Genomic DNA, 57,671 nt, shown 5'->3' with positions numbered 1-57,671 from the left:
GCCGCGGAGCTGCTCCAGACCGAGCTCGACCGCTTCGAGTCCCTGCTGGCAGACCTCCTCGAGATCAGCCGCTTCGACGCCGGCGCCGCGGCCCTCGACCTGGACGACGTCGACCTGGTCGGGGTCTGCCGCCGGGTCGTGGACGCCACGCGACCGCTGGCGCAGGCCCGGGGCGTGACGGTGCGCGTCGTCGCCGACGGACCCGTCGTGGCCGAGGCCGACGTGCGCCGCGTCGAGCGGGTCGTGCGCAACCTGGTCTCCAACGCCATCGACCACGCGGGCCCGCGGCGCCCCGGCGGCCCGGTGGAGGTCCTCGTCCACGCCGCCGCCGACGAGCACGCCTCCGCGGTGGCCGTCCGCGACCACGGGGTGGGGCTGGCGCCGGGGGAGTCCGCCCGCGTCTTCGACCGGTTCTGGCGGGCCGACCCCGCCCGCGCCCGCACCTCCGGCGGCACGGGGCTCGGCCTGGCGATCTCCCTGGAGGACGCCCGGCTGCACGGCGGCTGGCTCCAGGCGTGGGGGCGCCCCGGCCAGGGCGCCCAGTTCCGACTCACCCTGCCCCGGCAGACGGGCGAGCCGCTGCGTCGCAGCCCGCTGCCGCTGGTGCCCGACGACGCGGTGGAGCGCCCATGACCACCTCCCGGGCCCGGCTGCTGCTGGGCGTCCTCCTCGCCCTCGCCTCCCTGGTGCTGAGCGGCTGCATGACCCTGCCCGTCTCCGGGCCGGTCGTCGACGCCGACCTCGGCACCGACGGCACCACCGATCCCGGCACCGTCGCGGCGATCGACGCGCGGGGGCCCGAGGAGGGGCAGAGCCCCTCGGAGGTGGTCCAGGGCTTCCTGGACGCAATGCAGGCGTTCCCCAGCGAGCTGGCCACGGCCAAGCTCTTCCTCGACCCGGCCGTCCGCTCCACCTGGAACCCCGAGCGGACCGTCGTCTACTCCGACGCCTCCCCGCCCGCCGGCGGCACCTACCACCAGCGCGTGACCCTCACCGGGGCCGAGGAGCTGGACGCGCGCGGTGCCTGGCAGGGCCGGCTGGAGGGCGCCGACGCCGTGCTCGACCTCGAGATGCGCCAGGTCGACGGGCAGTACCGGATCGTCGACCCGCCCGACGCGCTCGTGGTGCCCGAGACGTGGTTCGCCCAGCGCTACCAGCAGGTCTCGCTGTACTTCCTCGACTCCACCGGCTCCACGCTCGTGGCCGAGCCCGTCTACGTCGGCACCGACGAGAAGCTCGCCACCGCGCTGGTCTCCGGGCTGCTCGCCGGCCCCGGCGAGGCCCTGCGCGGCGTCGCCCGCACCCTGCTGCCCGCCGACCTCCGCGTCGATCTCTCCGTGCCGGTGACCGACGGCGTCGCGGCCATCTCCCTGGTCGGCGACCCCGTCACCATGGACGCCGACGACGTGCAGCGGATGCTCTCCCAGCTCTCCTGGACCCTCGGCCAGGGCTCCGACATCACGGCGTTCACCCTCACCATCGGCGGTCAGCCGGTGCGCACCACCGGGGGCGCCGAGACGATCCCGGTCCGCTCCCCGCGCGCCGACGACCCGGGCTACGAGCGCGCCGGGAGCACGCTCTACGGCCTGCGCGACGGCCTCGTCGTGGCGGGCTCGCCCGGAGCCCTGGAGCCCGTCGAGGGGCCGTGGGGCTCGATCGAGTCGGGCGTGGAGGACATCGCGGTCTCGCTGGACGGGATCACGGTCGCCGGCGTGGTCGGCGGCCAGCTGCTCGTCTCTCCGCTGCGCCAGGCCGGTGGGTCCCGCACCCTGCTCACCGGCGAGGACCTCGAGGAGCCCGGGTGGGACCGGCTCGGCCGGCTGTGGGTGGTCGACCAGACCAGCAACGGCGCCGTCGTGCGCTGGGCGCGCTCCGGCGCCACCGGCACGCTGGACGCGCCCGGCATCACCGGCGAGGACGTGACGAGCTTCCTGGTCTCGCGCGACGGCACCCGCCTCGTGGCGATCGTCGCCCGCGACGGCGGCGACCGGGTCGTCCAGGTCCGGGTGCGGAGCACGCCCCGTGGCCGGCCCGTGGCCGCCGTGGCCACCCAGGTGCTGCGCGGCGACCCGGGGGACCTGCCCGCCACCCTGGTCGACGTCGTGTGGACCTCCTCCACCACCCTGGCCGTGCTGGGCAGCCTCGGGGCCGGCTCCGCGTCGGTCACGCCGCTGGGCGTCGACGGCTCGCCGGTCACCTCGGCCACGCTCACCTCGGCCGTGACCGGGTCGCGCCACCTGCTGGGCTCCTCGATCGAGGGGACGTCGGTCTTCGCGGTCACCCGCGGCGGTCTCGCCGACCTCTCGGTGCCCGTCCGCTCCCCGCGGACCAGCACCGACGGCGCCACGGCCCTCACGTACGCGGGCTGAGCGGGCCGCTCCCCGGCCAGCCGTCCAGCCCCGTCCGGTTCCCGTCCACTCCCCGTCCACTCCCCGTCCACAGGGCCGCCCCGCAGCAGGGCGATCCCCAACCGCTCGGCAGCACCGCCCACCGGCGCGCGCGGGCGCCCAGGCTGGGGGCATGAGCACGAGCGAGGCCGGCTGGTTCGGCGACGTCCTGGCCGACCTGCTGCTCGGTGGCTCCTGCGTGGGCTGCGCCCGCCGCGGGCGCACCTGGTGCTCCGCCTGCGCGGCCGACCTCCTGGCGGACGACGGCCCGCTGCTGCCCGGCTGCCGGCCGGCGCCCACCACCCACCCCGTGCCGCGGCTGCGGGCGGCCGCGGCCTACGCGGGCGCGGTGCCGGCGCTCGTCGTCGGCCACAAGGAGCGCGGCCTGCCCGGCCCGCGGGCACCGCTGGCCGGCCTCCTGGCCGCGGCGGTCGAGGCGGTGCTGGAGCCGGCGGTCGAGGCGGTGCTGGAGGGTTCGGCTTCCGACGACCGGCCCGCTCCGCCGCTCCTGCTGGTCCCGGTGCCCTCGCGACCCTCGGCGGTGCGCGCCCGCGGCCGGGACGCGACGGCCGACCTGGCCCGCGCGACGGCCGGCGTGCTGCGGCGCCGCGGCCGGCGGGTCGCGGTGGCGCGGCTCCTGCGGACGCGGCCCGGCCTGCGCGACCAGGGCGGGCTCGACGCGGCCGCCCGGGCGCAGAACCTCGACCGCGGGCTGGCCGCCCCGGCGCACCTGCTGGCGCGCCAGGCCCGCCGGCGTCCGGCGGTGAGCGGGGTCGTGGTCTGCGACGACGTCGTCACCACCGGTAGCACCCTGGCGGCCGCGGCGCGCGTCCTGCACGGCGTCGGGCTGCCGGTCCTGGGCTGCGCCACGGCGGCCGCCACGGCCCGGACGGCGGCCTCCCCGACGTCCGGTGCGCGACCCGGTTCGTCTCGGTGAACGAACGTCGGGCCCCTCGTCCCTTCCCTGCGGGAGGGCCGGGACCTATCGTCTTGTCATGGAGTCCACCCGGGTCCGTGGTTGCGCCGCCGAGGCGCTCCGGCGAGTCCGGTTGCCCCGGCAGCAAGCCGATGCCAGTCGCAGGCGAAACGGCCCACGTAACCGTCGAGAGACGGGATCACGGTGCGGCTTAGACGTAAGTCCTGCCCCGGTCCGGGCGTCAGATGCGCCCTCTCCCGGGAGAAGGTCAGTAGTGGCAGAGAAGCTGCGAGAGCCTCAGCAGGCGACTGTGGGGACGAAGACCAGGTCGGCCGGGTGGACTCCCCTGAGCCCCCGCACGACCGGGACGGGGCCGGATGCCTCGTGCCCGGACGGCGGGTCCGCGGCACCGGGCGCCGTCGGCGCCCAGGAGGTGCCGCGGGACACCTGAGGAAGCCAACGGCGCACCAACCCCGCGGTGCGCGCTGAGGAGGTTCACCATGGAAATCGTCGTCACCGGTCGCCACTGCGAGATCAAGGACTCGTTCCGCGGCCACGTCGAGGAGAAGCTCGCCAAGCTCGAGAAGCACGACCACCGCATCATGCGCGTGCACGTCGAGGTGGAGTGCGAGCAAAACCCCCGCCAGTCCGAGCGCGGCGTCCACGTCGAGCTCACCGCCTTCTCCAAGGGCCCCGTCATCCGTGCCGAGGCCGCCGCCGACGACAAGATGGGTGCCCTGGACCTCGCCCTGGACAAGATGGCTGCCCAGATGCGCCGAGCCGCCGACCGCCGCCGCGTCCACCGCGGCCGCCGCGCCCCCGTCTCCGTGGGCCAGGCCACCGCGGGCCTGCCCACCGGCCTGCCCGAGGGCATCCTCGACGGCACGATCGAGACCGACGACGACTCCACCACCCGCAAGGTCGGCTCCATCGAGGTGATGGGGGACGGTCCGCTGGTGGTCCGCGAGAAGAGCCACCCGGCCGCCGCCATGACGCTCGACCAGGCGCTGTACGAGATGGAGCTGGTCGGCCACGACTTCTTCCTCTTCGTGGACAAGGAGTCCGAGCGCCCGAGCGTCGTGTACCGGCGCAAGGGCTACGACTACGGCGTCATCTCCCTCGACCTCGGCGACGAGTGACCCGCTGAGCCCCTGACCCACGGGGTCCCACGCCGGGGCCCACGACGGGTCCCACCACGGGGCACACGACGGGGGTCGGTCCGCACCGGACCGGCCCCCGTCGGCCGTCCGGACGACCCGTCCGGGCCCCCACGACTGACACCTGCGGGCTGGTCCAGCTGGTCCACACGCGGGGGAGAGGGCCACGTCAGGGGGCCCGTTCGTGCCATGATGCCGCCGTGCCCCCTCTCCCCGACCCGTCCGACCGCGAGCCCGTCCGGGTGCTCGTCGTCGACGACCAGGAGCTCTTCCGCCGCGGCCTCGTGATGCTGCTCGGCGTCGAGGAGGGCATCGACGTCGTGGGCGAGGCCGGCGACGGCATCGAGGGCACCACGCTCGCCATCAGCACCGCCCCCGACGTGGTGCTCCTCGACGTGCGGATGCCCAAGCGCACCGGCATCGAGGCCTGCCAGTCGATCAAGGAGGCCGTCCCCACGGCCCGGATCGTCATGCTCACCGTCTCCGACGAGGAGGCCGACCTCTACGAGGCGGTCAAGAGCGGGGCCTCCGGCTACCTGCTCAAGGACTCCTCCATCGACGAGGTCGCCCAGGCCGTCCGCGTGGTCGCCGACGGCCAGTCGCTCATCAGCCCCTCCATGGCCGTCAAGCTCATCGACGAGTTCAAGCAGATGAGCAAGCCCGAGCGCGAGCACGTGCCCGGCCTGCGGCTCACCGAGCGCGAGCTCGAGGTGCTCCGGCTGGTCGCCACCGGCAAGAACAACCGCGAGATCGCCAAGGACCTGTTCATCTCCGAGAACACGGTCAAGAACCACGTCCGCAACATCCTGGAGAAGCTCCAGCTGCACTCGCGCATGGAGGCCGTGATGTACGCGGTCCGCGAGAAGTTGTTGGACCTGCCCTGAGGCGACCGAGGGACGAGGTCGCCTCAGGCGACCGGCAGGTCCGTCGAGCCGTCGCACGCGCGAGGCACGAGGGCGTGGCCGACGCGTCGAGACGTGGTGCGTGACCCGTCTCAGTGATGGGAGTCGGTCGCTGCAGACCAGGGGCGCCCTCGAGCGGGGTTCGTGACGGCACGTGCTGTGAAGGCAGGGGCCGTCGGCTCGCGTCTGTCGGCGCCGTGGTCGATGATCCGGCTGTGCCGCCGACGACCCAGACCCTGTCCCTGAGCCAGGCGCGCCGGGTGGCGCTGGCGGCCCAGGGGTTCTGCGACCCCCCGCACGCGACGCCGACGATGCGGACGCTCACCCGCACCGTCGAGCGCACCGGCGTGCTGCAGGTCGACTCCGTCAACGTCCTCGAGCGGGCCCACTACCTGCCGCTGTACTCGCGCATGGGCCCCTACGACCGCGACCTGCTGCCGCGGGCCGCAGGCCGACGCCCGCGACGGCTCGTCGAGTACTGGGCCCACGTCCAGGCGCTCATGCCCGTCGAGCTGTGGCCCGTCATGGCGCACCGCATGGCCCAGTACCGCGCGGGCCGCGGCAAGTGGTGGAAGGACCTCGAGGACGACCTGATCGCCCGGGTCCGCGCCGAGGTGGCGGCGGCGGGGCGTCCCGTCACCGCCCGACGGCTCGAGCCGATGCTCGGCGGCGGCGCCCGCAACCGCGACCACTGGGGCTGGAACTGGTCCGAGGCACGCAAGGCCCTCGACTACCTCTACATGGGTGGCGAGCTGGCGATCGCGGGGCGCACCAGCCAGTTCGAGGTGCTCTACGACCTGCCCGAGCGCGTGCTGCCCGCCGACGTCCTGGCCCTGCCGGTGCCCTCGCCCGCGGAGGCCGCCCGCACCCTCGTGCTCCGCGCCGCCCGCAGCCACGGCGTGGCGAGCGTCGGCGACCTCGCCGACTACTACCGGATGCGCAGCGCCCGCGGCGGCGTCGAGACCCCCAGCGCGATGCCGCCGGTGGCCGACGTCGTCGACTCCCTGGTCGCCGAGGGCGAGCTGGAGCCGGTCGCGGTCGAGGGGTGGACGCGGCAGGCCTACCGCGCAGCCGGGTCTCGGCTGCCCCGGCGGGTGCCGGCCGCCACGCTGCTCAGCCCCTTCGACCCGGTGGTGTGGGAGCGCGACCGGGCCCTGCGGCTCTTCGACTTCCACTACCGGATCGAGATCTACACCCCGCCCGACAAGCGCGTGCACGGCTACTACGTGCTGCCGTTCCTGCTCGGCGAGGAGCTGGTGGCCCGCGTCGACCTCAAGGCCGACCGACGCGCCGGTGGCGGCGGGCTGCTCCTCGTCCGCTCCGCGTGGGCGGAGGACGGGGCGCCGGGGGAGACCCCCGACGCGCTCGCGGCCGAGCTGCGCCGGATGGCGTCCTGGCTGGACCTCGACGACGTCCTGGTGGAGCCCCGCGGCGACCTCGCGCCCGCGCTCACCGCGTCGCTCGCAGGCCGTTGACGGCGGCCACCATCCTGAAGGTTCGCTGAGCGTCAGGCGCGACCGTGCGCCCGACGCGGGCGAACCTGCGGGCTCGGGTGGGTGAGGACCACCCTCCTGGGTAGAGTGGACGACGCCGTCCTGCGCCCCCACACGGGTGGCGGGGTCCGGCGCGCGACCACCCGGCACCCGCCCGGGGCGACACCACCGATCAGGGAGCAACCACCGCCGTGCCGATTCTGGACAAGCTGCTGCGGATGGGCGAGGGCAAGATCCTGCGCCGTCTCGAGGCCGTGGCCAAGGGCGTCAACGCCATCGAGGACGACTTCGTCGCCATGAGCGACGAGGAGCTCCAGGGGATGACGGCGGAGCTCCGCAAGCGCCTGGACGAGGGGGAGACCCTCGACGACCTGATGCCGGAGGCCTTCGCCACCGTCCGCGAGGCGTCCAAGCGGGTGCTCGGCATGCGCCCGTTCGACGTCCAGCTCATGGGCGGCGCCGCGCTGCACCTGGGCAACATCGCCGAGATGAAGACCGGTGAGGGCAAGACCCTCGTCGCCACGCTGCCGGCCTACCTCAACGCGCTCGCCGGCAAGGGCGTGCACGTCGTCACGGTCAACGACTACCTGGCCAAGTACCAGTCCGAGCAGATGGGCCGCGTGCACACCTTCCTCGGCCTGACCGTCGGCGTGATCCTGCCCGAGATGACCCCGGCCGAGCGCCGCGAGGCCTACGCCTGCGACATCACCTACGCCACCAACAACGAGCTCGGCTTCGACTACCTGCGCGACAACATGGCCTCCTCCCTGGAGGACTGCGTGCAGCGCGAGCACTTCTTCGCCGTCGTCGACGAGGTCGACTCGATCCTCATCGACGAGGCCCGCACGCCGCTGATCATCTCCGGCCCCACCCAGGACGAGGTGAAGTGGTACGGGGAGTTCGCGAAGATCGTCAAGCGCCTGGTCAAGGACGAGGACTACGAGGTCGACGAGAAGAAGCGCACCATCTCGGTGCTCGGCCCCGGCATCACCAAGGTCGAGGACCACCTGGGCATCGAGAACCTCTACGAGGCCGAGAACACCCCGCTGATCTCGTTCCTCAACAACGCGATCAAGGCCAAGGAGCTCTTCCGCAACGACAAGGAGTACGTCGTCCTCAACGGCGAGGTGCTCATCGTCGACGAGCACACCGGCCGCATCCTGGCCGGCCGCCGCTACAACGAGGGCCTGCACCAGGCGATCGAGGCGAAGGAGGGCGTCACCGTCCGCGAGGAGTACCAGACCCTCGCCAACGTGACCCTGCAGAACTTCTTCCGCCTCTACGACAAGCTCTCCGGCATGACCGGCACGGCCATGACCGAGGCCTCCGAGTTCGACAAGATCTACAGCCTCGGCGTCGTCCCGATCCCGACGAACCGGCCGATGGCGCGCATCGACCAGGCCGACCTCGTCTACCGCACCGAGGAGGCGAAGTACGAGGCCGTCGCCGAGGACATCGCCGAGCGCCACGAGAAGGGCCAGCCCGTCCTCGTCGGCACCGTGAGCGTGGAGAAGTCCGTGCTGCTGGGCGACCTGCTCAAGCGCAAGGGCGTCAAGCACAACGTCCTCAACGCCAAGATGCACGCGGACGAGGCCAAGATCGTGGCCCTCGCCGGTCACCGCGGCGCCGTCACCGTGGCCACCAACATGGCCGGTCGCGGCACCGACATCATGCTCGGTGGCTCCGTCGACTTCCTGGCGGACGACGACCTGCGCAAGCGCGGCCTCGAGCCGCTGGGCGAGACCGCCGAGGCCTACCAGGCCGCCTGGCCCGAGACGGTCGAGAAGATCAAGAAGCAGGTCGCGGCCGAGCACGACGAGGTCAAGGAGCTCGGCGGCCTCTACGTCATCGGCACCGAGCGCCACGAGTCGCGCCGCATCGACAACCAGCTGCGTGGTCGTTCCGGCCGCCAGGGCGACCCGGGCGAGTCCCGGTTCTACCTGTCGCTGCAGGACGAGCTGATGCGCCTGTTCAAGTCCGACTGGGTCGACCGGGTCCTCCAGGTCATGAAGATCCCGGACGACGTCCCGATCGAGAACAAGCGCGTCACCAGCGCCATCGCGAACGCGCAGGGCCAGGTCGAGTCCCAGAACTTCGAGTCCCGCAAGAACGTCCTCAAGTACGACGACGTCATGGACCGCCAGCGCAAGGTGATCTACGGCGAGCGGCGCGAGGTGCTCGAGGGTGCCGACCTGCGCGAGCAGGTGCGGACGTTCATCGACGACGTCGTCACCGGCTACGTCCGAGGCCACGGTGGCGAGTTCGCCGAGGAGTGGGACCTCGACCAGCTGACCCGCGACCTCACCGCCGTCTACCCGGTCGAGGTCGACCTCGACGCCATGGCCGAGGAGGTCGGCGGGCAGGCGAACCTCGACCAGGACGAGGTCATCGAGGCGCTGAAGAAGGACGCCCACACCGCCTACGACGACCGCGAGGCCGAGGTCGGCGAGGACGTCATGCGCGAGCTGGAGCGCCAGGTGCTGCTCTCGGTGCTCGACCGCAAGTGGCGCGACCACCTCTACGAGATGGACTACCTGCGCGAGGGCATCTACCTGCGGGCCTACTCCCAGCGCGACCCGCTGGTCGAGTACCAGCGCGAGGGCTTCGACATGTTCAACGCCATGATGGACGGCATCAAGGAGGAGGCCATCGGCCTGCTCTTCCACCTCGAGGTCGAGGTGGAGCCGGAGGAGAAGTCGGCCGCCGACGTCCTGAGCGTCGCTCCGGGCCTCCAGTCCCCGGTCACGCCCAGCCTCTCGGTCAAGGGTCTGGCCAAGCCGCAGGAGCCCACGAACCTCACCTACTCCGCGCCGGACGAGTCCGGCGAGGCCGAGGTCGTGCGCAACGAGCAGGCCGAGGACCCCTACGCCGGCACCGGTCGCAACCAGGCCTGCCCCTGCGGGTCGGGCAAGAAGTTCAAGCAGTGCCACGGCGCCCCGGGCGGCCCCACCGGCCTCACCACCCGCGCGGGCGGCTGAGCACGCCGCGTCGAGCACAGCGCGCTGAGCCGGGCCGAGGCCCGGGCACCGGCACACCACGACGGCCGGACGGGAGCACCCGTCCGGCCGTCGTGCGTCCACCCGGCGTGCGCCCCGTGGTGCGACCCGTCGGCCGACGCGGATCAGCCGACGCGGATCAGCCGACGCGGATCAGTCGGCGGCGCCGGCCCGGTCGGCGGGGGCGGACCGCCGTCCGGCGAGGCGGCCCCGGGCCTGCGCCCACCCGTGGGCGGCAGCCGCCGCCGCGAAGTCGCCCAACGTCTGGAGGACGCGGGTGACCAGCGCGATGGCGGTCGCGTGCCCGACACCGGTGTGCGGGGCCAGGAGCGCCACCAGGGCCACCTCGCGGGCGCCCACGCCCGCCGGCGCGACCACGACGGCGACGCCGACGACGTAGGCGGCCGCGAAGCCCCCGGTGGCGACGGCCAGCAGCTCCAGCGAGGGCCGGGGAGCCAGCGCGACCACCGACCCGGCGTAGCAGAGCCACGTGGCGGCCATCCGCGCGCACAGCACGGCCATGTCGCCCCAGCCCAGCCCCAGGCGTCCGCCGTGCCGGGCCAGCCGCGTCCCGAGGGCGTCGACCACGGGCGGCGTCAGCGCCGCCAGGCAGAGGACGACGGCGATCGGCCCCGTCCACCGGGGCACGGGGAGCGCGGGCACGCCGGCGGTCACCAGAGCACCGGCCAGCGCCCCCGCGGTCGCCACGTTGACGACCAGGAACAGCAGCCCGGTGGCCACGGCGGTGCGGACCCCGACCCCGTACGGCCGCGCCAGGTCCGCGTGCGCACCCAGCGACCACACCGCGCCCGGGATGTACTTGCCGAGCTGGCCGGTGAAGAAGACCCGCGGACCCTCGTACGGGGGCAACCGGTGGCCGAACCCCCGCAGCAGACGGAGCCAGGTGCCGGCCGTCAGCCACAGCCCCACCAGGACGCAGGCGGCCGCGCCGGCCAGGTCGAGCGGCCGCACCCCGGTGAGCGCCGCGACGAAGTCACCCCAACGCCCGCGGAGGCCGACGCCGGCGCACGCGAGCACCGCGAGCACGAACAGGACGCGGACGGCGACGCGCAGGCGCGCCCGCGAGGGAGAGGGACGCGCGGGCACCGCGGTCTGGGTGCCGGTCTCGGTGCCGGTCTGCCCGTGGGCCGTCCTCACGCGCGGCCCCGCCCGAGCTGCCCCAGCCTGCGCGCGTGCGCGACGAGCTCGGCGAGCAGCCCGAAGCCGGCCACCTGGACCCCCAGCACCAGCAGCAGCGCAGCGCCGAGCAGGGCGCCTCCGCCGGCGCCAGGGCCACCGGTGACGGCGGGCGGGAGGGCGAGCAGCAGCAGGAGCACGGCCCCCAGCAGTGCGGCGACGGCGCCACCGGTCGCGACGGCCCTGGCCGGGCCTCGGCCCGGGCCGTCGAGCAGGAGTCGCAGGGTGAGCAGGTCGACGAGGCTGCGCCAGCGCCGGAGCAGGGCGCTCGCCTCCCGCGCCCCCGGCGCACGGCCGGACCCGCCACCGGACCCGCCACCGGTCGAGCCACGGTGCGGGCGTCGGGGCGGGCGTCGGAGGGGACGGTGCACGGGCACCTCGGTGACGCGGTGGCCGAGCCCGAGGGCGACGACGCCGAGATGACGGTGCACCTCGCCGTGCAGGAGCGGCGCGACGTCGGCGGCCACCTCGGCGCGCATGGCCCGGAAACCGCTGCGGGCCCGGCCGCGGACGCCGGTCACCAGGTCGTGCCCGGCGTCCAGCGCCTCGAGCAGGTGCTCCAGGTCGGTCGGGTCGTCGCGGCCGTCGGGGTCGAGCACCACGACGCGGGTGGCACCACCGCGCAGGGCGTGGGCGATCCCGACCCGCAGCGCCGCCGACGTGCCGACGCAGCTGCGAGGCATCACCAGCTCCAGGCTGGGCAGGTCCAGCATCAGGGCCCCCACGGCTGCCGCCACCTCGGGACGAGCGCCGTCGTCGACCACCAGGACGCGGCCGTGCGGGTCCGCCGTCCCCACCTCGCCCACGACACGCGGCAGCAGGTCGCGCAGGCCCTCGGCCTCCTCGGGGCTCGGTGCCACCACCCACAGCATCGGGTGCACCTCCGGGACGGGTCGTGGCCGTCTGACGGGCAGGACGGCGGGTGTCTCGGATGGTGCTGGTGGGACCTGAACGTCTCGTGACGTGGCTGTGGCGAGTCGGCGAGGAACGGACGGCGGGCCGGTCCTCAGGCAAAGCCGCGGCCGGTCCTCAGGCAGAGCCGCGGCCGGTCCTGAGGCGAGGCCGTGGCCCGGTCCTCAGGCGAAGTCGAGGGCCGTGCACAGCCACCGGTCGGTCGGGAGGCTGCGTCGCTGCTCGAAGCGGGCGGCGAGGGCGCGCGAGCGGCGGCCGTGCCGCACGTGCACGGCCAGCTCCAGCACCCCGGCCACCGGGTACCCGGCGTGGGTGGAGACCACCTGGGCGCGCGGGGTGGACCCGCGGGCGTGCTCCCGGTCCAGCTGCGCTCCCACCAGCTGGGCGCGGCGCACCAGGTCCGCCTGGACGTCCTGGGCGGTCCAGCGCGCGAGCTGCGCGGCCGGTCGGGTGCCACCGACGATCTCCAGCGCCGCCTGCACCACCTGGCGTGCCCACCGCTCGCAGCCCTGTCGGGCGGGGCGGTCGAGCGGGACGACCGGAGCAGGGGCGGGCTCGTCGTCCGGCAGGCGCTCGAAGCCCTCGGCGGGCGCCGGAGGACGGTGCCCCAGGTCCAGCGCGAGCGTGCCCTGGACGGGGCCGCTGGGCAGCCCGGCGCGCCAGCGGGCCTGGTCGACGGCGATGACGGAGTCCCGCGCGTCGCGGGCGGCCTGGACGGCGGCCGTCTCCGCCCGCTGCTCGTCCCGAGCGATCGAGGCGAGCAGGAACGCCTCGAGCGGGCCGGGCACGTGGCCGGCCTCGGGCTTCCAGGCGGGGCGGCGCCCGCGGGGCGCCGCCGGGGACGGCTCGTGGACCGGCGGGTGGGAGGGCTGGTGGGTGGGCCGCTGGGTCTGGTGGGGCTGGACGAGGGCGTGCGGCATCGCGGTCATGTCGACTCCGAGAGGTCGAGGGCGGGGAAGGGAGAGGTGGCGGGGCGCACCAGCGCCCCGGGAGGTCCGTCAGACGGGGAGGACGAGCACTTGGCCCGGGAGGACGAGGTCCGGGTCCGCGCCGATCTCGGCGCGGTTGGCCGCGTGGAGGCGGGCCACGTAGGCAGCGACGGCGACGTCGTCGTGGGCGTCGCCCCCGCGCCGCAGGTGTGCCTCGGCGATGTCCCAGAGGCAGTCACCGGTGCGCACCAGGTGGGTGCCGCTGGGAGCGGGTCGTGCACGAGGCGCGGGGGAGGCGTGCGTGGCGGCCCGCGCGGCGGCCGGGTCGCCGCTGCGGGTGCGGTCGCCGAGGCCGGCGCGCTGCGGCAGGGGCAGCCCCGAGAGACCGGCGACCCCGGTGATCACCGTGGCGGAGCCCGTCGTCGCCGAGGTCTGCGCCCCGGAGGCGTGCAGACCGGCCTGAACCGTGCCGGCCTGGGTGGGGGTCGCGTGGGCGGTGCCGGCGAGGCCGGTCGCGCCGACGACCCCGACGAGGCCCACGCCCAGGCAGCGCAGCACCAGGCCGCGCAGCGCGGACGGGACGCCCGGCACCCGGGCCGCGGCCGCCCCGCGGGCCGCCTGCAGCGTGACCGCGGTGGTGGCCAGCCACGCCCAGGCGAGGCAGACCAGCAGGGCGGCGGTGCAGCCGGCCACGAGGACGTCGGAGAACGCGCCGGGCTGCGCGGCCAGGGCTGACGGGTCGGCCAGGTCCACGAGCGTCGAGGCGACGAGCCCGGGCCGCAGGGCAGCGACGAGGGCGCCGACGAGCGCGGTGGCGCCGACCTGCACCGCCAGGCAGCGGGGCAGCGACGCGCGAGTGCTGGAGGTCATCCCGAGATCCTCACAATCCTTGCGTTTGCGTGCGTTTGCCTCATTCAACGTGCGTCAAGTGACGATGACAACCCGTTCTCCACAGAAATCGCACGATCGGGTCGAAAAAGTGAGTGATGGACAGCAAATAGACGCAAACACAAGCAAATGTAGGTATGCACGTGTGTCAGTGGAGCCCGGACGTGTGGGAGGGTGGGCCCATGGCGTGGGAGGACGAACTGTTCACGTTCCTCGACGACCTCGAGCAGCAGGCGGAGGCGGCCTACGCCGCCGAGCGTGGCCTCGAGCTGGCGGACCGGGCACGCGCCGAGTACGCCTCCGTGGCCCTCGCCGGACGTCTGATGGCGAGCGTGGGGTGCGAGGTCGGCCTCCGGGTGGAGGGCATCGGCCGTCTGCGCGGCACCCTGGACCGGGTCGCCGACGGGTGGCTCCTGCTGTCCGGCCCGGCGCAGGACTGGGTGGTCCGCCTGCCCGCGCTCCTGGGCGTGGACGGCGCCTCCGAGCGGGCGGTGCCCGACGTGGCCTGGCCGGCCGCGTCCCGCCTGGGGCTGGGGTCGGCGCTACGTCGGCTGGCGGACGCGGGGGAGCGGTGCGTGCTGCACCTGCGCGACGCGGCGCGGCACGAAGGAGTGGTGCTGCGGGTCGGCGCGGACTTCGTCGAGCTCGCGGAGGGCGAGGCACGACGGGTGCTGCTGGTGCCGTGCGAGGCGCTCGCGGCGGTCAGCAGCAGCGAGCGCTGAGCCGGGGGAGCCGGCTCAGGTGGCCTCGTCGTCGTAGGGCGGGACCTCGCCGTCCGCGAGGCTGTCGTCCTCGTCCGGCTCGTCGTCCTCGTCGTCGTCCTCGAGCGCCTCCATCACGTGCTTGCGCACGATCTGGCGGGGGTCGAGGTCACGCAGCTCGAGGTCGGCGTACTCCGGCCCGAGCTCCTCGCGGAGCTCGTCGCGGGCCTGGTTGGCGAACCGACGGGCGATCTTCACCCACTGCGCCGCCTGCTTCGCGAGCTCGGGCAGCTTGTCGGGGCCGAAGACGAAGATGGCGACGACGGCGATGACCGCCATCTCGGGGAGCCCGATGTCCAGGATCAGCGGGACGACGGGGTGGAGGCCGGGCACGAGGACAGCCTAGGCCGCAGGTGGATCAGAACTTGTTCTGGGGCGTCAGTCCGAGCTGCATCCCGGCGAGACCTCGGCCACGTCCGGCCAGCCGCGCCGCCACGTCCGCGAGCACCCGGGCCGAGGGAGCGGACGGGTCCGCGTCCACGACGGGCTTGCCGTCGTCCCCGCCCGTGCGCAGCGAGGTGTCGAGCGGGATCTCGCCCAGGACGGGCACGTCGTAGCCGAACCGCTCCGAGAGGGTGGCCGCCACGCGGGGGCCACCACCGGTGCCGAACACGTCGATGCGGTGGTCGGTGCCCTCCGGGGTGCAGTGGGGGCAGGGCAGGTAGCTCATGTTCTCCACGACGCCCACGACGCGCTGGTGCATCATCGAGGCCATGGTGCCGGCGCGCTCGGCCACCTCGGCGGCGGCCTCCTGCGGCGTGGTCACCACGACCACCTCGGCGCCGGGCAGGTGCTGGCCCAGCGAGATGGCGATGTCGCCGGTGCCCGGGGGCAGGTCGAGCAGCAGGACGTCGAGGTCGCCCCAGTAGACGTCGGCGAGCATCTGCACGAGCGCACGGTCGAGCATCGGGCCGCGCCACGCGACCACCTGGTCGCGGCGGGGCTTGAGCATGCCGATCGAGATCACGGAGACGCCCGAGGACGTCGGCACGGGCATGATCAGGTCGTCGACCTGGGTCGGGCGCGAGTCGGCGACGCCCAGCATGGCGGGCACCGAGTGGCCGTAGATGTCGGCGTCAACGAGGCCGACCTTGAGGCCCTGCTTGGCCATCGAGACCGCGAGGTTCACCGTGACGGTGGACTTGCCGACGCCGCCCTTGCCGGAGGCGATGGCGAAGACCTTGGTGAGGTTGCCGGGCTGGGCGAACGGGATCTCCCGGGCGGGCTGGCCGCCGTTGAGGGTCTCCTTGAGCTGGGCGCGGTCCTCGTCGGTCATCACGCCGAGGGTCAGGTCCACGTCGACGACGCCGTCGACGCCGCGCACGGCGGCCTTCACGTCGCGGTCGATGGTGTCCTTCAGCGGGCAGCCGGCGACGGTCAGCAGCACCGTCAGACAGACGCCGCCGTCGTCACCGACGGAGACGTCGCGCACCATCCCCAGCTCGGTGATCGGACGCTTGATCTCCGGGTCGTTCACCGTGGCCAGTGCGGCCTGGACCTGCTCCAGCGAGACACTCACAGCACCCGAGCATAGGAGCGGCCCCCCACCCGGACCCCAATCGAGGTGAAGGAACGCACACGACGACCCGGGGACGCGGCTGGGACCAGGCGGGGATCGGGCGGGGATCAGGCGGGGATCAGGCGGGGATCAGGCGGGCGGCCGGGGCCGCTTGCGCTCCTTGGTCCGGTCCCGCGGGCGGTCGTCGTCGCGGTCCTCGCGCTGGTCCTCCATCTCGGCCAGCAGCGAGCGCAGCTCGGAGCGCACGAAGTCGCGGGTGGCGACCTCGCCCAGGCCCATCCGCAGCGACGCGACCTCGCGGGCGAGGAACTCCATGTCGGCGTGGGCGCGGGCGTCGGCCTGCCGGTCCTGCTCGGCGACCACCCGGTCCCGTGCCTCCTGCCGGTTCTGCGCCAGCAGGATCAGCGGCGCCGCGTAGGAGGCCTGGAGGCTGAGCATCAGGGTGAGGAAGATGAACGGGTAGCCGTCGAAGTGCCAGCCGGCGGGCGTGACGGCGTTCCACACCACCCACACGACCACGAACCCGGTCATCCACAGCAGGAACTGCGCGGTGCCCATGAACCGGGCGAACTGCTCCGCGAAGGTGCCGAAGGCGTCGGGGTCGTAGGCGGGGCGGCGCACCAGCTGACGGCGCGCGTCGCGGGGAGTGTCCAGCCGCGAGATCTCGTGCCGGCGCTCCCACCGGCTCTCGCCCCGGGTGTCGCGGCGGCCGTCGCCGCGGCCGTCGCGTCGCGAGTCGCCGCGCGGGTCGCGCGCCTCGGCGCGGCGGGCCAGCCGCTCGCGCAGCGAGTCCTTGAGGGCGGCGGTGTCGAGCGGGGAGTCGGAGCGGTCGCCGTCAGCCACGACGTCCTCCCTGGGGCCGGCCCAGCGGCGTCGGTGCCGTGGGGATCGAGCCGCGCCGGGGCGCGGCGTCGCGCCAGCCCTCGGGCAGCAGGTGGTCGAGCAGGTCGTCGACGGTGACCGCACCGAGCAGGTGCCCCGCCTCGTCCACGACGGCGGCGGCGACGAGGTTGTAGGTGGCCAGGTAGGCGGCGACGTCGTCCTTGCCCGCCTCGGGGCGCATGGGCTCCATCTCGTCGTCGAGCACGCCGCCGATCAGGGTCGAGGGCGGCTCGCGCAGCAGGCGCTGGATGTGCGCGACCCCGAGGAACTTGCCGGTCGGCGTCTCCAGGGGAGTGCGGCAGACGTAGACCTGCGAGGCCAGCGACGGCGTGAGGTCCGGGCGGCGCAGGTGCGCCAGCGCCTCGGCGATCGTCGCGTCCGGCGCGAGGATCACCGGCTCCGGCGTCATCATCGCGCCGGCGGTGTCCTCCACGTAGGACATCAGGCGCTTGACGTCCTCGGCCTCCTCCGGCTCCATGAGCTCCAGCAGGGCCTGGGCGGTGTCCGGGGGCAGCTCGGCGATGAGGTCGGCCGCGTCGTCCGGGCTCATCTCCTCGAGGACGTCGGCCGCCCGCTCGTCCTCCAGGGCGGAGAGGATCTCGACCTGGTCGTCCTCGCTGAGCTCCTCGAGCACCTCGGCGAGCCGCTCGTCGCCCAGCGCGCTGACCACGGCCGTGCGTCGCTCCGGCGGCAGCTCGTGGATCATGGTCGCGGCGTCGGCCGCGCGCATCTCGTTCAGCGCGTGCAGCAGGTGCGTGGCGCCCTGCGCGGCCTCGCGCCGGCTGAGGCCCTCGACGTCGCGCCACTCGACCACGTGCGTCTGCCCGCGGCGGCGCAGACCCTTGCCGGGCTCCTGGAGCGCGATGCGCGAGATCACCCAGTCACGGTTGCGGGCCTGCTCCATGCCCACGTCGTAGACGACGCCGGAGGCGCCGGTCTCCTTGATGGTGACGGTGCGGTCGAGCATCTGGCCGATCACCAGGGTCTCGGTGGAGCGCTGCTCGAAGCGGCGCATGTTGAGCAGGCCGGTGGTGTACACGCGCTCGGCGTCCACGTTGGTCACCCGCGTCATCGGCACGAAGATGCGGCGGCGGCCGAAGACCTCGAGGACGAGGCCGAGGACCCGGGGCTGGTGCTCCTCGGAGCGCACGGCCGCCACGAGGTCGCGCACCTTGCCCACCTGCTCGCCCTGCGGGTCGAAGACCGGCAGACCCACGAGCCGGGCGACGTAGACGCGGGACGGGCTGCTGCTCACGACCCAACGCTATCGTCCGCGGCCCCACCCGGTCGTCCGGGCCGTGCGCGCCTGCTCGTCGCCCGGCCGCGCGTGGCACGATGGCGACGTGCGCGTCACCCTCCACGTCGGTCTGTCCCGGGCAGGCACGTCCTACCTCGAGAACCTCATGGCCGAGCACCGCGAGCGGCTGCGCGTGGCCGGCACGGTCTTCCCGTTCGTCCACCCGGACGCGCAGCGCGAGGGTGCCGCCGAGGTCCGTGGGGGCCGCCCCGCGCTGGGGCTGGGCCGCGCCGAGGTGGCCGGCACCTGGCGGGCCCTGGCCGACCGGGCCCGCGAGTTCTGCAGCCGCACCGGCGGCAACGCGGTGATCAGCCACCCCCTGCTCTCCGGCGCCACGCCCGAGCAGGTCGCCTGGGCGATCGAGGCGCTGGACGGGCTCGAGGTGCACGTCGCCGTGACGGCGCGGGACCTCGGCCGACAGGCCGTCACGCACTGGCAGGAGCGCGTCGAGGCCGGCTCCACGACCACCTTCGCGGAGGTGGCCGAGACCGAGCTGCGGGCGGACACCGGCCGCGACGCCGGCCCGGACGACGGTGGCCGTCGCCCCGGCTTCTGGCACGCCCAGGACCTGGCCGACACCCTGCGTCGCTGGACCGCCGGCCTGCCCGCCGACCGTGGCCACCTCGTGGTGGTCCCACCGCGCGGCGCCGCCCCGGAGATGCTGTGGACGCGGTTCGCGCAGGCGTGCGCGATCGACGACTCCGCGATCGACGCCCGGGTGCCGGTGCGCGCCCACCCCAGCCTCGGCGCCGGCGAGGTCGCCGCGCTGCGCGAGGTCAACCGGCTGCTCGGCGACCGGGTCGACCGCGCCACGCGGGACCGGCTCGTCCTGCGCGAGTGGGCCGAGACCGTGCTGCCGGCGCGGGCGGGCCGGCCCGGCCACGTCCCCGTGCTCGCGCCCGCCGCCCTGGCGCCGCTGCTGCGCGAGGCCTCCGAGGGCTGGCTGGCCGAGGTGCGAGCCGCGGGCTGGTCGGTGCACGGGGACGTGGCGGCGCTGGAGCCCCTCGTCGCCGCCGCCGGCGACCCCGAGCCCGACCAGCCGGTGCCCGCGGACCTCGACCCCGAGGCGCTCGTGGCCTCGGTGCTGGCGGCCGAGCGGCCGGGCGGTGACCGCCGGCCCGCGCTCGGCGCCGCCGCCCTCCAGCGGCCGTACCCGGCGCAGCCGCGGGTGCGGGAGGCCGGCCCCGGCGGGGTCGTGCCCCCGGCGCCGGGCCCCGACCCCCGCGTGTAGCCGCCCGGGGGACCGACCGGCGGGCCGGTCCGAGTGACGTGGGTCACCGCGGGGGCGGTTCCTGTGGTTAACCCGCCGGTAATACTGTCCTCGCGACCCGACGACTTCGCCGTGCGGGCGTCCACGCGCCGCCGCGCGGGGCGACCCGGGTGGCGCCACCCGTGGAGGATGAGCCATGCGTCTGTGCTCGACCGAGGGCCTCACCGAGGACCAGACCGAGATCCTGAAGGCCGTGCGGGCCTTCGTGGACAAGGAGATCATCCCGGTCGCCAACGACCTGGAGCACGCCGACGAGTACCCCGCGGAGATCGTCGAGGGCCTCAAGGAGCTCGGCGTCTTCGGCCTGATGATCCCCGAGGAGTACGGCGGCCTGGGGGAGTCCCTGCTGACCTACGCGCTGTGCGTGGAGGAGATCGCGCGCGGCTGGATGAGCGTCTCCGGCGTCATCAACACCCACTTCATCGTCGCCTACATGCTGATGCAGCACGGCACCGACGAGCAGAAGCAGCACTACCTGCCGCGGATGGCCACCGGCGAGGTGCGCGGCGCCTTCTCCATGTCGGAGCCGGGCCTCGGCTCGGACGTCTCGGCCATCTCCACGAAGGCCACGCGCCTGGACGACGGCTCCTACTCGATCACCGGCCAGAAGATGTGGCTGACCAACGGCGGCACCTCGACCCTCATCGCCGTGCTGACGAAGACCGACGAGGGCGCCGAGTCGGTCTACAAGAACATGACGACGTTCCTGGTGGAGAAGGAGCCCGGCTTCGGCGAGACCGCCCCCGGCCTCACCATCCCCGGCAAGATCGACAAGATGGGCTACAAGGGCGTCGACACCACCGAGGCGGTCTTCAACGACCACCGCGTCGGTGCCGGCCAGGTCCTCGGCGGCGAGCCCGGCAAGGGCTTCTACCAGATGATGGACGGCGTCGAGGTCGGCCGCGTCAACGTCGCCGCCCGCGCCTGTGGCATCGCCTGGCGCGCCTTCGAGCTGGCCGTGGCCTACGCCCAGCAGCGCGAGACGTTCGGCAAGCCGATCGCCCAGCACCAGGCCATCCAGTTCCGGCTCGCCGAGATGGCCACCAAGGTCGAGGCCGCCCACACGATGATGGTGCGCGCCGGCCGTCTCAAGGACACCGGCAAGCGGATGGACGTCGAGGCCGGCATGGCCAAGATGCTGGCCAGCGAGTACTGCAACGAGGTCGTCGAGGCGTCCTTCCGCATCCACGGCGGCTACGGGTACTCCAAGGAGTACGAGATCGAGCGGCTCTACCGCGAGAGCGCGTTCATGCTCATCGGTGAGGGCACCAGCGACATCCAGAAGATGATCATCGGCCGCGCGCTGCTGAAGGACTACGCGCTGCCGCGCTGAGCCCAGGCCCAGAAGGCTCCGCCCCGGCCGCCTGGCCGGGCCGGTGTCGGGTCAGCCCTCGTCGGAGCCGGTCTTCTCGCCGGCCGCGGGGTCCCAGGGGTGCGTGCCGCCGTCGTGCGTGCGCTTGCCCTGGGGGCGGAAGGCGTCCTCGCCCTCGCGCAGGATCACGTCGAGGGCGTGCACGGCGGCGTCCAGCACGGCCGCGTCGTCGACGTCCGAGGGCTCCACGCCGGGGGTGTCGACCGGGGTCAGCTCCTCCAGGTCGCCGATCACCCGGACGCCGGACTTGCGGACCAGCTGCACCTCGTTCTTCGTGCGCCGACGCAGCCAGCCGGGCACGGTGAAGCCGAGCTTGGCCTCCTCGCGGGCGTGCGCACCCAGCGTGTGCTTCGAGAGGGCCTTGTAGCGGTGGCGGTACTGGTCGCGCGTGAGGTCCTCGGTGCGCTCGTTGAGCAGCCGCATGAGCAGCGTGGAGTGCAGGCCGAGCGAGGTGTTGCTGCGCGAGGGCGGGGCGAACTCGTCCTCGGTGATGCCGGCGACCTCGCGGAAGCGGTCCCACAGCACGGTCTGGGGCGCGCCGGGCTGCGGGATCGTCACGACGGTGACGTTCTCCTTGCCCAGGGCCTCCGCCCAGCGGGTGACGGCGCGGCCGAAGCCCTGCTGACGCCAGAACTGGGCGCCTGCGGGCGGCTGCTTCGCGCCCTTGGCGGCGATGCCCTCGAGGTACTCGCTCCAGCCCCAGCTGCGACGGTTCTTGATGGTCTCCTGCCACATGGCGGGGATGCCGCGGCCGAGGTCGCGCACGGTGATCACCGCGTGCACGTCGCACCCGGGCAGCTCCTCGCGCAGGCGGCGGATGACCTCCACCTTGGCGGGGCCGAGGTACTCCATGGAGATCACCACGGTGTCCCCCTCGTGCTCGAGGATGCGCGAGCGCAGCTTCTCCCAGGCCCCGGGGAAGCGCTGGAGGGGCAGCTCGAGGAACTCCGAGACGCCCCGGGTCTGCACGGCCCACGGCGTCGGGAACAGCACGCCCTGGTCCAGCAGTCGCTGGTGGTTGGCCTCCATCAACGACTGGAGGTACGTCGTCCCCGACTTCATCAGGCCGACGTGCAGGACCACCCGCTTGCCCATGGACATCCTTCCGTGTGGCGGTCCGGGCGGGTCCGCCCGGAACCCCCGCATTCTGGCACACGGCCGACGACGGTCAGGGTCACGGCAGACCCAGGTCGTCACGCAGCTCGGGCCACGCGTGGACGCCCTCCGCGCCGGTCTGCTCCGCCACCGGACGTAGGGCGTCGTCGCCCTCGCGCAGCAGCGCCTCGAGGGCCCGGAGACTGGCCTCGAACAGGGCGTCCGTACCGAGCGAGTCGGGGTCTTCCCCGACCGTGTCCACCGGTGTGAGGTCGGCAAGGTCGCCGATCACCCGCACGCCCGTGGCAGCAAGGGCTTCGACCTCGCGACGCGACCTCTCGTGCAGCCAGTCGGGCACGGTGAACCCGATGCGCGGCTCGACCTCGCGGTCGGTGCCGAGCGTGTACTTGGCCAGGGCCTTGTACCGGTGCAGGTACTGCTCGCTGGCCAGGTCGGCGGAGCGTTCGTTCAGCACCTTCATCAGTCGGGCCGAGGCTCCACCCAGCGACTCGTTGGCCCGCGGAGGGGTTCGCCACGCGGCGTCACGGAGGCCCGCTGCGGCCCGGAACCGACTCCAGAGGAGATCCGGGTCGGCGCCCGGCGGCGGGACGGTGACGACGGTGACCGCGTCGGTGCCCAGCGCCGCGGCCCACCGTGAGGCGATCGACGCGAAGGACGTCCGGCGCCAGAAGTGCCGGCCCGGGCCGGGCCCCTGGTCACCGTGACGCACACCGTCGACGTACTCCGACCAGCTCCACGTCCGGCGGTTCTTGCACGTCTCCTGCCAGAGCGCGGGGACGCTGCGCCCGATGTCGCGCACGGTCAGCACCGCCTCGACCGGCGCATCGCCCAGGTCGTCCAACAGCTTCGTGATCCGAGCGGGGCCTAGGTTGGCCAGGAACTCCATCGAGAGCAGGACCGAGCCCGGGTGCGCCGCGACGCGCTCGCACAGGGCGACCCAGTCACCGGGCCGTGAGTGCGGCAGCCCGAGGAAGTCGTTCACGGCGCGGAGCTGCGTGTCCCACGTCGGCCCCGGGAACAGCACTCCCTGGTCTGCCAGCAGGTCGCTGCTGTGCTCCAGCAGCCCCTGGAGATAGGTGGTGCCGGACTTCATCAGTCCCACGTGCAGGACGACGCGCTCGGCCACGTCGGGTCAGCCCCGGCGCAGGCGCCGGCCGACCGCGCGACGCGCTCGGCGGTACAGCGAGAGTGGTGCCTCGGCTGCGACCTCCGCCCGTTCGAGCGCCTCGACGCGTCCCCGCAGGCGGCGACGCTGGCCGAGCAGAGTCGCGACCTCGTCGCGCTGGTGCCGGTCGTGCACGACCATGCGGGCCAGTGCGCCCACCGCGACGGCGGCCACCTCTTCCTCCGTCACGTCCTCCGGGGTGCGGCCGACGGGCGGGGTGGGGTCGACGAGCAGGTCGTCGAGGTCCCCGATGACGTCGTAGCCGCGAGCGCGCAGCTCCTGGGTCATCTCCTCGGCCCGGCGCGCGACGAAGGCGTGGGCGGCGGGAGGCGTGACGAAGGGGGTCCGGTTACCCGACGGGGCGAGCATCTCGCGGGTCAGGAAGCCCTTGGTGAGGCGCCGCAGCGTCAGCCCGTGCTCACGCTCGGGGATCGCCAGCTGGACTCGCCGCATCACCTCGACGCCACCGAGGTCGAGGGAGGTGTTGGGGTTGTCGGAGACGTGGTCGAGCCCGTCGCTGCTCACGCCCATCAGCCCCAGGAACTCGCGCCAGAGCCAGTCGGAGGGGGCATTCTTCGGCACGACGACCACGTGGACGCGCTCGGCGGGAAGACCCTGGGTCCAGCGGTCCAGCAGCCGGGGTGCGTCGTGGAAGGTCCAGAACTTCTCGTTCGCGTCGGCCTCGATCAGGGTCGCGTACTCGCTCATCGTGGCGGTCGTCCCGGACTTCACGACCTCCTGCCAGTGCGAGGGCAGCTGGCGGGCGAGGTCGCGCATCGTGAGCACGACGTGCACCTCGTCGGCGACCTTCGCGAGGTCCGCGAGGGCGCCCGCGGCCTGCTCGGCGGTGGCGGGGGAGAACAGCTCGTGGCCGATGAAGGCGTCGCCGTCGAAGGTGCGGACCTGCTCCAGCAGCCGGTCCCAGGTGCCCAGCTCCTCGGGGGTCAGCTCGTCGAGCACCTCCTGCCGCTGGCAGACGATCGCCGAGCAGTGGAAGTGCCGCAGCAGCCGCTCGCCGGGCAGCAGGAGACCGCGCTCCTCCAGGGCGTCACGGTGCTTCCAGGTGAGGGACTGCAGGAACGTCGTCCCCGACTTCATCGTCCCCACGTGCAGGAACACCCGCTTGGCCACGTCGCCGCCTCTCGTCAGATCTCGCTCGTCGTCGGTGCCCGCGGCCCCGGGTGGGGCGGTGCGGGCGTGGGCATTCTTGCACCCGGGCCGAGCGAGGGCCGACCCGCCGAGGGTCAGCCGGTGACCTCGACGTCGCGCACCTGGTAGCTGATCTCCTCGTCGGCCATCCGCTCGTCGGTGTCCACGGCGACCGCGGACGGGAAGTCCTGGCCGTCGGGCCAGTCCACCACCACCTGGTCGGCCTCGGTGTCGTTGGCCGCGTCGATGACGTCGTCGAGGCTCACCCAGCGGTAGGCGGGGGCTTCCTGCCCCTTCTCGACGCCGCCGCGGCCGCCGCCGCGCAGGTAGACCGCCGAGACCACCTCGTCGTCGACCACGGTGACCCGCACCGGCGACCCGCCGTCGGGGCAGAAGCAGCCCACCACCAGCGTGTAGGAGTACGACGTCGGCCCGAAGCCGGGGTAGGTGCCCACCGTCGGCTCGGCGGTGGGGCTGGTGCTCGGGTCGGTGCCCGGGTCGGGGGTGGACGAGGCGGTGCCGGTCGAGCCGCCGGTGTCGTCCTGGGCCGCGGGGTCGGCGGCCGTCGTGGTGCCGGACCCCGAGCAGGCGGTGAGCAGCAGCGCGAGCACCGGCCCCAGGACCAGGCCCCGTGCGCGGCCCGGCGCCGGGCCGGCGGTGGCACGGGCGGTGCGCGTGAGCGCGCGGGGGCGGGGTGCGGTCCTCATGCTCCTGGGACGGGGCGCGGCGCCGCGCGGTTCCCCGCCGCGTCCTGCCGCCCGGGGCGACGACCGGAAGGGGCCTGGGCGTGAACCACGCCACTCCGGGCGGGGGTGCCCCGCGCTCGGGGAGTGGTGAGGATGGGGCGTCACCCGCACAGGAGTACCAGAGCCGGTACCGGAGCAGAGGAGTCGGACGTGCAGTTCGGGCGCAGCTACGAGGAGTTCGAGGTCGGCGCGACCTACAAGCACTGGCCGGGCAAGACGGTCACCGAGTACGACGACCACCTCTTCTGCCTGCTGACGATGAACCACCACCCGCTGCACCTGGACTCCCACTACGCCGAGGAGACCACGCAGTTCGGCAAGAACGTCGTGGTGGGCAACTACGTCTACTCGATCCTGCTGGGCATGTCGGTGCCCGACATCTCCGGCAAGGCCATCGCGAACCTGGAGATCGAGTCGCTGCGCCACGTGGCGCCGACCTTCCACGGCGACACGCTCTACGGCGAGACCACCGTGCTCGACAAGTGGGAGTCGACCTCGAAGGACGACCGGGGCGTCGTGCACGTCGAGACCATCGGCTACAACCAGGACGGCAAGGTCGTCTGCCTCTTCCGCCGCAAGGTGATGGTGCCGAAGGAGAACTACCTCCAGGCCCGCGGCGGGGAGCAGCCCGGCCGGCCGGTGCCGCAGCCGGACAAGAACTGGCCCGGACCCGCGGGGGAGTAGCCGCCACCTGCGCCCGCCGGGGCGTCGGTCTTGCCAGGATGGGGCCATGCGACCGACGGCTCTGCTCTCCCGCGACTCCTGGCCCGTCTCCGCGTGGGAGCGCTGGTCGCAGTGGCCGCTGATCTTCTTCTCGCTGGTCTTCCTGGGCGCCTACGCCTGGCCGATCCTCGAGCCCGACCTCTCGCGGGGCGCGGTGGCGGCCTGCAACGCCGTCATCCTCGGCACCTGGGCGCTGTTCGCGGTCGACTACGTCGTCCGGTTCCTGGGCGCGGACCGGCGCGGCCGGTGGGTGCTGCACCACCTGCTCGACCTGTTCATCCTCGCCCTGCCCCTGCTGCGTCCGCTCCAGCTGCTGCGGCTGCTGCTCCTGGTCCGGGTGCTCAACCGGACGGCGGCCGGCACCCTGCGCGGCAAGGTGGGGCTCTACGTGGCCCTCGGCTCCATGCTGCTGGCCCTCACCGCCGCCCTGGCCGTCCTCGACGCCGAGCGCGGGGTGCCCGACGCGTCCATCACCAGCTTCGCCGACGCCCTGTGGTGGTCCCTGACCACGATGACCACGGTCGGCTACGGCGACACCTACCCCGTGACCGGCGCCGGTCGCTGGGTGGGGGCCGGGCTGATGGTCACGGGCGTCGCGCTGCTCGGCACCGTGACCGCGACGCTGGCCTCGTGGCTCGTCGACCGGATCACCGGTGAGAACGAGCAGGCGGACGCGGCGGAGCGGGCCGAGGACGAGCGGGCGGACGAGGCGCGCGACGCCGAGACCGCCGCGCTGCGTCGCGAGGTGACGGCCCTGCGCGAGCAGCTGGCCGTGCTGATCGACCGGCTGCCCGCCCCGCCGGTCGGCACCGACCCGGGCCCGGGCTCGCGGACGGGGGAGGAGCCCCCCGCCTGAGCCGGGCCGGGCCGCGCCGCCGGAGCCGCACCGACCGGGACCGCCGACTTGCCTCGTGACGAGCGTCGCTGGCACCGTCGAATGGGTGACCTCGACAACGACGACGGCGTCCACGCCCCGGCCCGATCCCTCCGACCCCGCCGGCGGCGACCGTGGCTTCTTCGGCCACCCCCGCCCCCTGGCGCACCTGTTCGGGGTGGAGATGTGGGAGCGGTTCAGCTTCTACGGGATGCAGGGCATCCTCGCGATCTACCTGTACTTCTCGGTCGCCGACGGCGGCCTGGGGCTGGACCGCGGCGTGGCCGTCAGCCTCGTCGGCGCCTACGGCGGCGGCGTCTACCTCTCCACCGTGCTCGGCGCCTGGCTCGCCGACCGGGTGGCCGGGCCGGAGCGGGTGCTGTTCGGCTCCGCCATCATCGTGATGGCCGGCCACGTGGCGCTCGCCCTGCTGCCCGGTGCGGCCGGCGTGGGCGTCGGCCTCGTGCTCGTGGCCCTCGGCTCGGGCGGGATCAAGGCCAACGCCACCTCGCTGGTCGGCGCGCTCTACGCCGAGGGCGACCCGCGCCGCGACGCCGGGTTCTCGCTGTTCTACATGGGCATCAACGCCGGCGCGCTCGTCGGGCCGCTGCTCACGGGCCTGCTGCAGAGCCGGGTCGGCTTCCACTGGGGCTTCGGCCTCGCCGCCCTCGGCATGGCGCTGGGCCTGACCCAGTACGCCGTGGGGCGCCGCCACCTGCCGGCGTCCACCGCCCACGTGCCCAACCCGCTCAGCGCCTCCGGCCGCCTGGTCGCCGTGGGCGTGGGCCTCGCCCTGGTCGTCGTCGTGGCCGTCGCGGTGCTCACCGGCCTGCTCACGGCCTCCGACCTGGCGGACGTGACCGCCGTCGTGGTGGTCGTGGCGATGCTGGCCTTCTTCGTGCAGATCCTGCGCAGCCGCGAGATCACCGCCACCGAGCGCAGCCGGGTGTGGGCGTTCGTGCCGCTGATGGCCGCCAACGTGGTGTTCTGGGCGCTCTACCAGCAGCAGTTCACCGTGGTGGCCGTCTACTCCGACGTGCGGCTGGACCGCGACCTGCTCGGCTGGGAGATGCCGATCTCGTGGGTCAACTCGATCAACCCCGTCTTCATCATCGCGCTGGCGCCGCTGTTCGCGGCGGCGTGGACGCGGCTGGGCCCGCGCCAGCCGAGCACGCCCGTGAAGTTCGGCCTCGGCACGGTGCTGATGGGCGTGGCCTTCTGGCTGTTCCTGGCGGTGCCGGGCGGCGAGGGCGCGGCACCCCTGCCGGCGCTGGCGGGCATCCTGCTGGTCTTCACCCTCGCCGAGCTGCTCATCTCCCCGGTGGGCCTGTCGCTGGCCACCAAGCTGGCGCCGCAGCGCTTCGCCACCCGCATGGTGGCGCTGTACTTCCTCTCCGTCTCGCTGGGCACCACGCTCGCGGGCAGCCTCGGCGCCTACTACGACCCCGAGGCCGAGACCGGCTACTTCGCGATCCTCGGGGCCGCCGCGGTGCTGGCCGGGCTGCTCGTGCTGGTCGCGACCAAGCCCATCGGACGGCTGATGGCGGGGGTCCGGTAGCCGCCCCGGTGGTCCGCCCCGGGCAGGACGGGGGAGAGAATGTCTCCTCGTGAGCATCGAGCACCACGCACCCTTCGCCGCCCCCCTGCCCCACCGGCACGACCCCGAGCTCCCCGAGATGTGGGTCGTGCGCCACGGCGCGACGGAGTGGAGCAAGAACGGCCGGCACACCTCCACCACCGACCTCCCGCTGCTGCCCGAGGGCGAGGACGGGGCCCGCGCGCTGCGCCAGCGCCTGGCCGAGGTGGAGTTCGCGGAGGTCTGGGCCAGCCCGCGTCAGCGGGCGCGCACCACGGCCGCCCTGGCCGGCTTCGGTGAGCCCGAGGTCGTCGACGACCTGCAGGAGTGGGACTACGGCGACTACGAGGGCCTGACCCGCGCCCAGGTGCACGAGGAGCACGACCCCACCTGGGCCGTGTGGACCCACGGCTGCCCCGGCGGGGAGTCCCCCCGCGACGTCGCCGCCCGCCTCGACCGGGTCGTCGAGCGCGCCCGCGCCGCGCGCGGCCCCGTGCTGGCGTTCGCCCACGGGCACTCGCTGCGCGTGCTGGCGGTCCGCTGGCTCGACCTGCCGGTGGCCGAGGGGCGGCACTTCCACCTCGACACCACCACCGTCTCGATCCTGGGCACCGACCGCGGCCTGCGCGAGGTCCGTCGCTGGAACGCCTGAGCCGGCTGGGGCGGGCCTGTGCGCTCCACCGGCCGCGGCCGTGGGCCGCGCACGACTGTTGACGCGGGGCCGCGGTTCGCCGCACCGTGTGCAGGTGAGTGACGCCAGCTGCCCCCGGTGCCCGGCCCCGGTCGGGACGACGGAGCTCGACGGCGAGACCGCGCACACCTGCCCGACGCACGGCGCGGTGGCGCCGCTGTGGCGCGCGGACGCGCTCGACTACGCGGCCCTCGTGGCCCAGGTCGACCTCTCCGACGAGCAGGCCAGCCTCGTCCCGTGGCCCCTGGGCCCCGGCTGGGCCGTGACGGCCCTGGCCACCGCCGGCAGCCCGCGCACGGTCGCGACCCTCGTCGGGGTCTCCGGCACCTCCGCCATCGACGGCCCGGTCGACGTGCTCGTGGTCCACGAGCGCCCCGGCACGGGCCTCGGCGCCCGCTGCGCCGGCGTGCCCGGGGAACCGGGCCCGGAGGCGTTCGAGGCGCCGCCCCTGGTGCGGCTGCGGGCCGAGCACCGTCAGGTCAACCTGTGGCCGGTCTCCACCGGCAGCACCGACGTGGACGTCCTGCTCGACCTCCCCGGCGTGGAGCCGGACGACGACGGTCAGGACCGCAGCGTCCTCGTCGGCGAGGTCGACGGGCAGTGGCTGTGGCTGGTCGTGCGGCCGGCCTCCGCGGTGCTGATGCTGCGCGAGGGCTGGCACCTGCGCGACCTCACCACGCTGGGCCCGGCCCTGGTGCAGATCGGCTTCGGGGAGACCGGCCAGCCCTGGTGAGCGCTCCCGGCTGACTAGGGTGGGGACGTGCGCATCGACCTCCACACGCATTCGCGGGCCAGCGACGGCACGCAGTCGCCGGAGGAGCTCGTGCGCGCGGCCGCCGCGGCGGGGCTCGACGTGCTCGCGCTCACCGACCACGACACGGCCGACGGGTGGGCGGCGGCCGAGGTGACGGCCCGCGACGTCGGCGTCACGCTCGTGCGGGGCATGGAGATCAGCACCCAGCTCGACGGCTGGGGGGTGCACCTGCTCGCCTACCTGCCCGACCCCACCTACCCGCCGCTGGCCGAGCACCTGCGCCGCGTGCTCGAGGGCCGCTCGGGGCGCACGCCCGCCATCGTGGCCCGGCTCAACGCGCTGGGCATCGACCTCACCGTCGACGACGTGGCCCGGGTCTCCGGCGACGCGGCCGCCTCGGGCCGCCCGCACGTGGCCGACGCGCTCGTGGCCCGCGGCGCGGTGCGCGACCGGGACGAGGCGTTCGCCCGCTACCTCAACGCCGGCCGCCCAGCCCACGTCGACCGGTACGCCGCACCGCTGCGCGAGGTGGTGCGTGACGTGGCCGGTGCCGGCGGGGTCAGCGTCATCGCGCACGTCTGGGGGCGCCGCCGCGTCCAGGAGCCCGGCCCCGACCTGCTCGCCGAGGCCGCGTCGCTCGGCCTCACCGGCCTCGAGGTCGACCACCAGGACCACGCGCCGCAGGTCCGCGCGCGGCTGCGCGACATCGCCCGCGACCTCGACCTCGTCGTCACCGGCTCCAGCGACCACCACGGCACCGGCAAGGTCGACCACGACCTCGGCTGCAACACCACGGACCCCGAGCAGTACGAGCGACTGCTCGCGGCCGCGCAGGCCGCGGCGGCGGCCTCCGGGCGCAGCACGCCCGCCGTCGTCCGCCCCTGAGCGCCCCCCCCTGAGTCGGCCCCAGCCGCCCCTGGTCGCCGTCAGCCCAGGCTGCGCAGGGGGTCGCGGAGGAAGTCGGTGAGGACGTCGGCCCACGTGCGCGGGGCGTCGAGGTGGACGTCGTGGCCGGTGCCGGCGACGGTCACCACCTGGGCCCCGGGCCGCAGGGCGCACATGGTCTCCACCTGGCGGCGGGGCACGGAAGAGTGCTGCCCCAGCACCAGCAGCGTCGGGCAGGAGACCTCGGCCCACTCCTCGACGTTCTCGCGGGCGTGCACGTGCGCGAGCGCGCGGGTGAGGGTGGCGGCGTCCCAGGCGGGACGCAGGCCGTCCGCGTGCTCCTCCAGCCCGGCGGCCCAGACCGCGGCCGTGTGCTCGTTGCCGCCGAAGAACCGGGCGAAGTCCTCGGAGTCGGCGAACGGCACCGGCCAGGAGGCCAGCCAGTCGCCCACGGCCTGCGTCGCCGTGGGGTCACCGCCGCCGAGGCCGGACTCCACCATCACCAGGCTGGAGACCCGCTCGGGCGCCCGCGCCGCCACCAGCATGGCGGTGTGCCCGCCCATCGACTGCCCCACCAGGGAGACGTCGTCGCGGCCCAGGTCGTCGAGCACCGCCAGCACGTCCTCCACGTAGGCCTCGCGGGACACGTCGTCGGGGCGGCGGGTGCTGCCGCCGTGGCCGCGCTGCTCCACGGCGACCGAGCGGAACTCGGGGGAGAGGGCGTCCATGGTCGCCGTCCACTCCCGGGCGTACCCCGCGAGGCCGTGCAGCAGCACCACGGGAGGTGCGTCCGTGGCCTGGTCGAGGAACCAGACCTCGGCGTCCGACCGCTCCACGCGGCCCCAGAGGTCGGGCATGCACCGAGTCTCGCGCGTCGTCAGCGGCGGCCCAAGCCTTGCAGCCGCAGCAGGGCCCGGTCCGGGACGAGTCGGGCCAGCCGCACCAGGGCGCGGTAGCGGCGCGAGGGCACCGAGAGGGCGCGGCCGGCGTCCAGGTCGTCGAGGGCCTCGGCGACCAGGTCGTCGGCGTCGAGCCACATCCAGGCCGGCGCGGAGCCGCGGCCCACGCCCATCCGCTCGTGGAACTCGGTGCGGACGAAGCCGGGGCACAGCGTGGTCACGGTGACCCCGCGGTCGCGGTACTCCGCCGAGGCCCAGGACCCGAACCGGTTCACGTAGGCCTTGGCGGCGCTGTAGGTGCCACGGGGCAGGAACGCCGCCACGGACGAGACGTTGAGCACCGCGCCGTGCCCGCGCGCCGCCATGGCGCCCAGGGCGGCGTGGGAGAGCCGCACGACGGCCACCACCAGCACCTCGAGCATCGCGGTCTCGGCCTCGACGTCGTTGTCGCCGAAGCGGCCCTTGAGCCCGAAGCCCGCGTTGTTGACCAGGACGTCGACGGGGCGCTCGGTGGCGGCGAGCCGTGCCTCGACCCGGGCCAGCTGCGCACGGTCGGTCAGGTCGGCGGCCAGCACCTCGACGTCGGTGCCGAAGCGTCGGTCCAGCTCCTCGGCCAGGCTCGCCAGCCGCGCCTCGTCCCGGGCGACGAGGACGAGGTCGTGGCCGCGGGCGGCGAGCTGGACCGCGAAGGAGCGACCGATGCCGGCCGTCGGACCGGTGACCAGGGCGCGGGGGCGGCCGGCCCGTGCCTCGGGACCGGGGTGCGTGTCGGGGGCTGTCACCGGACCAGTCAACCACCGCGCGTCGTCCCGGCCGGACCGCCCACCCGGCCCGTCGGCGCGCGGGTGCACCGCGGCCGTGCCCCGCTGCTGCATAGTGGTCGTGATGACCACGACACTCGCCGTCGCCAACCAGAAGGGCGGCGTCGCCAAGACCACCTCGGTGGCGTCCCTCGGGGCCGCGCTGGCCGAGCTGGGTCACCGCGTCCTGCTCGTGGACCTGGACCCCCAGGCGTGCCTGACGTTCTCGCTGGGCATCGACCCCGAGAACGTGGAGACCTCGATCTACCACGTGCTCACGCAGGGCACCGACGCCGCGGACGTGGTGCTCGAGACCGAGGACGGCGTGGACCTGCTGCCCGCCACGATCGAGCTGGCGCGGGCCGAGGCCGACCTGCTGACCCGGACCGGTCGCGAGCACGTGGTGAAGATGGTCGTCGAGGAGCTCGAGGACGACTACGACTGGGTGCTGCTGGACTGCCCGCCCTCGCTCGGGGTGCTGACGGTCGCCGCCCTCACGGCCGCGCAGGGCGTGCTGGTGCCCCTGCAGTGCGAGACGCTCTCGCACCGCGGCGTCGGGCAGCTGCTCGACACGGTGCACGACGTGCGGCGGTTCACCAACAAGTCGCTGGAGGTCTGGGGTGTGCTGCCGACGCTGTTCGACGGCCGCACCACCCACTCGCGCACCGTGCTCGAGACGATCTCCCAGACCTACTCCCTGGACGTCGTCGAGCCGCCGATCCCCAAGACCATCAAGTTCGCCGAGGCACCGGCTGCCGGTCGCTCGATCCTCGCCACCTCGCGCACCAGCAAGGGTGCCCAGGCCTACCGCGAGGTCGCGGCCAACCTGGTGGAGCGCGCCGCGCGACCCCGCTCGCGCCGCCGCGCGAAGGGCTGAGCCGTGGTCGGTCGCCACACCGCGCCGGTCCGGCCCCGCTGGGGGCGGATCGGGGCCCTCGTCGGCTCGCTGGCCCTCACGCTCGGCGCCGTGCTCGGCGCCGTCGGGGTGCTCGGCAGCACCGAGGAGCCGGCGTCCGCCGAGGTGAGCGTGGCGCTGGACCCGGCTGCCGCGTCGGCCGACCCGTCCTCCGTGGCCAGCCCGTCGGCCAGCCCGTCCGAGGCGTCGGCACCGGCCTCGCAGGCGCCGACGGAGCAGCCCGTGGAGCAGTCCGTGGAGCAGTCCGTGGAGCAGACCGATGAGGGGCCCGAGGAGGAGACCGCGTCCGTCGCGTCCCCCGCGCTCCCGGAGGGCTCCGGCACGGGCCGTCGGGCGGTGTTCTCCGAGTCCGAGCAGCGCGTCTGGATCGTCGGTGGCGCCGGGCGGGTCCGCGCCAGCTACCTGGTCTCCGGCAGCACCCTGGACAACCTCGACCCCGGCACCTACGAGGTGTTCTCGCGCAGCCGCGACGCCACCGGCATCGACGGCTCGACCATGGGCTGGTTCGTCCGCTTCACCCGCGGCCCCTCCGGTGCCGCCATCGGCTTCCACGACCTGCCCTTCTTCGACGGCGAGCGCGTCCAGACGCTCGCCCAGCTCGGCACGCCGCTGTCCCACGGCTGCATCCGGCAGAAGCGCTCGGACGCCCGCGTCATGTGGGACTTCGCGCAGCTCGGGACCACGGTGGTGGTGACCGCGTGAGGCGCGCGGCGCCCGTGCTGGTCGCCGCGACGGCGGTGGTCGGCCTCGCGTCCTGCGGCGTGGTCGACGACCTCGCCGCCGGCGGGGGAGCACCCGACGCCCTGCCCGTGGCGGACGCGCCGCTGGAGCTCGACTCGCTGCCCTACGTGGTCGGCAACACGCTGCACGCGGACGGACGGGAGATCGACCTCGGCGGCCGGGTCACCCAGTTCGTCGTCGGTCCGCGCGGCGTGTACGCGGACACCGACGAGGGCACCGTCTTCACCGACCTCGAGACCGTCACGCCGCTCAACGTCGACGTCAGCCTCTCGCCGCTGGTCCTCGGACCGGAGGGGGAGACGCTGGCCCTGGTGGACTTCTCCTCCCGGGTCGCCTCCGCAGCCGTCTACGACCTCGAGACCGGTGACCTCCTCAACGCCAGCACCCGGGGGATGGGCGACCCCGTCACCGACGACCTGGGCGACCTCTACGAGGAGACCTGGGCCCGGCCCCTCGGGTTCACCGCCGACGCGGTCGTCGTCGAGCCGGCTACCGGCCCCGCCCTCTACCTCCCGCTCGACGGCGGCGCGGCCACCGAGGTGCCGGCGGAGGACCTCACCGAGTCGTGGGCCGACAGCACGATCGTCGACGGCCTCCTGCCGTCCGCCGGCCAGGGCTACGACAGCTTCGACGTGGACCCAGCGACGCTGCCCCCGGTGCTGGTGCGCCGGCACGGCGAGCTCTCCCCGGACCGCACCGCCGCCCTCGTCGACGCCGAGAACCACAGCTGGCGCCCGATCGACGTCGCGAGTGGCACGGCGCTGGACGTCGACCTGCCCGACGGCGCGGACAGGTTCGTGGTGGCGACCTGGACCGACGAGCACACGGTGGTCGGCGGTGCGGCCCTGGGCCGCGGCAGCAGCGCCCGGCTGCGCGGGCAGCAGCGGTTGGTGTCGTGCGTGCTCGAGCCGGGCGGGCGCTGCACGGACCTGGGCAGGACGGTCTCGGGCCTGGCATCGTGGCCGGGACGTCCGTCCACCTGGGGCTGAGGCGGCTCCGGACGACGACGGCCCGTGACCGCGTGTGGCGGTGACGGGCCGTCGGTGCTGCTGGTGAGGGAGAGCCCGCGGGCTCAGCCCTCGGAGGAGCCGCCCTGGCCGGCGCCCTGGCCGCGGCCACGACCGCCGCGACCACGCGAGCGACGGCGACGACGCGGGGCGTCGCCCTCGGAGCCGCCGCTCGGGGCGGAGCCCGCCGGGCCCGAGGACGAGGAGCCGTCGGCGTTGCTGGAGCCGGTGGTGATGGTCGGGCCGCCGGTGCGCTCGGCCTTCGGCGCGCCCTCGGTGGCGACGGTCTCGCCGCCGCGGGAGCGGGTGCGCGTCCGGTTGCGGTCGCGACGGGGGCGCTCGCCGCCCTCGCGGGGCTCGCGCTTCTCGCGCGGCTGGGCCGGCTCGGGCGCCTTGATCCGGCCCTTGGTGCCGGGCTCGATGTCGAGCTCGGTGTAGAGGTGCTCGGAGGTCGAGTAGGTCTCGGCCGGCTCGTCGAACGGCAGGTCGAGGGTCTTGTTGATCATCTTCCAGCGGTGCAGGTCCGCCCAGTCGACGAGCGTGATCGCCGTGCCCGAGGCACCCGCGCGGCCGGTGCGGCCGATGCGGTGGACGTAGGTCTTGTCGTCCTCGGGGCAGGAGTAGTTGATGACGTGGCTGACGCCGCGCACGTCGATGCCGCGGGCGGCGACGTCGGTGCAGACCAGGGCCTGGAGCTTGTCGTCGCGGAAGCGGGTCAGCGCCTTCTCGCGGGCCACCTGGGCCATGTCGCCGTGCAGCGGGCTGGCCTTGAAGCCGCGCTCGACGAGGTCGTCGGCGAGCCGCTGGGCCGCGCGCTTGGTACGGGTGAAGACGATGACCTTCTCGACGTCCTTGGACTGCAGGACGCGGCCCACGATCTCCGGCTTGTCCAGGTCGTGCGCCTGGTAGACGTGCTGCGAGGTGGCGGGCACGGTGGCGTTCTCGTAGGACGCCTCGGCGCGGATGTTCATCGGCGAGCGCATGTGGGTGCGCGCCAGCGCGACGATCGCGGAGGGCATCGTGGCGGAGAACAGCATCGTCTGGCGCGTGGCCGGGGTGAGCTTGAGGAGCTTCTCGACGTCGGGCAGGAAGCCCAGGTCGAGCATCTCGTCGGCCTCGTCCAGCACGAGCGCGCGGACGTGGCCGAGGTCGAGCACCTTGCGGTTGGCCAGGTCGATGAGGCGGCCGGGCGTGCCGACGACGATGTCGACGCCGGACTCGAGGGCCTCGATCTGCGGCTCGTACCCGACGCCGCCGTAGACGGTCAGGACGCGCAGGCCGCGGTCGGCGCTGGCGAGGGTGAGGTCGGAGGAGACCTGGAGGGCGAGCTCGCGGGTCGGCGCCACGACGAGCGCCTGCGGCTTGCCCTGGGGGAGGGCCGCGTAGCCCTCGTCCTCGACGGCGGTGCTGCTCTGGATGACCGGGATGCCGAAGGCGAGGGTCTTGCCGGTGCCCGTGCGGGCCTGGCCGATGAGGTCGGTGCCCTCCAGGGCGACCGAGAGGGTCATCTCCTGGATGGCGAAGGGGCTGGTGATGCCGGCGCGCTCGAGCGCGTCGCAGATCTCGGGCATGACACCGAGGTCGCGGAAGGTGGTCAAGTATTCGTCTGCTTTCGTGCGGCGGCCGGCCGGGGGCGTGGCCGCGGGTTCTCGGATGCGGCCGACCCGGCGGCTCCGTTGGGAGTCCCCTGCACGTCTGCCGCGCACATACCTGCGGCCCTGCGGAGCGCGGCGACCTCGGGAGGTCGTCACGCGGCTCGGGGCCGCCGCGGGCCTGCCGCCGGCGGCCGTCGTGGGCGTCGGCGCGGCGTCCGCGCAGGCCCACCTTACCGATACGCTGCGAGCATGGCTGAATCCGACGTCACACACGCCGAGGTCGAGGGCGAGGACTCGCTGGCCTTCGAGGACCCGGAGTACCGGGAGGCGGTCGTCGACCTGCTGGCCGTCATCGGCTACGGACTCATCTCCGCCTTCGAGCGGCTCGGCGAGGACGCGACCCTCGCCCCGCACCTGGAGGCCAAGGTCCAGCTGGGCCGCATGGCCGCCGGCGAGCTCGGCAAGCTGGGCCGGATCGAGGCCCGGATGGCGGAGCTCGGCTCCGACCCGTTCGAGGCGATGGAGCCGTTCATGGCGGCCGTCGACGCCTTCCACGCCAACACCGCCCCCGCCGACTGGTACGAGGGCCTGGTGAAGGCCTACGTCGGTGACGGCCTGGCCAACGACTTCTACCGCGAGATCGCGGCCTACCTCGACGCCGGCACCCGTAGCCTCGTCATCGGCACCCTCGAGGACGCCGGGTACGCGGCGTTCGCGGTCGCCCAGGTGCGCGGCGCGATCGCGGCCGACCCGCGGCTGGGCGGTCGCCTGGCGCTTTGGGGCCGCCGCCTCATGGGCGAGGCGCTGATCCAGGCGCAGCGGGTGGCCGCCGAGCGGGAGGGCATGTCGTCCCTCCTGGCCGGCGGGATCGACCGGCCGGGCCTCGACCTGGCCGCCCTCGGCCGCATGTTCACCCGCCTCACCGAGCGGCACGCGGAGCGGATGGCCGAGCTCGGCCTCGACTCCTGACCCGGCGCTCGGTCCGGAACGACGACGCCCCGCGTCCTCGACCGTGGTGGTCGGGGACGCGGGGCGTGCGCGCGTCGGGCGTGGGTCAGCTGCGGAAGCCGACGGCACCGACCTGGGTGGAGCCGATCTCCACGTAGGCGATCTTGGCACCGGGGACCGCGATGGTGCGGCCCTTGGTGTCGGTGAGGGTGAGCAGGGTGCCGGCGGCGACGGCGTCCGCCACCTGCTGCTGGACGAACTCCTGCGTCGAGTCGACGTCCACCGCCATCTCGCGGGCGGCCTGCTGGATACCGATCTTGACCTCCACGGGTCCTCCTTCGTCGCGAGGCGGCTGGCGCCTGGATGAGCTCTCGTCCCGAGCCTAGGGCATGTGCCCAGACGGCCGGGGGAGGGCCGCTGGCCGGTGGGGCAGCAGGTGAGCAGCCGGGCCGGCCGCTCAGGCCTGGCCGGGCTCCTCGGTGCGCGGGTAGCCGCCGATGCCGCGCCAGGCGAGGCCGGAGACCAGCGCCGTGGCCTGCTCGCGGCTCAGCTCGCCGCCCTCGACGAGCCAGAAGCGGGCGCTCACCTGGGCCATGCCCACCAGCGAGACGGCCAGCAGCCGGGAGGCCTCGTCGTCCAGGCCGGTGTCGTCGTGGATGACCTCGGCGATGGCCTCGGCGCACTCGCTGGTGACCCGGTCGATCTGGGCGCGGACGGCGGGCTCGCTGGTGAGGTCGGACTCGAAGACGAGGCGGAAGGCGCCGGACTTCTCCGCCACGTAGGAGTAGAAGACGTCCATCGCCGCGGCCACGCGCAGCTTGTTGTCGTCCGTGGCAGCCAGCGCCTGGCGGCAGTTGGCGACGATGGTGTCCGCCGAGGCCTCCAGCAGGGCCTGGTAGAGCTCAAGCTTGCCGGGGAAGTGCTGGTAGAGCACGGGCTTGGAGACGCCGGCGCGCTCGGCGATGTCGTCCATCGCGGCCGCGTGGTAGCCGTTGGTCACGAACACCTCGAGCGCGGACTCCAGCAGCTGGGCCCGCCGCTCCTTGCGGGGGAGGCGTCCTCCGCGGGGGCGGACGTCGGCGTCGGCCGACGAGGCCTGGTACTGGTCTGCGGACACGGGGGTGCTCCTCGGTGCTGGCGTGCGGGTGCGACAGGGGTCCGGCAGTGCGTCGCAGGAACCGTGGGGTGCGATGTTACCTGCCCGTCACTTCACGGCCCGGGCCTTGTCCGGGGCGCGTCGAGGCGGGGTCCGGATGACGGGACGCGGCGGCCCGCCGTCGTCCGGGCCCCCACCATGGTGGGGAACCGGGAACACCACCGGACCGGCCCGCGTTGGGTCGTTCGTCCCATGACGCCGAGCCCGCCCACGCAGGGCACGGCGTGCCCCAGACCGAGGAGCTGAAGTGAGCATCCCTGCACTCGTGGAGCCGGCGGCCGAGCTGACGATCGACGAGGTCCGTCGCTACAGCCGTCACCTGATCATCCCCGACGTCGGCATGACCGGCCAGAAGCGCATGAAGAACGCCAAGGTGCTCGTCATCGGCGCGGGCGGCCTCGGCAGCCCGGCGCTGCTGTACCTGGCCGCGGCCGGCGTCGGCACCATCGGCATCGCCGAGTTCGACGAGGTCGACGAGTCGAACCTGCAGCGCCAGATCATCCACGGCCAGTCCGACGTGGGTAAGTCCAAGGCCGTCTCCGCCAAGGAGTCGATCCTCGAGGCGAACCCCTACGTGAACGTCGTCCTGCACGACGAGCGCCTGGACAACGACAACGTCTACCGCGTGTTCGAGGGCTACGACCTCATCGTCGACGGCACCGACAACTTCGCGACGCGCTACATGGTCAACGACGCCGCGTACTTCCTCGGCATCCCGTACGTGTGGGGCTCGATCTACCGCTTCGACGGCCAGGCCTCCGTGTTCGCGCCCAAGCAGGCCGAGAACGCGCCCTGCTACCGCTGCCTCTACCCCGAGCCGCCGCCGCCGGGCATGGTCCCCTCCTGCGCCGAGGGCGGCGTCCTGGGCGTGCTGTGCGCGTCCATCGGCTCCATCCAGGTCAACGAGGCGATCAAGCTCATCACCGGCATCGGCGACCCCGCCGTCGGCGAGCTGGTCATCTACGACGCCCTCGAGCTGTCGTGGCGCAAGCTCAAGGTCCGCAAGGACCCCAACTGCGCGCTGTGCGGCGAGAACCCGACCGTCACCGGCCTCATCGACTACGAGACCTTCTGCGGTGCGATCTCCGACGAGGCCGCCGACGCCGCCGCCGGCTCCACCATCTCGGTGACCGCGCTGGAGGGCATGCTCAAGGAGCGCGAGGAGGGCACCCGCGACTTCGTCCTCGTCGACGTCCGCGAGCCCAACGAGTACGAGATCAACCAGATCCCCGGCTCCGTGCTGATCCCCAAGGGCGAGTTCCTCAACGGCAACGCGCTCTCCGAGCTGCCCGGCGTCGACTCCGGCAAGCAGGTCGTCCTGCACTGCAAGTCGGGCGTGCGCTCCGCGGAGGCCCTCGCGGTGCTCAAGGGCGCCGGCTACGACGACGCCGTGCACGTCGGCGGCGGCGTGGTCGCCTGGGTGAACCAGATCGACCCCTCGCAGCCCTCCTACTGAGGCGCAGCACCACTACCGGCGAGGCCCGTCCGAGCACTGCTCGGACGGGCCTCGCCGCGTCCCGGGGAGGTTCCCGCGCGGGGTGCGGTGCACCCGAGAGCGTGACCTGCGCCGCACCGGCTCGTTGAGCGCTGCACGAGGGGGCGTGACTCGGAAGCGCCCCCGCGAGCGCAGGAGCGCCTCCATGAGCAGCACCCGCACGACCACCACCACCCGCACCACCGCCGGCACCGGGACCCACCGGACGCAGCGGGCCCTCGGGCTCGCGGCCGCCGCCGTCCTCGCCACCGCCGCCACGGTGGGCGCCGGCCTCGCCGGGGCCCAGGGCGCCGACGCGGCCGAGCCGGTCGCCTGGGCCCCCGCGCAGGACGCCACCATCACCCCCGGCGTGCAGATGTACACCGACGGTGCGCAGTGCACCGCGAACTTCGTCTACACCGACTCCTCGGGGGCGGTCTACGTCGGCTACGCCGCCCACTGCGCCGGGCTGGGGGAGTCGACGGACACCACCGGCTGCGGCACGGGCTCGCTGCCGCTCGGCACGCCCGTGGAGTTCGTCGAGGGCGGGTCGCTGCTCACCGCCGGCACCACCCTCGGCACCGGCACGCTGGCCTACTCCTCCTGGCTGACGATGGACGCCGTCGGCGAGACCGACGAGGACACCTGCGCCTACAACGACCTCGCCCTGGTCGAGGTCGACCCGGCCTTCGTCGACGAGGTGAACCCCTCGGTGCCCTTCTTCGGCGGACCCACGGCGCTGGCCACCGACGGCGTGGACGCCGGCGAGACCGTCTCCAGCTACGGCAACAGCTCCCTGCGGGGCGGGCTGAGCGTCCTCTCGCCCAAGACCGGGCTCGCGCTCTCCAGCACCCCCTCCGGCTGGTCGCACACCGTCTACACCGCGACGCCCGGCATCCCCGGCGACTCCGGGTCCGGGATGCTGGACGCCGACGGCGCCGCGCTGGGCACGCTCTCCACGGTGGCCCTCGCGCCCCTGGCGGGCTCCAACGGCGTGGGCGACCTGGCCCACGAGCTGGCCTACGCGCAGGAGCACTCCGGGATCGACGGGCTCGCGCTGGCGCTGGGCACGGAGCCGTTCGCGCCCCTGCTCTGACGCTTCTCCGGCGCCGACGTGGTGCCGCACCGCTCCACCGTGGGCCTCGCCGTGACCGGCGGGGCCCACGGTCGTTGACCAGGCATGACGCTGCTGCCCCGGGACCGTGCCGCCGCCCTGGTGGCGCCGCTGGTCGTGCTGCTGGCGACCGGGCTCATGGCCCTCTCGCAGGCGGCCCCGAGCGAGGGCGCCCCGGCGCTCGCGGTCGGCACCACCTCGTCCACCACCGCCGAGCACCGGCGGGTGACCGCCTGGGCACCGGCCGGCACGGCCACGATCCACCCCGGCGTCCAGCTCTACACGCGCGGTGCGCAGTGCACGGCGAGCTTCGTGCTCACCGACGCCCGCGGCGGCGTCTACCTGGGCTACGCGGCCCACTGCGCCGCCGGCGGGGAGTCCACCGACCTCGACGGGTGCCGCACCGGCGGCTTCGCCCGCGGGACGCGGGTGCGCGTGGCCACGGGCGGCTCCGTTGTCGACGGCGGCACCACCCTGGCCCGGGGACGGCTGGCCTGGTCGTCCTGGCGCGCGATGCAGCGCGCGGGCACCACGGGCCCGGCCTGCACGGGCAACGACCTCGCCCTGGTGCGGCTGCCCCGCCGCGTCCACGACCTGGTCAACCCGTCGGTGCCCGTGTGGGGCGGCCCCACGGGTCTCGGCGACGGCCTCGCCGCCGGCGAGACCGTCCTCGGCTACGGCGCCTCCTCCCTGCGCGCCGGTGAGAACGTCCTCTCGCCCCGGGCCGGCACCGTGCTCCCGGCGGACGAGTCCGCCCGCGGCTGGACCCACGAGGTCCTCACGCTCACGCCCGGGGTGCCGGGCGACTCCGGCTCGGGTCTGCTCGACGCCCGCGGCCGGGCGGTCGGCACCCTCTCGACCCTGACCCTGCTGCCCGTGCCCGGCAGCAACGGCGTCTCCGACCTGCGGCGCGCGCTCGACTTCGCCCGCCGCCACGGGGCCCCGCGCGGCCTGCGGGTCGCCGTCGGCACGGAACCGTTCACCGGGCCCTCCACGGGCCTCTCCACGGGGCTCACCACGGGGCGGGCCCGCACGTCCTAGGCTCGGGCGCGTGCACCACCCGGAGGACTACGTCGAGGACGTGCTGAGCGCCGTCGAGCAGGTGCCCGCGGGCAGGGTCACCACGTACGGGGCCATCGCGGACGCCGTCGGCCGGTACGGGCCCCGCAGGGTCGGCAACGTGATGGCCGAGCACGGGGGCGCGGTGTGCTGGTGGCGCGTGGTCCGGGCGGACGGCGGCCTCCCACCCAGCCACGGCGAGGAGGCCCGCGCCGCCTACCTGGCCGAGGGCACGCCGCTGCGACCCAGCGGCAAGGTCGACCTCCGGCTCGCCTTCCACCAGCCGCTCGGTACCCCACCGGCGGCACCGTCAGGCATGCCCGGGCAGGGCTGAGACACTCCGGGATAACGGCACGCGGACCGGACCGGACCGGCAGGATGGTGCCGTGAGCACCGCCGCCCGCCTCGCGAGCCTCCTCGCACACGCGAGCGAGGCGCTGCGCAGCGCCTACGAGGAGGTCCCCTGGGCCGACGGGCCCCTCGGCGAGCCCGCGACCTGGCCGGACACGCTGGTGGACTCGCTCTCCGTCGTCCTCGGGACCCGCTTCCCGGCGTCCCTGTGCTGGGGCCCGGACCTCGTGCTCCTCTACAACGAGTCCTACGCGGCGATGATCGGCGCGGCCCACCCCGGCGCGCTCGGCCGGCCCTACGCCGACACGTTCTCGAGCGCCTGGGACGAGGTCGGCCCGCTGGTGCGGCACGCCGCCGAGGGTCGCGGGTCCACCTGGTCCGAGGACGCGCTGGTGCCGCTCCAGCGCGCCGGCTACGTCGAGCACTGCTGGTTCACCTTCTCCTGCTCCCCGGTCCGGGGCGCGGACAGCGGCGTGGCCGGCGTCCTCGTCGTCGCCAGCGAGACCACCGCGACCGTGCTCGCCCGCCGCCGCTCCCAGGCGCTGGCCCGGCTCGACCGCGACCTCGGCGACGTCCGCGACGAGCGCGCGCTGCTGCGTCGGGTGGTCGGCGACCTGCGCGCCCACGCCGGCGAGGACCTGGTCGAGGTCGGCGTCGCGGACGGCCGCGCGCCCGACATCGGCCTCACCATCGACCCGGGCCAGCACGCCGGCGACGACCGGGGCCCACGGGCGCGTATCGACCTGCCGGTGCAGCACCCCAGCGCGGCGCCGCGGCACCTCGTGGTGCGGCTCAACCCGCACCTGCGCTTCGACGACGAGTACCGCACCTTCGTCGCCTCGGTGGCCACGACGGTGGCCCGGGCGCTCGACGTCGTCGTCGTCCGTGACTCCCAGCAGCGTCTCTCCGAGGCGCTCCAGCGCAGCCTGCTGACCCAGCCGCACGTCGAGCCCGAGGTGGACGTGGCGGTGCGCTACGAGCCGGCCGCGCTGGAGTCCGCCGTGGGCGGCGACTGGTACGACGCCTTCAGCCTGCCCGACGGCGCCGTGGCCGTCGTCGTCGGTGACGTGGCCGGCCACGACCAGCACGCCGCCGCGGTGATGGGGCAGCTGCGCAACCTCGTCCGCGGCGTCGCCTACGCCGGCGACGCCTGGCTCCCGAGCCAGGTCCTGGGCGACGTCGACCGCGCCATGGAGGGCCTCGGCGTCCCCGCGCTGGCGACCGCGGTCGTGGGCGTCCTGGAGGAGCAGGGGCCCGACGGCTACCTGCTGCACTGGTGCAACGCGGGCCACCCGCCGCCGGTGCTGCGCCGGGTGGACGGCAGCGTGGAGGTGCTCGACGAGCCCGCCGACGTCCTCCTCGGCGTCGACGGCACGCCCCGCCGCCGCGACCACCGCGCCGTGCTCGCGCCCGGTGACCTCGTGCTGCTCTACACCGACGGGCTCGTGGAGCGACGCGACCGCGGCATCGACGAGGGCGTGACGTGGCTGGCCGAGGCCGTCGCCGCCGGCGCGCACGAGCCCCCGGACGCGCTGTGCACCCGGCTGCTGGGCCTGGTCGACGGCCACGAGGACGACGTGGTGCTGCTCGCCGTCCGTCCGCGCCCGGTCTGAGCCCCGGCCCCGGTCGCCGCTCGACCGCACCCCCGACCACCGCCCGGGCACCACCCGGGCAGGGGTGTGCACAGCCTGTGGATGAAGGTGTGGACGAACCTGTGGGCGACAGCCCCAGGGTGTGGACGACGGCCCCCGAGCTGTGCACTCCGGGCGGCCCACGTCGCCCTGAGTGGGGACGTGTCGGCACCCGGTGCCCCCTGACCGACCGGTAACCACCAGGATGGTGTCCCGTGAACCACGAGCGAGCCGACGAGGGCCACGACCGGCTCTACCGCAGCCTGCACGCCGTCGTCCCGCCCCTGGCGCGTGGCATCTGGCGGCCCCGGGTCGAGGGGCTGGAGAACGTGCCGCGCAGCGGCCCGGTCGTGCTGGCCAGCAATCACCTCAGCTTCGTGGACTCGGTGGTCATCCCGTGCGTGGTGCCGCGCAAGGTGGTCTTCCTCGCGAAGTCCGACTACTTCACCGGCACCGGCCTCTCGGGCGGCCTGAGCCGCGCCTGGTTCGCCGGCCTCGGCATGCTCCCCGTCGACCGCGACGACCCGCGCTCGGCGCTGACCAGCCTCGACACGGCGCTCGAGGTGCTGGCCCGGGGCGAGGCGTTCGGGCTCTACCCCGAGGGCACCCGCTCCCGCGACGGCCGGCTCTATCGCGGCCGCACCGGCGTCGCCCACCTGGCGCTGACGGCCGGGGTGCCCGTGGTGCCCGTGGGCCTGGTCGGCACCGAGAAGATCCAGCCGGTCGGCGCGAACCTGCCGCGGCTGGCCAGGATCACCGTGCGCTTCGGCACCGCGATCGAGCCGGGGGACCGGTTCGCAGGCCTGCCCCTGGGCAAGGCACGGCGGCTGCTCACCGACGAGGTGATGGCCGCGATCGGCGGGCTCACCGGCCAGGAGCAGGCGGGCGTCTACAACGAGCGCCCCTCCACGACCTGAGGCTCAGCTGCTGGAGGGCTGCGGCAGCTGGGGGATGAGCCAGGACAGGAACGCGTCCTGGCTGCGGGTCTGGAGGTAGACCCGGCCGGGGCCGACGAAGTCGGTCACCAGCCCCTCGCCGGAGAACAGCGTCGACTTCCAGCCGCCGACCTTGCGCACCCCGTACTGCATCCCCTCGCTCCAGGCGACGAGGTGCCCGGTGTCGAAGGTGTAGGTCTGCCCCGGCTGCAGGTCCACGTGGTGGATCGCACCGTAGGAGGAGAGCACCACGGTGCCCCGGCCGGTCACCCGGAGCAGGAACAGCCCCTCCCGGCTGAAGAACGTGCGCGCGCCGCCCCACGAGGTGTCCACGTCCACGTCGGCGGACGACGCGACGTAGCAGCCCGAGGTGACCAGGAGGGGGTGCTCGAGCTCCCACGACACCATGTCGCCCGGCAGGGCGGGGGCGACCCACAGCTCGGCGCCGGACGCCTGCGCGGTGAAGGTGTTGACGTAGAACGACTCCCCGCCGAGCAGGCTGCGCCGCAGCCCCTTGAGCAGGCCGCCCTGCGTAGAGGTCTCGATCTCCACCCCGGACATCGCGACCATGGCTCCGGCCTCGGCCTTCACCCGCTCACCGGCCTCCAGGACGAGGCGGGCGGCGGCGTACGCGGGGCGATACAGGATCTCGGTCTGCACCCTCGTCATCATGGCCGCATGAGCGACGCGACGCACCCCCTGGTCCGGACCCTCGGGCTGGTCCGGCACCCCGAGGGCGGGTGGTACCGGCGGACCTGGGTCAGCCCCGTGACGGTGACCCTGCCCGACGGCCGTACCCGCCCCACCGCCACGCTCATCTGGTTCCTGCTGCCGGCCGGCGAGTCCTCGGCCTGGCACCGCGTCGCCAGCGACGAGACCTGGCTGGCGCACACGGGCCGCGTCGTGCTCCGGCTCGGCGGGCAGGGCCCGGTGCCCGTCGAGGGGCCCGCGCTCACGATCGGCACGGACGTCGCCGCCGGCGAGCACGGCCAGGCGCTGGTGCCCGCCGGCACCTGGCAGCGCACCGTCACCTCGCCCGAGCACGCCCTGGTCTCCTGCCTGGTCTCGCCGGGCTTCGACTTCGACGACTTCGAGCTGGCCGAGGAGGCCGGACCCTCAGTCGGCTGAGCCCCGGCCCTGGCACCAGCCCCACTCCATCTCCTCCACGACGGCGTCGCGCAGCGGCCGCCCGGCCAGGGTCTCGACCACGTGCAGCGAGAGGTCGATGCCGGCCGAGATGCCGCCCGAGCACCAGACGGTCTCGTCGGTGCGCACGAAGCGCCGGCCGGTGACGACCTCGGCGGTCGGCTCCAGCGCCACCAGCTCGGTGAGCGCGGTGTGGTGGGTCAGGGCGGGTCGCCCGGCGAGCAGCCCCGCGGACGCGAGGAGCAGCGCGCCGGTGCACACGCTCAGCAGCGCCTCGCAGGTGGCGGCCCGCTCGCGCAGGAACGCGGCCATCGCCTCGTCGCCGAGCAGCGGTCGGGTGCCGGCGCCGCCGGGCACGACGAGCAGGTCGGTCCCGGGGAGGGTCTCGATCGTGTGGTCGGGGACGACGGTGAAGCCGCCGCGGCCCGCCACCGGACCTGGCCGCAGCCCCACGGAGACGACCTCGAAGCCGGGGGCACCGACGCCTGCGGCGAGCTCACCGGCGACGTGGAAGACCTCGTAGGGGCCGGCGTGGTCCAGGACCTCCATGTCCGGGAAGGCCAGGATCGCGACGCGTCGGGTGCTCATGGCCCCGATGCTGCTCGCCGGGCGGCGTCCTCGGGAGGCCTCGCCGCGGGGTCGGCAGGATGTCGTGGCAGGTCGGCAGGAACACCGCCCCGCCTCGTCCGTGGCGCCGTCGTCCTCGTCAGGTGGTGAGGCCGGGCACCCCCGCCTCGACGACGTAGGTGGCGGCCACCGACGGCTCCGCTCCGCGGCGCTCGACGAAGGGCAGGGTGACGAAGTCGGCGGTGAGGACGTCGGGCGTCAGCCGGGCGCGGACCCAGCCGCGCCGGTTCGACGCCCACAGCAGGTGCGGGTTGGCGGCGAGCTCGGCGGCACCGCCCCGCGGTAGGTCGGAGCCGTCGCCGCCGGAGGTGATCGACGTGGTCACCAGCTCCGCGGCCACGGGCGCGGCGTCGGGGGCGTCGTAGTCGGTGAGCACCTGGGCCGCGTAGTGGCGGTGCACGTCCCCGGTGAGGACGACGGGGTTCTCGGCCAGCCCGAGCAGGCCGGTGACCCGGTCGCGGTCGGCCGGGTAGCCGTCCCAGGAGTCCATGACGAGCTCGAGGTCGTCGCCGGGGTCGGTGTCGCGGCGGGCGAACGGCACCTGCTGGCCGAGCAGGTCCCAGCGGGCGCCCGAGCCCCGCAGACCGGCCTCCAGCCAGGCCTCCTGACCCGGGCCGAGCATCGTCCGCCCCGGCTTCAGCGCCGCCGTGCAGCCGACGCGCTTGAGGTCGCCGCAGGCCTGGTCGTCGCGGTAGGAGCGGGTGTCCATCAGGTGCAGGGCGAGCAGGTCGCCCCAGTGCTGGCGCCGGTAGATCCGGGCGTCGAGGCCGCGGGGGCGTCGGCCGCGGCGCAGCGGCAGGTGCTCCCAGTAGGCGCGGAAGGCCGCCGCCCGCCGCTGCTCGAAGTCGGGCTGGGGCCACTCCAGCTCCTCCGGGGTGCCGGCGGCCCAGTTGTTGTCGACCTCGTGGTCGTCCCACACCACCACCATGGGCGCCGCGGCGTGCAGGGCCTGGAGGTCGTGGTCGAGCTTGTACTGCGCGTGCCGCCGTCGGTAGCCGGCCAGGTCGCGCGCCTCGGGCCCCGCGTGGTCGCGCACCCGACCGCCCAGCCCGACCGGCGGCAGGTCGTACCCGCCGGCCTCGTACTCGTAGAGGTAGTCACCGAGGTGCACCACCAGGTCCGGGGCGTCCTCGGCGATGCGCCGGTAGGCCGTGAAGTACCCGTGCTCCAGCTGCGCGCACGAGGCGATCGCCAGGTCCACGGACGTCGGGGAGGAACCGCGCGCGGGGGCCGTGCGGGTGCGGCCGACCGGCGAGAGGTGCAGCCCGGTGCGGAACCGGTAGAAGTACTCACGCCCCGGCCGCAGGCCCTGCGCCTCGACGTGCACCGCGTGCGCGTCCCGCGGGCGGGCGACCGTCCGGCCGCGCGCGACGACCCGCCGGAAGCGCTCGTCCTCGGCGACCTCCCAGCGCACCAGCACCTCGACACCGGGCATGCCGCCGCGCCCGTCCTCGGCGAGCGGGTCCGGGGCCAGCCGGGTCCACAGCACCACGGAGTCGGGGGACGGCTCGCCGCTGGCCACGCCCAGGGTGAACGGCTCGCGGCGGGCCGCCGCGCCGGCCAGGTCGGCCAGGGGCGGTGCGGCCGCGACCAGGACCACGGAGGAGAGGCCGGTGCCGACCACGGCGCGGCGGGTGACGGGGAGGTCCTCGACCCGGGGGAGGCCGCGGCGCTGGGGGCGCATGCCCCGCACGCTGCCGCGCCGCGGCCACGCCCGGGTGGCGTGCGCGTGGCGGAGCGCCACGTCGAGGTGAACGCCCGGTGCCGCGGGCTGTCGGCACCGGGTGGTCTGATGTGGGTCATGACCGCTGCTGCCGACCACCGACCCGCCCGCGCGGGGCAGGCGGGGCCCGCCTACCGGCTGGCGCCGCCGCCGTCCGCGGGCCGTCCGCCGGTGCTGGACGCGGACCAGCAGCGCGTCGTCGACCACCCCGGCGGCCCGATGCTGGTGCTGGCGGGGCCGGGCACGGGCAAGACCACGACGCTGGTGGAGGCCATCGCCCGCCGTGTGGAGGACGGCGCCCGCCCCGACCAGGTGCTCGCGCTGACGTTCTCCCGCAAGGCTGCCGAGCAGCTGCGCGACCGGGTGACGGCCCGCCTCGGGCGGACGATGGCGACGCCGCTGTCGATGACGTTCCACTCCTTCGCCTACGGCCTCATCCGCGAGCTCTCCCCGGCCGAGCTCTACGAGTCCCCGCTGCGGCTGCTCTCGGCGCCGGAGTCCGACGTCGTGCTGCGCGAGCTGCTGGCGGACACCCCGGAGTCCGTGGCCTGGCCCGAGGACCTGACGCGCGCCCTCGGCACCCGGGGGTTCGCCCGGGAGGTGCACGCCGTCCTCTCCCGCGCCCGGGAGAAGGGCCTGGAGGGCGAGGCGCTGGCCGACCTGGGTCGCCGCGAGGGGGAGCCGGCGCTGGTGGCGGCCGGCCTGTTCCTGGACCAGTACCTCACCGTGCTCGACGCCCAGGGCGCCACCGACCACCCCGACCTCATCCGCCGCGCGACCCTCGAGGCGGAGGCGCACCGCGGCATGCTGCGCGAGCGCATCCGGCACGTCTTCGTCGACGAGTACCAGGACACCGACCCGGGGCAGGTCGCGCTGCTGCGGGCCCTGGCCGGGGACGGTCGCGACCTGGTCGTCGTGGGTGATCCCCACCAGTCGATCTACGGCTTCCGCGGCGCCGAGGTGCGCGGCATCCTCGAGTTCCCCACCGCGTTCCCGCGGGCCGACGGACGGGCGGCCGAGGTCGTCGCGCTGCGCAGCACCCGCCGCTTCGGCCCGCGGCTGCTCGCCGCCTCCCAGCGCGTGGCCGGACGCCTCGGCCTGCCCGGTACCATCGACGAGGGCGCCCGCGAGGCGTTCCTCGCGCCCCGCGCCCTCACCGCCGCCGAGGGTGGCGCCCGCGACGAGGGCCGCGTGCAGGTCCGGACGTTCGACACCGACCGCGCCGAGGCCGAGAACCTGGCCGACCTGCTGCGACGCGCCCACCTCGAGCGCGGCGTCTCCTGGGACGACATGGCCGTGCTGGTCCGCTCCGGGCGCACCACGATCCCGCCGCTGCGGCGGGCGCTGGCCGCGGCCGGGGTGCCGGTGGAGGTCGGCAGCGACGAGGTCCCGCTGGTGCGCGACCCCGCCGTCCTGCCGCTCGTCGACGCGCTGCGCGCGGTCGTCCACCTCGACACCCCCGCCGCGCCCGAGGGCGAGCCCGAGGACCTGGACCACGTCGGCCCCGCCCGCGCGGAGGCGCTGCTGACCGGCCCGCTGGGCGGCCTGGACGCCGGCGAGGTGCGGAGGCTGGCCCGACGGCTGCGCGCCCGGGAGAAGGAGCTGGCCCACGAGCAGGAGCGCACCCCGCGACCCTCGCGGGAGCTGGTCCGCGAGCTCGTCGTTGACGCCGGCTTCGCCGAGGCGCACCTGGGCGTGCTGCCGGCACCGGAGGACGCCCCCGAGCTGGCGCGGGCGCTCGCGGTGACCCGCCTGCTCGCCGCCACCCGCGCACGGCTGGACGACGGCGACACCGCCGAGGAGCTGCTGTGGGACCTGTGGTCCGGCACCGGCTGGCCGGCCCGGCTGCGTCGTGCCGTCGAGGCGGGCGGTGCCGCGGCCCGTCGTGCCCACCGCGACCTCGACTCCGTGTGCGCCCTGTTCGAGGTGGCCGCGCGCGCCGGCGAGCAGCGCGACCACCTGGGGGTCTCGTCGTTCCTCTCCACGCTGGTGGCCCAGCAGATCCCGGGCGACACCCTGGCCGACCGCGGCACCCGGGGCGCGGCCGTGCGACTGCTGACGGCCCACCGGTCCAAGGGCCTGGAGTGGGACCTCGTGGTCGTCGCGCACGTGCAGGCCGAGGGCTGGCCCGACCTGCGCCGCCGGTCCACGCTCCTCCAGGCCGACCGGATCGGCCAGGGGCGCACCGGCCCCGGCGGGGCGCTCGGCGAGCTGGTGCCGCCGACCTCCGCGCGCGAGCTGCTCGCCGAGGAGCGGCGCCTGTTCTACGTGGCCTGCACGCGCGCCCGCAGCCGCCTGGTCGTCACCGCCGTCCGCAGCCCCGAGGACGAGGGGGAGCAGCCCTCCCGGTTCCTCGAGGAGCTGGGCCTGGAGGTCGAGCACGTGGTCGGGCGCCCCCGGCGGCCCCTGTCCATGGACGGCCTCGTGGCCGAGCTGCGGCGGACCCTCGCCGATCCCGAGCAGCCCGAGGGGCTGCGGCGGGCGGCCGCACGACGCCTCGCGCGGCTCTCCGGTGAGCTGGTGGGCTCCTCGACCGAGCCCGGCGCCAGGCGTCTCGTGCCGCAGGCGCACCCGTCGTCCTGGTGGGGCACCCGGGCGGCGAGCGTCGCGCCGGAGCCGGTGCGCCCGGCCGACGAGCCGGTGCCGCTGAGCGCGTCGGTGCTGGAGGCGCTCGGCGTCTGCCCCATGCAGTGGTTCCTGGCGCAGGAGGCCGGCGGCGTGGTCCGGGCCCACCAGTCCGCGAACCTGGGCCAGATCGTGCACGCCCTGGCCGAGAAGGTGGCGGCGGGCGAGATCGAGGCCGGCCCCGACGACGTGGACGTGCTCATGGGCCACGTCGACGAGGTGTGGGGGCGGCTGGAGTTCCGCACCCCCTGGTCGGCCCAGCGCGAGTACGCCCGCATCCGCCACGCCTGCGCCAAGTTCCTGACCTGGCACCACGCAGGCGGGCGACGCCTGGTGGGCACCGAGGCGCGCTTCGGCACCGTGCTCGACCTGGACGACGGCGAGCAGGTGCGGCTGCACGGCTACGCCGACCGGGTGGAGCTGGACGCCCAGGGCGGTGTCGTGGTGGTGGACCTCAAGACCGGACGCTCCAAGCCGTCGAACAAGTCGGTCGAGCAGCACCTCCAGCTGGGGGTCTACCAGCTGGCGGTCGACGAGGGTGCGGTCGACGGTCTCGTCGGGGCCCCGGCACGGGCCGGCGGTGCCGAGCTGGTGCAGCTGGGGCTGGAGGACAGCGAGACCGCCGTCGTCCAGGCCCAGGAGGCGCCCGACCCCGACGGCCCGTTCCGCGCCGAGCTGGGCACCCGCCTCCGGCGTGCGGCGGTCATGCTCCGGCAGGAGTCGTTCCCGGCGATCGCGGGCCAGCACTGCCGCGACTGCCCCTTCGTGCCCCTGTGCCCGATCAAGTCCGCGGGAGCGGTGGTGACCCAGTGAGCGACCCGACGGACCACGAGCACCACGAGACCGACGACGGGCTCTTCGCCCTCCCCGACCTCGAGGCGGAGCAGCCGGCACGGTCGCGTCACCGGCTGGAGACGCCGGAGGACCTCCAGCGGCTGATGGGCACGAAGTTCGCCCCGAGCCCGGAGCAGTGGGCCGCGATCTCGGCGCCGCTGGAGCCGGCGGTGGTCGTGGCCGGCGCGGGCTCGGGCAAGACGACGCTCATGGCCGCCCGCGTGGTCTACCTGGTGGCGACCGGGCAGGTGCGGCCCGAGCAGGTGCTCGGTCTCACCTTCACCACCAAGGCCGCCAGCGAGCTGCGGCAGCGGGTGCGCACGGCTCTGGCGGAGGCCGGCCTGCTCAGCGAGCCCGCCCGCCCGGTGCCCGGCGCCGGGGAGGAGGTCGAGGAGGTCCTGGAGCCGAGCGTCCTGACCTACAACGCCTACGCGGCCAACCTGCTCACCGAGCACGGGCTGCGGATCGGGCACGAGCCCGACACCCGGGTGATCACCGACGCGGCCCGCTACCAGCTGGGCGCCCGGGTGGTGGCCGGCTGGACGGGCGAGGTCGAGCGGCTCTCCGACCACCCGCCGACGGTGATCCAGCAGCTGCTGGCGCTGGACGGTGCGATGAGCGAGCACCTCGTCGGCCCCGACGACGTGCTCGCCACCGACGCCGAGGCCCGGGCCGGGTTCGGCCGCGCCGTCACCGAAGAGGAGGCGGGCAAGCACCGCAAGACCCACCTCGACGCGCTGCGCACCAGCATCGACGTGCTGGACCGGCGCGCGGAGCTGCTCGGCCTCGTCGGGGGCTACCGGCGGCTCAAGCGCGAGCTCGGGCTGATGGACTTCTCCGACCAGATCGAGCTGGCCGCGCGGCTGGCCGACCAGCAGCCGGCGGTGGGCGAGGCCCAGCGGTCCCAGTACCGGGTGGTGCTGCTGGACGAGTACCAGGACACCTCGGTGGCGCAGGCCCTGTTCCTGGCCCGGCTGTTCTCGGGCCCCGAGGGCGCCGGCCGCGGGCACGCGGTCACGGCCGTGGGCGACCCGAACCAGGCGATCTACGGCTGGCGCGGGGCGTCGGTCTCCAACATCCTCACCTTCGCCGACTCCTTCCCCGCGGCCTCGGGCGGGCAGGTCGGGCTCTACCACCTCACGGTGAACCGGCGCTCGCGGGCGCGCATCCTCGAGGTCGCCAACACCCTGGCCGGGCCGCTGCTGGAGAAGTACCGCGACGTCCAGCCCCTGCGGGCACCCGAGGACGCCCCGGCCGGCACCGTGCGGGTGGCGGTGCACGAGACCCACGCCGACGAGCTGCTCGCGCTGGCCGGTGAGGTGCGCGGTGCCCACGACGCGGGCACCCCCTGGGCCAAGATCGGCGTGCTGACCCGGGACAACGCGCACGCCGCGGACGTCTTCGACGCGCTCGGGCAGGCCGGGGTGCCGGTCGAGATCGTCGGCCTCTCCGGCCTGCTGCGGCTGCCGGAGGTGGCCGAGGTGGTGGCGGTGCTGCACCTGCTGGACGACGTCACCGCCAACGAGTCGCTGGTGACGCTGCTCTCGGGTGCGCGCTGGGCGATCGGTCCGCGCGACCTGCGGCTGCTGTTCAACCGGGCCCAGGAGATCGCCGGCAGCCGGCACCGGGTGGAGCACGCGGACGTGCGCGAGGCGCTGGTGGCGATCGCGGACGGGGTCGACCCGGCCGAGGTGCCGAGCCTCGACGACGCGCTCGCCGACCCCGGCGACCTGCCCTACTCGCCGCAGGCGCGCGAGCGCTTCGGGCTGCTGGCCGCCGAGCTGCGGTTCCTGCGCACGCTGGTGGGGGAGCCGCTGCTGGACGTGGTCCGCCGCATCATCGACACCACCGGTGCCGACGTGGAGCTGGCCTCCGCGGTCAGCCCCGCGGCGCCGGCCCGACGGGACAACCTGGACCTGTTCGTGCGCGCGGTCGCGGACTTCCAGGCCGTCGACGGCGCGGTGACGCTGGCGGCGCTGCTGGCCTACCTCACCGCCGAGGACGACCAGGGCAACGGCCTGGACGTCGCGACGCCCACCGAGGCGGACTCGGTGAAGCTGCTGACGGTCCACCGCTCCAAGGGCCTGGAGTGGGACGCGGTGTTCCTCGTCGGCGTCTGCGACACCCGGTTCCCCAGCAACCGGTCCCGGACGCTGTGGACCTCCTCGCCCGCGGTGCTCCCGGCCCCGCTGCGCGGCGACGCCGCCGACCTGCCCCAGCTGAGGGGCTGGGACAAGGCCGCCCTCGACGCCTACCGCAAGGAGACCAAGGCCAACGACGCCGAGGAGGAGCTGCGGCTCGGCTACGTCGCCGTCACCCGGGCCGCGCACCTGCTCGAGGTGTCGAGCTACTGCTGGAGCGAGCGGAAGACGCCGTTCGGGCCGTCGTCCTACCAGCAGACCGTGCGGGAGGTGATCGAGTCCTGGGGCGAGGAGGTGTCGACCTGGCGGGACAAGCCCGACAAGGACGACCCCAACCCCTACGACGCGGTCGACCCGTCGCGGCCCTGGCCGGTGACGGTCGCCGGGCGCGAGACCCGGCTGCGCCTCGAGGCGTCGCGTCGCGTCGTGGAGGCGGAGCCGGCCGAGCCGGACGACGACCTGGACATGGTCGAGGCCGCCGTCGTCGCCGAGTGGGACGCGGAGCTGGAGCGGCTGCTCGCGGAGGCCCGCCGTGACCGGGCCGACGTGATCGAGGTGCCACGCCCCTCCAGCCTCTCGGCCACCTCGGTCGCGCGGCTGCGCGACGACCCCGAGTCCTTCGCCCGCGACCTCGCCCGGCCGATGCCGCGCCCCCCGGCGCCGGCTGCCCGCTTCGGCACCCGGTTCCACGCGTGGGTCGAGGCGCGCTTCGGCCAGCAGGGCCTCTTCGAGGACGAGGACCTCCCGGGGCAGGGCGACGCGGGGATCGAGGACGACGCCGACCTGGCCGAGCTCACCCGCGCCTTCGAGGAGGGGCCGTTCGGCAGCAGGGTGCCGCACCGGGTGGAGGCGCCGTTCGCGCTCGTGCTCGACGGCCAGGTGGTGCGCGGCCGGATCGACGCGGTCTACCGCGAGCCCGACGGGTCGTTCCTGGTCGTGGACTGGAAGACCAGTCGCCGAGCCGACTCCGACCCCCTCCAGCTGGCGCTGTACCGCCTCGCCTGGGCCGAGCTCGAGGGGCTGGACCCCGACGAGGTGCGGTGCGGGTTCTACTACGTGCGCAGCGGCAGCCTGGTCGAGCCGCGACGCCTGCCGGACCGGGAGGAGATCACCGCGCTGCTGCGCCCGTGACGGCCGCACCCGCGGGGTCTGCGGATGCCGGCCCGCCGGCCTCCCCGCGGAGGGCACGGCGCACGCCGAGGGCGGCGAAGCGGCCGGCCTTCTGCGCGCCGATGGTGCTGGCCGAGGGGCCGTAGCCGACCAGCTGCACCCGCGGGTCGGCGACCGCGGTGGTGCCGTGGCGGTCCAGCTGGACACCGCCGGCGGCGCTGCGCAGCCGCAGGGGAGCGAGGTGGCCGATCGCGGGGCGGAACCCGGTCGCCCACAGGATCGCGTCGACGGGCTCGACGGAGCCGTCGGCGAACCGGACCCCGTGCGGCTCCACGGAGGAGAACACCGGCCGCCCGTCCGCGTAGGCACCGAGCGCCTGGGCGGCCCGCTCCTGCTCGCGCAGCACGAGCCCGGTCACGCTCACCACGCTGGCGGGCGGCAGGCCGCGTCGCACCCGGTCCTCCACGAGCGCCACGGCCTCGCGGCCGGCCTCGGGGGTGAAGTCGTCGGTGCGCCACACGGGCGGCCGGCGCGTCACCCAGAGGGTGTCGGTGACCAGCGCGACCTCGCCCAGGAGCTGCACGGCGCTCGCCCCGGCTCCCACCACCACGGTGCGCAGACCGCGGAACGCCTCGGCGCCGGGGTAGTCGTGGGTGTGCACCTGGAGGCCCGCGAAGCGCTCCAGACCCGGGTAGTGCGGCACGAACGGTCGGGTCCAGGTACCGGTGGCGTTGACCAGGGTGCGGGTCGTCCACTCGCGCACCCGCCCGTCGGCAGGCGCCGCCGTGACCCGGAGCAGCCCGCCGCCGGCGTCCTCGACCCTCTCCACCCGCACCGGGCGGACGACGGGGAGCCCGTGCCGGGCCTCGTAGGCGGCGAACCGTGCGGGCACCACCTGGTTGGCGCGGCCGGCCGGGTCGGGCGCGGGGGCGTGGTCGTCGGGGAGGTCCGCGACGCCGTGCACGTCGTGCATCGTCAGCGAGTCCCACCGGTGCCGCCAGGCACCGCCCGGTCCCTCGTCGGCGTCGAGCACCACGTGCTCGATGCCGAGCCTGCCCAGGTGGTAGGACGCGGCCAGGCCGGCCTGCCCCGCGCCCACGACCACCGCCGGCCAAGGCTCCGTCCGCTCGTCCACGACCGGTCAACGCACGAGGTGCCGCGCCCTGTTCCGACGAGCGTCGAGACGGGCGAGGATCGGGTGAGCGGCGCCCAGTAGCGTCGAGGCGTGACCGCCCCGCACGAGAGACTCGCGACCCCCGCCCACGCCCGCCTCGCGGAGCACCGACGCGACCAGTCCTGGCTGGACGCCCGCTGGTCCGACCCGACCACCCGGGTGCTGGTGCTCGCCGGGGCGCAGGTCCAGCGGCGGCCGGAGGGCGGCGTGGCGTGGTCCAGGCCGGACGAGCTGGGCCAGGTCGGCCCGGCGGAGGACGTCCAGGGGGAGCGGGTGCTGCTCGGCGAGACCGGCGGGCGGACGTGGTTCGCCGTGCTGCTGCCCGACCCGGCGCCCGAGGCCGAGGGCTGGTTCAGCCTGCGCGCCCTGCTGATGGAGGTGGTCGACGCCCTGGCGGCGCCGGACGCCGACGACGCGGTGCCCGGGCCCGTCCTCATGCACGCGATCGGCATGGCCGAGTGGCGCCGGGCCACCCGCTTCTGCCCGCGCTGCTCCTCGCCGCTGCGCCTGGTCAAGGGCGGGCACGAGATGCGCTGCGAGGCCCACGACCACCCGCAGTTCCCGCGGATGGACCCCGCGGTGATCATGCTGATCAGCCACGGCGAGCCCGGGTCGGCGGAGGAGAAGGCGCTGCTCGGGCACCAGTCCGTGTGGCCCGAGGGCCGCTACTCCACGCTGGCCGGGTTCTGCGAGCCGGGAGAGACCATGGAGGACGCGGTGCGCCGGGAGGTGCACGAGGAGGCCGGCGTCCACGTCGGGCAGGTGGACTACTTCGGCAACCAGCCCTGGCCGCTGCCGCAGAGCCTGATGCTGGGCTTCACCGGACGGGCGACGACGACCGAGGTGGCGCTGCTCGACGAGGAGCTCACCGACGCGCGCTGGTTCACCCGCGCCGAGCTGCTGGAGCACACGCAGGCGGGCACGGTCGTGCTGCCGCAGGGGCTCTCGATCAGCCGGTCGCTGATCGAGGCCTGGTACGGCGGCGAGCTGCCCGGCTCCTGGTGAGCCTCCTGCCGGTGACGCGGACGCACGTCGGCCCGACCGCCGGGGAGCAGCGGTCGGGCCGCCGTGGGGGGCGCGGACGCCCCCACGGCGAGCTTCGCCGTCA

General features: G+C 74.7%; 51 protein-coding genes (1 of these 51 running past the window's edge). 30 read left to right on the top strand and 21 right to left on the bottom strand.

Annotated elements, in window-relative coordinates:
* The 7 genes from mtrB to secA all read left to right on the top strand — a co-directional run.
* Nucleotides 1-633, top strand: partial view of an MtrAB system histidine kinase MtrB gene (gene mtrB / locus M8316_RS06105; protein ID WP_250052948.1) — the final stretch only. Its footprint begins 1,167 nt before the window's first position; 633 of the gene's 1,800 nt are visible here — the last part of the coding sequence; the start codon falls outside the window, past its left edge; the stop codon is at nucleotides 631-633.
* Entirely contained in the window at nucleotides 630-2,369 is a 1,740-nt protein-coding gene (locus M8316_RS06100; RefSeq protein WP_250052947.1) for an LpqB family beta-propeller domain-containing protein, read from the top strand. Before mtrB ends, M8316_RS06100 begins: the two co-directional genes overlap by 4 nt.
* A gap of 151 nt (nucleotides 2,370-2,520) precedes the next feature.
* Complete coding sequence (locus tag M8316_RS06095) at nucleotides 2,521-3,324, top strand: ComF family protein (protein ID WP_250052945.1); 804 nt, start codon at nucleotides 2,521-2,523, stop codon at nucleotides 3,322-3,324.
* Between the two features lie 479 nt (nucleotides 3,325-3,803).
* Nucleotides 3,804-4,442: a ribosome hibernation-promoting factor, HPF/YfiA family gene (hpf, locus tag M8316_RS06090; protein WP_250052943.1), complete on the top strand. Its 639-nt coding sequence runs from the start codon at nucleotides 3,804-3,806 to the stop codon at nucleotides 4,440-4,442.
* A gap of 218 nt (nucleotides 4,443-4,660) precedes the next feature.
* Nucleotides 4,661-5,344 carry a response regulator gene (locus tag M8316_RS06085; RefSeq protein ID WP_250052941.1) on the top strand — a complete coding sequence of 228 codons (684 nt, stop codon included), beginning with the start codon at nucleotides 4,661-4,663 and terminating at the stop codon, nucleotides 5,342-5,344.
* Nucleotides 5,345-5,577: 233 nt separating this feature from the next.
* Nucleotides 5,578-6,837 carry a winged helix-turn-helix domain-containing protein gene (locus tag M8316_RS06080; protein ID WP_250052939.1) on the top strand — a complete coding sequence of 420 codons (1,260 nt, stop codon included), beginning with the start codon at nucleotides 5,578-5,580 and terminating at the stop codon, nucleotides 6,835-6,837.
* A gap of 209 nt (nucleotides 6,838-7,046) precedes the next feature.
* Nucleotides 7,047-9,833 carry a preprotein translocase subunit SecA gene (gene secA, locus M8316_RS06075; RefSeq protein ID WP_250052937.1) on the top strand — a complete coding sequence of 929 codons (2,787 nt, stop codon included), beginning with the start codon at nucleotides 7,047-7,049 and terminating at the stop codon, nucleotides 9,831-9,833.
* Between the two features lie 171 nt (nucleotides 9,834-10,004).
* Here the strand turns inward: secA and M8316_RS06070 are convergent, their stop codons facing one another.
* From M8316_RS06070 to M8316_RS06055, 4 genes are all read right to left on the bottom strand, one after another.
* Nucleotides 10,005-11,009 (bottom strand): hypothetical protein, encoded by a 1,005-nt coding sequence (locus M8316_RS06070; protein WP_250052936.1) that lies wholly within the window; start codon nucleotides 11,007-11,009, stop codon nucleotides 10,005-10,007.
* Nucleotides 11,006-11,908 (bottom strand): glycosyltransferase, encoded by a 903-nt coding sequence (locus M8316_RS06065; RefSeq protein ID WP_250052935.1) that lies wholly within the window; start codon nucleotides 11,906-11,908, stop codon nucleotides 11,006-11,008. The genes M8316_RS06070 and M8316_RS06065 overlap by 4 nt, the downstream gene beginning before the upstream one ends.
* A 216-nt stretch (nucleotides 11,909-12,124) precedes the next feature.
* Nucleotides 12,125-12,889: an Rv3235 family protein gene (locus M8316_RS06060; RefSeq protein ID WP_250052934.1), complete on the bottom strand. Its 765-nt coding sequence runs from the start codon at nucleotides 12,887-12,889 to the stop codon at nucleotides 12,125-12,127.
* A 69-nt stretch (nucleotides 12,890-12,958) separates the two neighbouring features.
* Entirely contained in the window at nucleotides 12,959-13,759 is an 801-nt protein-coding gene (locus M8316_RS06055; RefSeq protein ID WP_250052933.1) for a LysM peptidoglycan-binding domain-containing protein, read from the bottom strand.
* Between the two features lie 200 nt (nucleotides 13,760-13,959).
* Here M8316_RS06055 and M8316_RS06050 point away from each other — a divergent pair, with 200 nt between their 5' ends.
* The gene (locus M8316_RS06050; RefSeq protein WP_250052932.1) at nucleotides 13,960-14,499 is read left to right on the top strand and encodes a hypothetical protein; all 540 of its coding nucleotides are present in this window, start codon (nucleotides 13,960-13,962) and stop codon (nucleotides 14,497-14,499) included.
* A 15-nt stretch (nucleotides 14,500-14,514) separates the two neighbouring features.
* Here M8316_RS06050 and M8316_RS06045 read toward each other — a convergent pair whose 3' ends face one another.
* From M8316_RS06045 to M8316_RS06030, 4 genes are all read right to left on the bottom strand, one after another.
* Complete coding sequence (locus M8316_RS06045; RefSeq protein WP_250052931.1) at nucleotides 14,515-14,871, bottom strand: sec-independent translocase; 357 nt, start codon at nucleotides 14,869-14,871, stop codon at nucleotides 14,515-14,517.
* A gap of 25 nt (nucleotides 14,872-14,896) precedes the next feature.
* On the bottom strand, nucleotides 14,897-16,057 hold the full coding sequence (locus M8316_RS06040; RefSeq protein ID WP_250052930.1) for an Mrp/NBP35 family ATP-binding protein: 1,161 nt from the start codon (nucleotides 16,055-16,057) through the stop codon (nucleotides 14,897-14,899).
* Nucleotides 16,058-16,186: 129 nt separating this feature from the next.
* Nucleotides 16,187-16,900: a DUF1003 domain-containing protein gene (locus tag M8316_RS06035; RefSeq protein WP_372490154.1), complete on the bottom strand. Its 714-nt coding sequence runs from the start codon at nucleotides 16,898-16,900 to the stop codon at nucleotides 16,187-16,189.
* The gene (locus tag M8316_RS06030) at nucleotides 16,893-18,194 is read right to left on the bottom strand and encodes a magnesium transporter MgtE N-terminal domain-containing protein (RefSeq protein ID WP_250052928.1); all 1,302 of its coding nucleotides are present in this window, start codon (nucleotides 18,192-18,194) and stop codon (nucleotides 16,893-16,895) included. The genes M8316_RS06035 and M8316_RS06030 overlap by 8 nt, the downstream gene beginning before the upstream one ends.
* A gap of 88 nt (nucleotides 18,195-18,282) precedes the next feature.
* Here M8316_RS06030 and M8316_RS06025 point away from each other — a divergent pair, with 88 nt between their 5' ends.
* Together M8316_RS06025 and M8316_RS06020 are read left to right on the top strand one after the other, a co-directional pair.
* Nucleotides 18,283-19,467 carry a hypothetical protein gene (locus tag M8316_RS06025; RefSeq protein WP_250052926.1) on the top strand — a complete coding sequence of 395 codons (1,185 nt, stop codon included), beginning with the start codon at nucleotides 18,283-18,285 and terminating at the stop codon, nucleotides 19,465-19,467.
* A 175-nt stretch (nucleotides 19,468-19,642) separates the two neighbouring features.
* Nucleotides 19,643-20,839 (top strand): acyl-CoA dehydrogenase family protein, encoded by a 1,197-nt coding sequence (locus M8316_RS06020; protein ID WP_250052924.1) that lies wholly within the window; start codon nucleotides 19,643-19,645, stop codon nucleotides 20,837-20,839.
* A 51-nt stretch (nucleotides 20,840-20,890) separates the two neighbouring features.
* Here M8316_RS06020 and M8316_RS06015 read toward each other — a convergent pair whose 3' ends face one another.
* The 4 genes from M8316_RS06015 to M8316_RS06000 form a co-directional block, all read right to left on the bottom strand.
* Entirely contained in the window at nucleotides 20,891-21,973 is a 1,083-nt protein-coding gene (locus tag M8316_RS06015; RefSeq protein WP_250052922.1) for a hypothetical protein, read from the bottom strand.
* A 79-nt stretch (nucleotides 21,974-22,052) separates the two neighbouring features.
* Nucleotides 22,053-23,120, bottom strand: a complete 1,068-nt coding sequence (locus M8316_RS06010; protein WP_250052920.1) for a hypothetical protein — start codon at nucleotides 23,118-23,120, stop codon at nucleotides 22,053-22,055.
* A 6-nt stretch (nucleotides 23,121-23,126) separates the two neighbouring features.
* Complete coding sequence (locus tag M8316_RS06005; protein WP_250052918.1) at nucleotides 23,127-24,290, bottom strand: hypothetical protein; 1,164 nt, start codon at nucleotides 24,288-24,290, stop codon at nucleotides 23,127-23,129.
* 113 nt (nucleotides 24,291-24,403) lie between these two features.
* Entirely contained in the window at nucleotides 24,404-25,015 is a 612-nt protein-coding gene (locus tag M8316_RS06000; RefSeq protein ID WP_250052917.1) for a DUF6174 domain-containing protein, read from the bottom strand.
* 189 nt (nucleotides 25,016-25,204) lie between these two features.
* Between M8316_RS06000 and M8316_RS05995 the strand changes: the two genes are divergently transcribed.
* From M8316_RS05995 to M8316_RS05970, 6 genes are all read left to right on the top strand, one after another.
* Nucleotides 25,205-25,738 (top strand): MaoC family dehydratase, encoded by a 534-nt coding sequence (locus M8316_RS05995; RefSeq protein ID WP_250052916.1) that lies wholly within the window; start codon nucleotides 25,205-25,207, stop codon nucleotides 25,736-25,738.
* Between the two features lie 46 nt (nucleotides 25,739-25,784).
* Nucleotides 25,785-26,633 (top strand): potassium channel family protein, encoded by an 849-nt coding sequence (locus M8316_RS05990; protein WP_250052915.1) that lies wholly within the window; start codon nucleotides 25,785-25,787, stop codon nucleotides 26,631-26,633.
* 85 nt (nucleotides 26,634-26,718) lie between these two features.
* On the top strand, nucleotides 26,719-28,209 hold the full coding sequence (locus M8316_RS05985) for a peptide MFS transporter (RefSeq protein ID WP_250052914.1): 1,491 nt from the start codon (nucleotides 26,719-26,721) through the stop codon (nucleotides 28,207-28,209).
* 49 nt (nucleotides 28,210-28,258) lie between these two features.
* Nucleotides 28,259-28,879 (top strand): histidine phosphatase family protein, encoded by a 621-nt coding sequence (locus tag M8316_RS05980; RefSeq protein WP_308195970.1) that lies wholly within the window; start codon nucleotides 28,259-28,261, stop codon nucleotides 28,877-28,879.
* 94 nt (nucleotides 28,880-28,973) lie between these two features.
* Nucleotides 28,974-29,651 carry a DUF6758 family protein gene (locus tag M8316_RS05975; RefSeq protein WP_250052913.1) on the top strand — a complete coding sequence of 226 codons (678 nt, stop codon included), beginning with the start codon at nucleotides 28,974-28,976 and terminating at the stop codon, nucleotides 29,649-29,651.
* Nucleotides 29,652-29,678: 27 nt separating this feature from the next.
* Nucleotides 29,679-30,557, top strand: coding sequence for a PHP domain-containing protein (locus tag M8316_RS05970; RefSeq protein ID WP_250052912.1), 879 nt, complete (start codon nucleotides 29,679-29,681; stop codon nucleotides 30,555-30,557).
* 41 nt (nucleotides 30,558-30,598) lie between these two features.
* Here the strand turns inward: M8316_RS05970 and M8316_RS05965 are convergent, their stop codons facing one another.
* Entirely contained in the window at nucleotides 30,599-31,414 is an 816-nt protein-coding gene (locus M8316_RS05965) for an alpha/beta fold hydrolase (RefSeq protein ID WP_250052911.1), read from the bottom strand.
* Nucleotides 31,415-31,434: 20 nt separating this feature from the next.
* Complete coding sequence (locus M8316_RS05960) at nucleotides 31,435-32,238, bottom strand: SDR family NAD(P)-dependent oxidoreductase (RefSeq protein ID WP_250052909.1); 804 nt, start codon at nucleotides 32,236-32,238, stop codon at nucleotides 31,435-31,437.
* 103 nt (nucleotides 32,239-32,341) lie between these two features.
* On the opposite strand from M8316_RS05960, the gene M8316_RS05955 reads away from it, so the two are divergent.
* From M8316_RS05955 to M8316_RS05945, 3 genes are read left to right on the top strand one after another with little or no spacing between them, the layout of a single operon-like run.
* On the top strand, nucleotides 32,342-33,133 hold the full coding sequence (locus M8316_RS05955; RefSeq protein WP_250052907.1) for a ParA family protein: 792 nt from the start codon (nucleotides 32,342-32,344) through the stop codon (nucleotides 33,131-33,133).
* Between the two features lie 3 nt (nucleotides 33,134-33,136).
* Complete coding sequence (locus tag M8316_RS05950; protein WP_250052905.1) at nucleotides 33,137-33,874, top strand: L,D-transpeptidase; 738 nt, start codon at nucleotides 33,137-33,139, stop codon at nucleotides 33,872-33,874.
* Complete coding sequence (locus tag M8316_RS05945; RefSeq protein ID WP_250052903.1) at nucleotides 33,871-34,902, top strand: hypothetical protein; 1,032 nt, start codon at nucleotides 33,871-33,873, stop codon at nucleotides 34,900-34,902. The genes M8316_RS05950 and M8316_RS05945 overlap by 4 nt, the downstream gene beginning before the upstream one ends.
* An 83-nt stretch (nucleotides 34,903-34,985) precedes the next feature.
* Here the strand turns inward: M8316_RS05945 and M8316_RS05940 are convergent, their stop codons facing one another.
* On the bottom strand, nucleotides 34,986-36,518 hold the full coding sequence (locus M8316_RS05940) for a DEAD/DEAH box helicase (protein WP_372490559.1): 1,533 nt from the start codon (nucleotides 36,516-36,518) through the stop codon (nucleotides 34,986-34,988).
* Between the two features lie 246 nt (nucleotides 36,519-36,764).
* Between M8316_RS05940 and M8316_RS05935 the strand changes: the two genes are divergently transcribed.
* The gene (locus tag M8316_RS05935; protein WP_250052901.1) at nucleotides 36,765-37,484 is read left to right on the top strand and encodes a ferritin-like fold-containing protein; all 720 of its coding nucleotides are present in this window, start codon (nucleotides 36,765-36,767) and stop codon (nucleotides 37,482-37,484) included.
* An 85-nt stretch (nucleotides 37,485-37,569) separates the two neighbouring features.
* Here the strand turns inward: M8316_RS05935 and M8316_RS05930 are convergent, their stop codons facing one another.
* Both M8316_RS05930 and M8316_RS05925 read right to left on the bottom strand, forming a co-directional pair.
* The gene (locus M8316_RS05930) at nucleotides 37,570-37,791 is read right to left on the bottom strand and encodes a DUF3107 domain-containing protein (RefSeq protein ID WP_250052899.1); all 222 of its coding nucleotides are present in this window, start codon (nucleotides 37,789-37,791) and stop codon (nucleotides 37,570-37,572) included.
* A 129-nt stretch (nucleotides 37,792-37,920) separates the two neighbouring features.
* Nucleotides 37,921-38,580, bottom strand: coding sequence for a TetR/AcrR family transcriptional regulator (locus tag M8316_RS05925; protein ID WP_250052897.1), 660 nt, complete (start codon nucleotides 38,578-38,580; stop codon nucleotides 37,921-37,923).
* Between the two features lie 286 nt (nucleotides 38,581-38,866).
* Here M8316_RS05925 and moeZ point away from each other — a divergent pair, with 286 nt between their 5' ends.
* From moeZ to M8316_RS05895, 6 genes are all read left to right on the top strand, one after another.
* Complete coding sequence (gene moeZ, locus M8316_RS05920) at nucleotides 38,867-40,075, top strand: adenylyltransferase/sulfurtransferase MoeZ (RefSeq protein ID WP_250052895.1); 1,209 nt, start codon at nucleotides 38,867-38,869, stop codon at nucleotides 40,073-40,075.
* 184 nt (nucleotides 40,076-40,259) lie between these two features.
* Nucleotides 40,260-41,189, top strand: coding sequence for a S1 family serine peptidase (locus M8316_RS05915; RefSeq protein ID WP_250052893.1), 930 nt, complete (start codon nucleotides 40,260-40,262; stop codon nucleotides 41,187-41,189).
* Nucleotides 41,190-41,273: 84 nt separating this feature from the next.
* Complete coding sequence (locus M8316_RS05910) at nucleotides 41,274-42,248, top strand: S1 family serine peptidase (protein ID WP_250052891.1); 975 nt, start codon at nucleotides 41,274-41,276, stop codon at nucleotides 42,246-42,248.
* 10 nt (nucleotides 42,249-42,258) lie between these two features.
* Nucleotides 42,259-42,600, top strand: coding sequence for an MGMT family protein (locus tag M8316_RS05905; RefSeq protein ID WP_250052889.1), 342 nt, complete (start codon nucleotides 42,259-42,261; stop codon nucleotides 42,598-42,600).
* A gap of 52 nt (nucleotides 42,601-42,652) precedes the next feature.
* On the top strand, nucleotides 42,653-44,230 hold the full coding sequence (locus M8316_RS05900) for a SpoIIE family protein phosphatase (protein ID WP_250052887.1): 1,578 nt from the start codon (nucleotides 42,653-42,655) through the stop codon (nucleotides 44,228-44,230).
* A 233-nt stretch (nucleotides 44,231-44,463) separates the two neighbouring features.
* Nucleotides 44,464-45,165: a lysophospholipid acyltransferase family protein gene (locus M8316_RS05895; protein WP_250052885.1), complete on the top strand. Its 702-nt coding sequence runs from the start codon at nucleotides 44,464-44,466 to the stop codon at nucleotides 45,163-45,165.
* A 3-nt stretch (nucleotides 45,166-45,168) separates the two neighbouring features.
* Here M8316_RS05895 and M8316_RS05890 read toward each other — a convergent pair whose 3' ends face one another.
* Nucleotides 45,169-45,843 (bottom strand): TIGR00266 family protein, encoded by a 675-nt coding sequence (locus tag M8316_RS05890; protein ID WP_250052883.1) that lies wholly within the window; start codon nucleotides 45,841-45,843, stop codon nucleotides 45,169-45,171.
* An 18-nt stretch (nucleotides 45,844-45,861) separates the two neighbouring features.
* Between M8316_RS05890 and M8316_RS05885 the strand changes: the two genes are divergently transcribed.
* A complete protein-coding gene (locus tag M8316_RS05885) occupies nucleotides 45,862-46,311 on the top strand; it encodes a cupin domain-containing protein (protein WP_250052882.1) in 450 nt (149 codons plus the stop codon).
* On the opposite strand, the gene M8316_RS05880 is transcribed toward M8316_RS05885, so the two are convergent.
* Both M8316_RS05880 and M8316_RS05875 read right to left on the bottom strand, forming a co-directional pair.
* Entirely contained in the window at nucleotides 46,300-46,917 is a 618-nt protein-coding gene (locus M8316_RS05880) for a DJ-1/PfpI family protein (protein ID WP_250052881.1), read from the bottom strand. The two genes, M8316_RS05885 and M8316_RS05880, sit on opposite strands and share 12 nt — an antisense overlap.
* A gap of 118 nt (nucleotides 46,918-47,035) precedes the next feature.
* Nucleotides 47,036-48,640, bottom strand: a complete 1,605-nt coding sequence (locus tag M8316_RS05875; RefSeq protein WP_250052880.1) for an alkaline phosphatase D family protein — start codon at nucleotides 48,638-48,640, stop codon at nucleotides 47,036-47,038.
* A gap of 117 nt (nucleotides 48,641-48,757) precedes the next feature.
* On the opposite strand from M8316_RS05875, the gene M8316_RS05870 reads away from it, so the two are divergent.
* A complete protein-coding gene (locus M8316_RS05870) occupies nucleotides 48,758-52,117 on the top strand; it encodes an ATP-dependent helicase (protein ID WP_250052879.1) in 3,360 nt (1,119 codons plus the stop codon).
* A complete protein-coding gene (locus tag M8316_RS05865; protein ID WP_250052878.1) occupies nucleotides 52,114-55,410 on the top strand; it encodes an ATP-dependent helicase in 3,297 nt (1,098 codons plus the stop codon). Before M8316_RS05870 ends, M8316_RS05865 begins: the two co-directional genes overlap by 4 nt.
* Here M8316_RS05865 and M8316_RS05860 read toward each other — a convergent pair.
* Nucleotides 55,388-56,524 carry an FAD-dependent oxidoreductase gene (locus tag M8316_RS05860; protein WP_250052877.1) on the bottom strand — a complete coding sequence of 379 codons (1,137 nt, stop codon included), beginning with the start codon at nucleotides 56,522-56,524 and terminating at the stop codon, nucleotides 55,388-55,390. The two genes, M8316_RS05865 and M8316_RS05860, sit on opposite strands and share 23 nt — an antisense overlap.
* A gap of 90 nt (nucleotides 56,525-56,614) precedes the next feature.
* Here M8316_RS05860 and nudC point away from each other — a divergent pair, with 90 nt between their 5' ends.
* On the top strand, nucleotides 56,615-57,568 hold the full coding sequence (gene nudC, locus M8316_RS05855) for an NAD(+) diphosphatase (protein ID WP_250052875.1): 954 nt from the start codon (nucleotides 56,615-56,617) through the stop codon (nucleotides 57,566-57,568).
* Nucleotides 57,569-57,671: the final 103 nt, after the last annotated feature.

Origin of the sequence: Nocardioides bruguierae (genome assembly GCF_023554635.1) — a bacterium.
GTDB lineage: Bacteria > Actinomycetota > Actinomycetes > Propionibacteriales > Nocardioidaceae > Nocardioides > Nocardioides bruguierae.
This window is presented reverse-complemented; position numbering and strand designations above follow the sequence as displayed.

Coding starts and splice junctions, on each gene's coding strand:
- M8316_RS06100 (WP_250052947.1), top strand. CDS start 630: ATGACCACCTCCCGGGCCCGGCTGCTGCTGGGCGTCCTCCTCGCCCTC.
- M8316_RS06095 (WP_250052945.1), top strand. CDS start 2,521: ATGAGCACGAGCGAGGCCGGCTGGTTCGGCGACGTCCTGGCCGACCTG.
- hpf (WP_250052943.1), top strand. CDS start 3,804: ATGGAAATCGTCGTCACCGGTCGCCACTGCGAGATCAAGGACTCGTTC.
- M8316_RS06060 (WP_250052934.1), bottom strand. CDS start 12,889: ATGACCGCGATGCCGCACGCCCTCGTCCAGCCCCACCAGACCCAGCGG.
- M8316_RS06055 (WP_250052933.1), bottom strand. CDS start 13,759: ATGACCTCCAGCACTCGCGCGTCGCTGCCCCGCTGCCTGGCGGTGCAG.
- M8316_RS06050 (WP_250052932.1), top strand. CDS start 13,960: ATGGCGTGGGAGGACGAACTGTTCACGTTCCTCGACGACCTCGAGCAG.
- M8316_RS06020 (WP_250052924.1), top strand. CDS start 19,643: ATGCGTCTGTGCTCGACCGAGGGCCTCACCGAGGACCAGACCGAGATC.
- M8316_RS06015 (WP_250052922.1), bottom strand. CDS start 21,973: ATGGGCAAGCGGGTGGTCCTGCACGTCGGCCTGATGAAGTCGGGGACG.
- M8316_RS06000 (WP_250052917.1), bottom strand. CDS start 25,015: ATGAGGACCGCACCCCGCCCCCGCGCGCTCACGCGCACCGCCCGTGCC.
- M8316_RS05990 (WP_250052915.1), top strand. CDS start 25,785: ATGCGACCGACGGCTCTGCTCTCCCGCGACTCCTGGCCCGTCTCCGCG.
- M8316_RS05965 (WP_250052911.1), bottom strand. CDS start 31,414: ATGCCCGACCTCTGGGGCCGCGTGGAGCGGTCGGACGCCGAGGTCTGG.
- M8316_RS05955 (WP_250052907.1), top strand. CDS start 32,342: ATGACCACGACACTCGCCGTCGCCAACCAGAAGGGCGGCGTCGCCAAG.
- M8316_RS05935 (WP_250052901.1), top strand. CDS start 36,765: ATGGCTGAATCCGACGTCACACACGCCGAGGTCGAGGGCGAGGACTCG.
- M8316_RS05915 (WP_250052893.1), top strand. CDS start 40,260: ATGAGCAGCACCCGCACGACCACCACCACCCGCACCACCGCCGGCACC.
- M8316_RS05910 (WP_250052891.1), top strand. CDS start 41,274: ATGACGCTGCTGCCCCGGGACCGTGCCGCCGCCCTGGTGGCGCCGCTG.
- M8316_RS05885 (WP_250052882.1), top strand. CDS start 45,862: ATGAGCGACGCGACGCACCCCCTGGTCCGGACCCTCGGGCTGGTCCGG.
- M8316_RS05880 (WP_250052881.1), bottom strand. CDS start 46,917: ATGAGCACCCGACGCGTCGCGATCCTGGCCTTCCCGGACATGGAGGTC.
- M8316_RS05875 (WP_250052880.1), bottom strand. CDS start 48,640: ATGCGCCCCCAGCGCCGCGGCCTCCCCCGGGTCGAGGACCTCCCCGTC.
- M8316_RS05870 (WP_250052879.1), top strand. CDS start 48,758: ATGACCGCTGCTGCCGACCACCGACCCGCCCGCGCGGGGCAGGCGGGG.